General features: G+C 73.7%; 55 protein-coding genes (1 of these 55 running past the window's edge). 23 read left to right on the top strand and 32 right to left on the bottom strand.

Features of this window, described 5'->3' with window-relative positions; translation table 11 throughout:
- Positions 1-62 precede the first annotated feature (62 nt).
- Positions 63-818, top strand: a complete 756-nt coding sequence (locus AB0H53_RS14070; RefSeq protein ID WP_362111409.1) for an SIS domain-containing protein — start codon at positions 63-65, stop codon at positions 816-818.
- Positions 819-867: 49 nt separating this feature from the next.
- Here the strand turns inward: AB0H53_RS14070 and AB0H53_RS14075 are convergent, their stop codons facing one another.
- Both AB0H53_RS14075 and pdxH read right to left on the bottom strand, forming a co-directional pair.
- The gene (locus tag AB0H53_RS14075) at positions 868-2262 is read right to left on the bottom strand and encodes a PAS domain-containing protein (protein ID WP_362111412.1); all 1395 of its coding nucleotides are present in this window, start codon (positions 2260-2262) and stop codon (positions 868-870) included.
- A gap of 346 nt (positions 2263-2608) precedes the next feature.
- Positions 2609-3241 (bottom strand): pyridoxamine 5'-phosphate oxidase, encoded by a 633-nt coding sequence (gene pdxH, locus AB0H53_RS14080; protein WP_362111582.1) that lies wholly within the window; start codon positions 3239-3241, stop codon positions 2609-2611.
- 298 nt (positions 3242-3539) lie between these two features.
- Here pdxH and AB0H53_RS14085 point away from each other — a divergent pair, with 298 nt between their 5' ends.
- Positions 3540-4640, top strand: a complete 1101-nt coding sequence (locus AB0H53_RS14085; protein ID WP_362111415.1) for a citrate synthase 2 — start codon at positions 3540-3542, stop codon at positions 4638-4640.
- A gap of 45 nt (positions 4641-4685) precedes the next feature.
- On the opposite strand, the gene AB0H53_RS14090 is transcribed toward AB0H53_RS14085, so the two are convergent.
- From AB0H53_RS14090 to AB0H53_RS14130, 9 genes are all read right to left on the bottom strand, one after another.
- Positions 4686-5282, bottom strand: coding sequence for a TetR/AcrR family transcriptional regulator (locus tag AB0H53_RS14090; RefSeq protein ID WP_362111418.1), 597 nt, complete (start codon positions 5280-5282; stop codon positions 4686-4688).
- Complete coding sequence (locus AB0H53_RS14095) at positions 5270-6007, bottom strand: enoyl-CoA hydratase family protein (protein WP_362111421.1); 738 nt, start codon at positions 6005-6007, stop codon at positions 5270-5272. Before AB0H53_RS14095 ends, AB0H53_RS14090 begins: the two co-directional genes overlap by 13 nt.
- Positions 6008-6064: 57 nt before the next feature.
- Positions 6065-7198: an acyl-CoA dehydrogenase family protein gene (locus AB0H53_RS14100; RefSeq protein ID WP_362111424.1), complete on the bottom strand. Its 1134-nt coding sequence runs from the start codon at positions 7196-7198 to the stop codon at positions 6065-6067.
- Positions 7195-9090, bottom strand: a complete 1896-nt coding sequence (locus AB0H53_RS14105; RefSeq protein ID WP_362111427.1) for a biotin carboxylase N-terminal domain-containing protein — start codon at positions 9088-9090, stop codon at positions 7195-7197. Before AB0H53_RS14105 ends, AB0H53_RS14100 begins: the two co-directional genes overlap by 4 nt.
- A 7-nt stretch (positions 9091-9097) precedes the next feature.
- Positions 9098-10696: a carboxyl transferase domain-containing protein gene (locus AB0H53_RS14110; RefSeq protein ID WP_362111430.1), complete on the bottom strand. Its 1599-nt coding sequence runs from the start codon at positions 10694-10696 to the stop codon at positions 9098-9100.
- A gap of 87 nt (positions 10697-10783) precedes the next feature.
- Complete coding sequence (locus AB0H53_RS14115; protein ID WP_362111433.1) at positions 10784-12520, bottom strand: acyclic terpene utilization AtuA family protein; 1737 nt, start codon at positions 12518-12520, stop codon at positions 10784-10786.
- Positions 12517-13308, bottom strand: coding sequence for a TIGR03084 family metal-binding protein (locus AB0H53_RS14120; protein WP_362111436.1), 792 nt, complete (start codon positions 13306-13308; stop codon positions 12517-12519). Before AB0H53_RS14120 ends, AB0H53_RS14115 begins: the two co-directional genes overlap by 4 nt.
- A 78-nt stretch (positions 13309-13386) precedes the next feature.
- A complete protein-coding gene (locus AB0H53_RS14125) occupies positions 13387-14295 on the bottom strand; it encodes an EamA family transporter (protein WP_362111585.1) in 909 nt (302 codons plus the stop codon).
- 166 nt (positions 14296-14461) lie between these two features.
- Entirely contained in the window at positions 14462-17347 is a 2886-nt protein-coding gene (locus tag AB0H53_RS14130) for an FAD-binding and (Fe-S)-binding domain-containing protein (RefSeq protein ID WP_362111438.1), read from the bottom strand.
- A 163-nt stretch (positions 17348-17510) separates the two neighbouring features.
- On the opposite strand from AB0H53_RS14130, the gene AB0H53_RS14135 reads away from it, so the two are divergent.
- From AB0H53_RS14135 to AB0H53_RS14170, 8 genes are all read left to right on the top strand, one after another.
- Entirely contained in the window at positions 17511-19109 is a 1599-nt protein-coding gene (locus tag AB0H53_RS14135; RefSeq protein ID WP_362111588.1) for an ATP-binding protein, read from the top strand.
- Positions 19106-19516 carry a roadblock/LC7 domain-containing protein gene (locus AB0H53_RS14140; RefSeq protein WP_362111441.1) on the top strand — a complete coding sequence of 137 codons (411 nt, stop codon included), beginning with the start codon at positions 19106-19108 and terminating at the stop codon, positions 19514-19516. Before AB0H53_RS14135 ends, AB0H53_RS14140 begins: the two co-directional genes overlap by 4 nt.
- Positions 19513-19884: a DUF742 domain-containing protein gene (locus tag AB0H53_RS14145; RefSeq protein ID WP_362111444.1), complete on the top strand. Its 372-nt coding sequence runs from the start codon at positions 19513-19515 to the stop codon at positions 19882-19884. The genes AB0H53_RS14140 and AB0H53_RS14145 overlap by 4 nt, the downstream gene beginning before the upstream one ends.
- On the top strand, positions 19865-20461 hold the full coding sequence (locus tag AB0H53_RS14150) for an ATP/GTP-binding protein (protein ID WP_362111447.1): 597 nt from the start codon (positions 19865-19867) through the stop codon (positions 20459-20461). Before AB0H53_RS14145 ends, AB0H53_RS14150 begins: the two co-directional genes overlap by 20 nt.
- Positions 20458-21714, top strand: coding sequence for a cytochrome P450 (locus AB0H53_RS14155; protein WP_362111450.1), 1257 nt, complete (start codon positions 20458-20460; stop codon positions 21712-21714). Before AB0H53_RS14150 ends, AB0H53_RS14155 begins: the two co-directional genes overlap by 4 nt.
- The gene (locus tag AB0H53_RS14160; protein WP_362111453.1) at positions 21711-22940 is read left to right on the top strand and encodes a cytochrome P450; all 1230 of its coding nucleotides are present in this window, start codon (positions 21711-21713) and stop codon (positions 22938-22940) included. Before AB0H53_RS14155 ends, AB0H53_RS14160 begins: the two co-directional genes overlap by 4 nt.
- A gap of 80 nt (positions 22941-23020) precedes the next feature.
- The gene (gene serC / locus AB0H53_RS14165; RefSeq protein WP_362111455.1) at positions 23021-24139 is read left to right on the top strand and encodes a phosphoserine transaminase; all 1119 of its coding nucleotides are present in this window, start codon (positions 23021-23023) and stop codon (positions 24137-24139) included.
- A gap of 306 nt (positions 24140-24445) precedes the next feature.
- Positions 24446-25099, top strand: a complete 654-nt coding sequence (locus tag AB0H53_RS14170; protein ID WP_362111458.1) for a DUF4360 domain-containing protein — start codon at positions 24446-24448, stop codon at positions 25097-25099.
- Positions 25100-25195: 96 nt separating this feature from the next.
- On the opposite strand, the gene AB0H53_RS14175 is transcribed toward AB0H53_RS14170, so the two are convergent.
- Together AB0H53_RS14175 and AB0H53_RS14180 are read right to left on the bottom strand one after the other, a co-directional pair.
- Positions 25196-26023, bottom strand: coding sequence for an ABC transporter permease (locus AB0H53_RS14175; protein WP_362111461.1), 828 nt, complete (start codon positions 26021-26023; stop codon positions 25196-25198).
- Positions 26020-26979: an ATP-binding cassette domain-containing protein gene (locus AB0H53_RS14180; RefSeq protein ID WP_362111464.1), complete on the bottom strand. Its 960-nt coding sequence runs from the start codon at positions 26977-26979 to the stop codon at positions 26020-26022. The genes AB0H53_RS14175 and AB0H53_RS14180 overlap by 4 nt, the downstream gene beginning before the upstream one ends.
- A 97-nt stretch (positions 26980-27076) precedes the next feature.
- On the opposite strand from AB0H53_RS14180, the gene AB0H53_RS14185 reads away from it, so the two are divergent.
- The gene (locus AB0H53_RS14185) at positions 27077-27844 is read left to right on the top strand and encodes a TetR/AcrR family transcriptional regulator (protein WP_362111467.1); all 768 of its coding nucleotides are present in this window, start codon (positions 27077-27079) and stop codon (positions 27842-27844) included.
- A gap of 27 nt (positions 27845-27871) precedes the next feature.
- Here AB0H53_RS14185 and AB0H53_RS14190 read toward each other — a convergent pair whose 3' ends face one another.
- A complete protein-coding gene (locus AB0H53_RS14190) occupies positions 27872-28843 on the bottom strand; it encodes a WD40 repeat domain-containing protein (protein ID WP_362111470.1) in 972 nt (323 codons plus the stop codon).
- A 59-nt stretch (positions 28844-28902) separates the two neighbouring features.
- On the opposite strand from AB0H53_RS14190, the gene AB0H53_RS14195 reads away from it, so the two are divergent.
- Complete coding sequence (locus AB0H53_RS14195; RefSeq protein WP_362111473.1) at positions 28903-29589, top strand: GDSL-type esterase/lipase family protein; 687 nt, start codon at positions 28903-28905, stop codon at positions 29587-29589.
- Positions 29590-29623: 34 nt separating this feature from the next.
- On the opposite strand, the gene AB0H53_RS14200 is transcribed toward AB0H53_RS14195, so the two are convergent.
- From AB0H53_RS14200 to AB0H53_RS14225, 6 genes are all read right to left on the bottom strand, one after another.
- Positions 29624-30490, bottom strand: coding sequence for a DMT family transporter (locus AB0H53_RS14200; RefSeq protein ID WP_362111476.1), 867 nt, complete (start codon positions 30488-30490; stop codon positions 29624-29626).
- Entirely contained in the window at positions 30478-31080 is a 603-nt protein-coding gene (locus tag AB0H53_RS14205) for a DUF998 domain-containing protein (protein WP_362111479.1), read from the bottom strand. Before AB0H53_RS14205 ends, AB0H53_RS14200 begins: the two co-directional genes overlap by 13 nt.
- A gap of 266 nt (positions 31081-31346) precedes the next feature.
- Complete coding sequence (locus AB0H53_RS14210; RefSeq protein WP_362111482.1) at positions 31347-31721, bottom strand: DUF4180 domain-containing protein; 375 nt, start codon at positions 31719-31721, stop codon at positions 31347-31349.
- Between the two features lie 49 nt (positions 31722-31770).
- Positions 31771-32706, bottom strand: coding sequence for a hydroxymethylbilane synthase (gene hemC, locus AB0H53_RS14215; protein WP_362111485.1), 936 nt, complete (start codon positions 32704-32706; stop codon positions 31771-31773).
- Positions 32707-32757: 51 nt separating this feature from the next.
- On the bottom strand, positions 32758-33717 hold the full coding sequence (locus AB0H53_RS14220; protein WP_362111488.1) for a hypothetical protein: 960 nt from the start codon (positions 33715-33717) through the stop codon (positions 32758-32760).
- A gap of 98 nt (positions 33718-33815) precedes the next feature.
- On the bottom strand, positions 33816-34226 hold the full coding sequence (locus AB0H53_RS14225) for a hypothetical protein (RefSeq protein WP_362111491.1): 411 nt from the start codon (positions 34224-34226) through the stop codon (positions 33816-33818).
- An 82-nt stretch (positions 34227-34308) separates the two neighbouring features.
- Here AB0H53_RS14225 and AB0H53_RS14230 point away from each other — a divergent pair, with 82 nt between their 5' ends.
- Together AB0H53_RS14230 and AB0H53_RS14235 are read left to right on the top strand one after the other, a co-directional pair.
- On the top strand, positions 34309-35127 hold the full coding sequence (locus AB0H53_RS14230; RefSeq protein WP_362111494.1) for a helix-turn-helix transcriptional regulator: 819 nt from the start codon (positions 34309-34311) through the stop codon (positions 35125-35127).
- Complete coding sequence (locus AB0H53_RS14235) at positions 35124-35360, top strand: DUF397 domain-containing protein (protein WP_362111497.1); 237 nt, start codon at positions 35124-35126, stop codon at positions 35358-35360. Before AB0H53_RS14230 ends, AB0H53_RS14235 begins: the two co-directional genes overlap by 4 nt.
- A gap of 24 nt (positions 35361-35384) precedes the next feature.
- Here AB0H53_RS14235 and AB0H53_RS14240 read toward each other — a convergent pair whose 3' ends face one another.
- Positions 35385-35666, bottom strand: a complete 282-nt coding sequence (locus AB0H53_RS14240; protein WP_362111500.1) for a ribosomal protein L7/L12 — start codon at positions 35664-35666, stop codon at positions 35385-35387.
- Positions 35667-35794: 128 nt separating this feature from the next.
- Here AB0H53_RS14240 and AB0H53_RS14245 point away from each other — a divergent pair, with 128 nt between their 5' ends.
- Positions 35795-36784, top strand: a complete 990-nt coding sequence (locus tag AB0H53_RS14245; protein WP_362111503.1) for an aldo/keto reductase — start codon at positions 35795-35797, stop codon at positions 36782-36784.
- A gap of 76 nt (positions 36785-36860) precedes the next feature.
- Here the strand turns inward: AB0H53_RS14245 and thpR are convergent, their stop codons facing one another.
- From thpR to AB0H53_RS14260, 3 genes are read right to left on the bottom strand one after another with little or no spacing between them, the layout of a single operon-like run.
- On the bottom strand, positions 36861-37478 hold the full coding sequence (thpR, locus tag AB0H53_RS14250; protein WP_362111506.1) for an RNA 2',3'-cyclic phosphodiesterase: 618 nt from the start codon (positions 37476-37478) through the stop codon (positions 36861-36863).
- Positions 37479-37515: 37 nt separating this feature from the next.
- Complete coding sequence (locus AB0H53_RS14255; protein ID WP_362111509.1) at positions 37516-38865, bottom strand: MFS transporter; 1350 nt, start codon at positions 38863-38865, stop codon at positions 37516-37518.
- 42 nt (positions 38866-38907) lie between these two features.
- Positions 38908-39345: a MarR family transcriptional regulator gene (locus tag AB0H53_RS14260; protein WP_362111512.1), complete on the bottom strand. Its 438-nt coding sequence runs from the start codon at positions 39343-39345 to the stop codon at positions 38908-38910.
- Positions 39346-39482: 137 nt separating this feature from the next.
- On the opposite strand from AB0H53_RS14260, the gene AB0H53_RS14265 reads away from it, so the two are divergent.
- Entirely contained in the window at positions 39483-39665 is a 183-nt protein-coding gene (locus AB0H53_RS14265; RefSeq protein ID WP_362111515.1) for a ribbon-helix-helix protein, CopG family, read from the top strand.
- Between the two features lie 45 nt (positions 39666-39710).
- Here AB0H53_RS14265 and AB0H53_RS14270 read toward each other — a convergent pair whose 3' ends face one another.
- On the bottom strand, positions 39711-41162 hold the full coding sequence (locus tag AB0H53_RS14270) for an NCS2 family permease (RefSeq protein WP_362111518.1): 1452 nt from the start codon (positions 41160-41162) through the stop codon (positions 39711-39713).
- A 192-nt stretch (positions 41163-41354) separates the two neighbouring features.
- On the opposite strand from AB0H53_RS14270, the gene AB0H53_RS14275 reads away from it, so the two are divergent.
- Both AB0H53_RS14275 and AB0H53_RS14280 read left to right on the top strand, forming a co-directional pair.
- Positions 41355-41612, top strand: coding sequence for a DUF2530 domain-containing protein (locus AB0H53_RS14275; protein ID WP_362111521.1), 258 nt, complete (start codon positions 41355-41357; stop codon positions 41610-41612).
- A 141-nt stretch (positions 41613-41753) separates the two neighbouring features.
- Positions 41754-44204 (top strand): HAD-IC family P-type ATPase, encoded by a 2451-nt coding sequence (locus AB0H53_RS14280; RefSeq protein WP_362111523.1) that lies wholly within the window; start codon positions 41754-41756, stop codon positions 44202-44204.
- 129 nt (positions 44205-44333) lie between these two features.
- On the opposite strand, the gene AB0H53_RS14285 is transcribed toward AB0H53_RS14280, so the two are convergent.
- Together AB0H53_RS14285 and AB0H53_RS14290 are read right to left on the bottom strand one after the other, a co-directional pair.
- Positions 44334-45056, bottom strand: a complete 723-nt coding sequence (locus AB0H53_RS14285) for a ScbR family autoregulator-binding transcription factor (protein ID WP_362111526.1) — start codon at positions 45054-45056, stop codon at positions 44334-44336.
- A gap of 212 nt (positions 45057-45268) precedes the next feature.
- Positions 45269-45709: a MarR family winged helix-turn-helix transcriptional regulator gene (locus tag AB0H53_RS14290; protein ID WP_362111529.1), complete on the bottom strand. Its 441-nt coding sequence runs from the start codon at positions 45707-45709 to the stop codon at positions 45269-45271.
- Positions 45710-45796: 87 nt separating this feature from the next.
- Between AB0H53_RS14290 and AB0H53_RS14295 the strand changes: the two genes are divergently transcribed.
- Positions 45797-46570: an SDR family oxidoreductase gene (locus AB0H53_RS14295; RefSeq protein WP_362111532.1), complete on the top strand. Its 774-nt coding sequence runs from the start codon at positions 45797-45799 to the stop codon at positions 46568-46570.
- A gap of 123 nt (positions 46571-46693) precedes the next feature.
- On the opposite strand, the gene AB0H53_RS14300 is transcribed toward AB0H53_RS14295, so the two are convergent.
- The 5 genes from AB0H53_RS14300 to AB0H53_RS14320 form a co-directional block, all read right to left on the bottom strand.
- On the bottom strand, positions 46694-47644 hold the full coding sequence (locus AB0H53_RS14300; RefSeq protein WP_362111591.1) for an MBL fold metallo-hydrolase: 951 nt from the start codon (positions 47642-47644) through the stop codon (positions 46694-46696).
- Positions 47644-48150 (bottom strand): flavin reductase family protein, encoded by a 507-nt coding sequence (locus AB0H53_RS14305; protein WP_362111535.1) that lies wholly within the window; start codon positions 48148-48150, stop codon positions 47644-47646. Before AB0H53_RS14305 ends, AB0H53_RS14300 begins: the two co-directional genes overlap by 1 nt.
- 127 nt (positions 48151-48277) lie before the next feature.
- A complete protein-coding gene (locus tag AB0H53_RS14310) occupies positions 48278-49540 on the bottom strand; it encodes a ketosynthase chain-length factor (protein ID WP_362111538.1) in 1263 nt (420 codons plus the stop codon).
- Positions 49537-50808 (bottom strand): beta-ketoacyl-[acyl-carrier-protein] synthase family protein, encoded by a 1272-nt coding sequence (locus AB0H53_RS14315; protein WP_362111541.1) that lies wholly within the window; start codon positions 50806-50808, stop codon positions 49537-49539. The genes AB0H53_RS14310 and AB0H53_RS14315 overlap by 4 nt, the downstream gene beginning before the upstream one ends.
- 55 nt (positions 50809-50863) lie before the next feature.
- Positions 50864-52015, bottom strand: a complete 1152-nt coding sequence (locus AB0H53_RS14320) for a DegT/DnrJ/EryC1/StrS family aminotransferase (RefSeq protein ID WP_362111544.1) — start codon at positions 52013-52015, stop codon at positions 50864-50866.
- Positions 52016-52214: 199 nt separating this feature from the next.
- On the opposite strand from AB0H53_RS14320, the gene fabG reads away from it, so the two are divergent.
- From fabG to AB0H53_RS14340, 4 genes are all read left to right on the top strand, one after another.
- Entirely contained in the window at positions 52215-53000 is a 786-nt protein-coding gene (gene fabG / locus AB0H53_RS14325; RefSeq protein ID WP_362111547.1) for a 3-oxoacyl-ACP reductase FabG, read from the top strand.
- Positions 53001-53126: 126 nt separating this feature from the next.
- A complete protein-coding gene (locus tag AB0H53_RS14330; RefSeq protein ID WP_362111550.1) occupies positions 53127-54077 on the top strand; it encodes an aromatase/cyclase in 951 nt (316 codons plus the stop codon).
- Positions 54074-54934 (top strand): oxidoreductase, encoded by an 861-nt coding sequence (locus AB0H53_RS14335; RefSeq protein ID WP_362111553.1) that lies wholly within the window; start codon positions 54074-54076, stop codon positions 54932-54934. The genes AB0H53_RS14330 and AB0H53_RS14335 overlap by 4 nt, the downstream gene beginning before the upstream one ends.
- Positions 54931-55096: the beginning of a hypothetical protein gene (locus AB0H53_RS14340; RefSeq protein WP_362111556.1), read on the top strand. It continues 452 nt past the right edge of the window; the window shows 166 of its 618 coding nt (coding positions 1-166); its start codon is at positions 54931-54933; its stop codon lies off the right edge, out of view. The genes AB0H53_RS14335 and AB0H53_RS14340 overlap by 4 nt, the downstream gene beginning before the upstream one ends.

Below are 55096 nucleotides of genomic sequence, written 5' to 3' on the forward strand. Positions count from 1 at the left end.
GATTGACAGAGCAATGGTCCGGACCGCAACGTGATCGGCGACACGACGACAAGGGGCAGGCGATGGGCGAGAGCAAGCTGGCCGGTCAGTTCTTCGACGCCGCGATCAGCCTGCTGCGGCGGGCCCGGGACGAGGAGGCGGAGAACATCGACGCGGCCGGGGCGGCCGTCGCCGACGCCGTCGCCGCCGGTGGCCGCCTGTTCGTCTTCGGCGCCGGCCACTCCTCGCTGGCCGCCCAGGACGTGGTCTACCGGGCCGGCGGGCTGGCTCCGGTGAACCTGCTCGCCGTGCCGGGGGTCGTCGGGGTCGACGTCATGCCGGCCACGCTCGGCTCGGCGCTGGAGCGGGTCGACGGCCTGGCGGGCGCGGTCCTCGACTCCTCGCCGGCCCGGGCGGGGGACGTGCTGATCGTCATCTCGCTGTCCGGCCGCAACGCCCTGCCCGTCGAGATGGCGATGAACGCGCGCGCCCTGGGCCTGACGGTCATCGGGGTGACCTCGCCGGCGTACGCGCGGGAGACCAGGTCCCGGCACGCGTCGGGCACGTTCCTGAAGGACCACTGCGACATCGTGCTGGACTCCAAGATCGCGGTGGGCGACGCGGAGCTCACCCATGAGTCGGTGGACGCGCCGTTCGCCCCGGCCTCCACGGTCGTGACCAGCGCGCTGATGCAGGCCACCATGGCCGCGGCGACCGAGCACCTGATCGCCCGCGGCGTCGAACCGCCCCTGCTGCGCTCGGGCAACGTGGACGGCGGCCACGAGTGGAACGGCCGGGTGATGGACCAGTACGCCGACCGCATCTTCTTCCGCCACTAGGGGTGTCTCGTCGATCGGGCCGGACGCCGCGAGCCCGGCGGGACACCCCCTAGCCCCTGCCGGGCCCGGCAGGGGCTAGGGGGCCCCTGCCGGGCCCGGCCCCGGGCCCCCGCGCGAGGTCCACCGACGCCGCCACCCGGGCGGCCACGCTCTCCGCGTACACCGCGTCGGGGCGCTCGAAGGCCGGCCGGTCGCCCGCGCGCAGGAACGTCACCACGCCCAGGGTCCGGCCCCGGCTGCGCAGCACCACGCACAGGGCGTGCACCGCGTCACCGGGCCACTGGTGGCCGGCCGCCCACTCCCGCGCCGGGCGCCCCCCGCGGGCGCTCGCGCGCACCGAGCCGGCGCGGTCCACCGCCCGCACCGCCGGGTGCCCCGCCGCGTACCGCACCGGGATGCCGGCGTCCGGCGTCCACGCCACGGGACCCGGCGCCCCGGTGGGAGTGGCCGCCGCGCGGACCAGGCGCTCACCCCGGGCCAGGTCCACCACGACGTGGTCGGCGAAGCCGGCCAGCGCGAAGTCCAGGTACACGGCCGCCGCCTCCAGGGGGTCCTCGCACTCGGCGGCGGCGCACCCGGCGCGGTGGAGCTGACTGGACCGGAAGCGCAGCCGGTCCGCCTCCTGCTCGGCGAGTCTGGACTCGGTGATGTCCTGGAACAGCCAGCCGACGCCCAGCGGAACCGGTTCCTCCGCGAGCGGCGAGGACAGCCGGACGAACCCGCTGCGCCAGCACCGCCGCCGCTCCCCGTCCGCCGTGCGCACGCTCACCCACAGGTCCGCCGGCGCGCCGGGAGCGCCCTCGGCCAGGACGTGCTGGAGGACTCCCTCCAGTTCCTCCACGCCCTGGAGGACCGCCTCCCCCAGCGGCCGGCCGAGCAGCGCCGTACGGGACGGGCCCAGGGCCCTGGCCGCGTACTCGTTCACCACGGTGGGCCGCAGGTCCACGTCGACGAGGACCACGCCCCAGGACACGTCCGCGAACAGCGCCTCGCTCAGCGCGATGGACCGCTCCAGGTCGATCTGCGCGTGGACCTCGCTGAACGCGCAGTACACCCCGGCCGGGGTGCCGTCCGCGCCCCGCACGCCGGCCGACTGGGCCCGTACCAGGACCCGGCCGCCGTCCGCGCGGAGCAGCGGGAACTCGTGGACCTGGCGCCCGGGCGCGTCCATCGCGGCCATCAGCCGGGCCCGCACCTCACCGGCGTCCGCGCCGCGGGCCGCCCACCCGGCGAACCCGTGCCGCCCGACGGCCTGCTCGGCGCTCCAGCCGAGGATCCGCTCGGCCTCCCGGTTCCAGTGGGTGATCACCCCTTCGGCGTCGAACGCGCACAGCGCGGCGTCCATCCCGTCGAGCAGCGCGGCGAGCAGGTCCGCTCCCGGGGCCGCCCGCCCCGGCTCGTCGGGGCCGAGCGCACTGGCTGCCTCGCTCCTGGACGCACTCATCCCGGCACCCCCCGCAGGACGTGTACTGATGTGCAGACGCACCACCGCCATTCAACTGGAACGTGACTCAGGACACACCCCGTTCCGGTAAATCCCGTCGGCGGAAATTCCCTTGTCCGGCGCCGGGTCGCTGCCTAGGGTGGGTCCCACGTTGGAAAGGAGGTGGTTCGGTAGTGATTTCCCACCGGACAAGCGAGGTGGCTGCGGGCTAGTCGGCCCGTCGTCGCACTCCGTGCACATCGGCAGGCCACCTGCCGAAATCCCAGCAGTCACCGACCCGTGGGCTCGCCGGTACGTCCGGCCGGCTTCCTCTCCGGAGGGACCCGAGCCCACGGGTTCCTGCCGTTCAGGGGCAGAGCCGCTCCACCCGCCAGGCCGTCCCGGCGCCGTCCCGCACGTACCGCAGCCGGTCGTGCAGCCGGTTCTCGTGGCCCTGCCAGAACTCCACCGCCTCGGGGGCGACCCGGAACCCGCCCCAGTGCGGCGGCACCGGTACCCGCTCGCCCTCGGGGTAGCGGGCCGCCAGCTCCTCGTACCGGGCCAGCAGCTCCGCCCGCGAGCCGATCACCGAGGACTGCTCACTCGCCCAGGCACCGAGCTGGGAGCCGTGCGGGCGGGTGCGGAAGTAGGCGGCCGTCTCCTCGGCGGACACCCGGGAAGCGGTACCGGTGACGACGACCTGGCGGGCGATCGGGTGCCAGGGGAAGAGCAGGGAGACGTACGGATTGCTCTCCAGCTCCACGCCCTTGCGGGAGCCGTAGTTGGTGAAGAAGACGAAGCCCCGCCGGTCGTAGTGCTTGAGCAGCACCGTGCGGGACGAGGGGCGGCCGTCGGGGGAGGCCGTGGAGACGACCATGGCGTTGGGCTCGGGGATCGCGGCGGCGGCGACCACCTCCCGGAACCAGCGGTCGAACTGCTCGACCGGCTCCGGCGCGAGAGCGGACTCCACGAGCTCGGCGGTCCGATACTGCTCGCGCATGTCGGCCGGGTCCACTGCCGCGGGGGCGAGGGCTGCGGGGTCGAGAGCGTCGGTCACGGAGCCATCCTGCCGCAGAAGGCCAGCTTGCCCGGCACGGAGTGGCGCTAATCCCGCCGACGGGTTCGGCGCAGTGTGCCGGATGTCACGCTTCCCCGCATCGGGGGAACCCGACAGACTCATGGGCTGGGTCACTGTTCTCTTCCTACGATCCCGACGACACCGCTGGGTGACCATCCGCGGTGGGGGCGGCAGGGAACACACACCGCAACCCGTCGCACACATCACGAGGAGCCGCCTGATGTCCGACTTCGTACCCGGACTCGAGGGAGTCGTCGCGTTCGAGACGGAGATCGCCGAACCGGACAAGGAGGGCGGCGCTCTCCGGTACCGGGGCGTCGACATCGAGGAGCTGGTCGGTCACGTCTCGTTCGGGAACGTCTGGGGCCTGCTGGTCGACGGGGCGTTCAACCCCGGCCTGCCGCCCGCGGAGCCGTTCCCGATCCCGGTGCACTCCGGGGACATCCGCGTCGACGTCCAGTCCGCGCTGGCCATGCTCGCCCCGGTGTGGGGTCTGAAGCCGCTCCTCGACATCGACGAGGAGCGCGCCCGCGACGACCTGGCGCGCGCCGCGGTGATGGCGCTGTCCTACGTCGCCCAGTCGGCGCGCGGCCAGGGCCTGCCGATGGTGCCGCAGAGCGAGATCGACAAGGCCCAGTCGGTGGTCGAGCGGTTCATGATCCGCTGGCGCGGTGAGCCGGACCCCAAGCACGTCAAGGCCGTCGACGCCTACTGGACGTCCGCCGCCGAGCACGGCATGAACGCCTCGACGTTCACCGCCCGGGTCATCGCCTCGACCGGCGCCGACGTGGCCGCCGCCCTGTCCGGCGCGGTCGGCGCGATGTCCGGCCCGCTGCACGGCGGGGCGCCCTCCCGCGTCCTGGGCATGATCGAGGAGATCGAGCGCACCGGTGACGCCACCGCGTACGTCAGGCGGGCCCTGGACAAGGGCGAGCGGCTGATGGGCTTCGGCCACCGGGTCTACCGCGCCGAGGACCCGCGCGCCCGGGTGCTGCGGCGGACCGCCAAGGAGCTGGCCGCGCCGCGCTTCGAGGTGGCCGAGGCCCTGGAGAAGGCCGCCCTGGAGGAGCTGCACGCCCGCCGCCCGGACCGGGTGCTGGCCACGAACGTGGAGTTCTGGGCCGCGATCGTGCTGGACTTCGCCGAGGTCCCGGCGCACATGTTCACGTCCATGTTCACCTGTGCCCGCACGGCCGGGTGGAGCGCCCACATCCTGGAGCAGAAGCGCACCGGCCGGCTGGTGCGCCCCTCGGCCCGGTACGTGGGGCCGGGTACGCGCAGCCCGCGCGAGATCGCCGGCTTCGAGGACATCACCGGCTGACGTCCGGTGCGCCGGGGTGCCCCTTCGCCGAGGGGCACCACCCGGTCACCCCAGGGCCTCGTCCAGGAGCTCCGCCCACTGGGTGACGACCCGGCGCCTGCGGGCGGTGTCGTCCGTCAGCAGATTGGCGAGCCCGAGACCGCGCGCCATGTCCAGGAGGCCCTGGACGGTCTCCCGGACGCCCGGCCGGGTCTCGTCGGCGCCGAGCAGTTCGACGGCGATGCGGTGGGTCTCGCGGCCGACCCTGGCCTCCAGTTCGGTCACCCGGCCCCGTAGCTGCTCCTCGTTCGACGCCGCCACCCACAGGTGCAGGGCGGCCCGGAACAGCGGCCCGGTGTACAGGTCGACCAGGGCCGCCACGACCGCCGCCCGGCTCTGCACCGGCAGGTCGCGCAGCGCCTGGGAGCGTTCCTCGGCGACGTACTCGACGGCCGCCGTGAACAGGTCCTCGCGGGTGGGGAAGTGGTGCTGGGCGGCGCCGCGCGAGACGCCGGCGTGCTCGGCGACCACCGAGACGGTCGAGCCCGCCCAGCCCCGTTCGGCCAGGCAGGCCACCGCCGCCTCCAGCAGTCGCTGCCGGGTGGCCCGGCTGCGGTCCTGCTTCGGTGCTCTGGTCGTTGCCGCCGACGTCACAACACCCATGCAGCGTCCCGCCGTTCGAGAAAGGCCGTCATTCCCTCGCGGGCCTCCGCCGAGACGAAGAGCGAGGCCGAGCGCTGCACGAGGTCCTCCGCGTCGCGCTCGAAGGTTTCCAGCACCCTAGCCGTGACCAGCCGCTTGGCCTCCGCCAGCCCCCGCGGGGAGGCCCGGCGCAACCCGTCCAGGATGGGGGCCAGGGCCGCGTCCACGTCGTCCCCGACCACGGTGACCAGGCCGATCCGGGCCGCCTCCACGGCGTCGAAGAGCTCACCGGTGAGGTAGTAGCGGGCGGCGGACCGCGGGTCCAGACGCGGCAGCAGGGACAGCGAGATGACCGAGGGCGCCACACCGATCCTGACCTCCGTCAGCCCGAAGTCCGCGCCCGTCCCGGCCGCCACGATGTCGCACGCGCCGACCAGCCCCAGCCCCCCGGCCCGTACGTGCCCGGCGACCCGGGCCACCACCGGTTTGGGGGACTCCACGATCTGCCGCAGCAGGGCCACGAAGGTGTACGGGCTGGGCGGCGCCTTGAGGTCGGCGCCGGCGCTGAAGGTGGCACCGGTGTGGGTGAGCACCACCGCCCGTACCGCCGGGTCCGCGGCGCAGTCGGTCAGCGCCTCCGACAGCTCGCGCACCAGCCGCGCCGACAGGGCGTTGCGGTTGTCCGGCGAGTTCAGGGTCAGGGTGGTGATGCCACGCTCGTGCGCGGCGGTGACGGGCCTCGTCATACGCCTTCTCGCTCCCTCAGCAGGACGGCGCCGGGGGTCCTTCCCGGTCGTCGCTGGTCAGTAGGACTTGGGCAGTCCCAGGGTCTGGTGGGACACGTAGTTGAGAATCATTTCCCGGCTGACGGGAGCGATGCGTGCCACTCGTGAGGCGGTGATGAGGGAGGCGAGCCCGAACTCACGCGTCAGCCCGTTGCCGCCCAGGGTGTGCACGGCCTGGTCGACGGACCTGACGCAGGCCTCGGCGGCGGCGTACTTGGCCATGTTGGCGGCCTCGCCGGCGCCGGTGTCGTCACCCGCGTCGTACAGGTGGGCCGCCTTGCGCATCATCAGCGCGGCCAGCTCCAGTTCGATGTGGACCTGCGCGAGGGGGTGGGCGATGGCCTGGTGGGCGCCGATGGGGGTCCGCCAGACCTGGCGCTCCCGGGCGTAGGCGACGGCCCGTCCGAGCGCGTGGCGGCCCATGCCGACGGCGAACGCGGCGGTCATGATCCGCTCGGGGTTGAGTCCGGCGAACAGCTGGAGCAGCCCGGCGTCCTCGTCGCCGACCAGGGCCTCGGCGGGCAGCCGTACCTCGTCCAGGGTCAGCTCGAACTGCTTCTCGTGGGCGTGCAGCTCCATGTCGATCCGGCGCCGTCCGAAGCCCTCGGTGTCGCGCGGGACCACGAAGAGGCAGGGCTTCAGCCGCCCCGTGCGCTCGTCCCCGGTGCGGCCGACGACGAGCGTGGCGTCGGCGATGTCCACTCCGGAGACGAACACCTTGCGCCCGGTGAGGACCCAGCCGCCGCCGTCCCGCCGGGCGGTGGTGGTGATGCGGTGGGAGTTGGAGCCGGCGTCGGGCTCGGTGATGCCGAAGGCCATGGTGCGGGTGCCGTCGGCCAGGCCCGGCAGCCAGCGCCGCTTCTGCTCGCCGGTGCCGAAGCGGGCGACGACGGTGCCGCAGATGGCCGGGGAGACCACCATCATCAGCAGCGGGCACCCGGCGGCGCCCAGCTCCTCCAGCACGATGGACAGCTCGGCCATGCCGCCGCCCCCGCCGCCGTACTCCTCGGGCAGGTTGACGCCGAGGTAGCCGAGCCTGCCGGCCTCTGCCCACAGGGCGTCCCGGTCGTGGCCGCGGCCGTGGCGCCGGCCGAGGGCGGCGACGGCGGCGCGCAGCGCCCGGTGCTCTTCGCTTTCGACCACGCTGGTCATGAGGTCTCCTCCGGTACGGCGGTGCGGACGACGGCGAGCAGGGCACCGACCTCGACCTGGTGGCCGGGGACGGCGTGGAGCGCGGTGAGCGTGCCGGAGGCGGGAGCGGCGATACGGTGCTCCATCTTCATCGCCTCCAGCCAGACGAGCGGCTGCCCCGCCTCGACCCGGTCGCCGGTCCCCACATCGGCCACCCGGACGACGGTGCCGGGCATCGGCGCCAGCAGTGAGCCCGGCTCCGCGCGGGCCGCCGGATCGGCGAACCGGGGGTGGACGGCCAGGCGGTGGGGGCCGACGTGGACATGGGTGCCGTGGACGGCCACCTGGAAGCCCCGTACGACTCCGTCGACCTCCAGGCGTACGTACTCGGGCGTGACGTGGACCGGCCGGACCCCGGGGTGGGACTCGACGGTGAAGCGGCCGTCCCGGGTGGCCAGGTAGCGGACCTCGTGATCGCCGTACCGGGCGCTTCGCGGCTGCGACGGTACGTTGCGGAAGCCGCCGAACCGCCCGCCGCGGCCCGCGGCGGCGGCCAGCGCGGCGGCGACGGCCGCGTACGCCTCACCGGCGGGCGGCCCGGTGAGCGCGGCGAGGTTCCGCTCGTAGAACCCGGTGTCGAGCCGGGCGGCGCGGAAGTCGGGGTGCCCGAGCGACCTGACGAGCAGGTCGCGGTTGGTGACCGGGCCGTGCACCCGGGCGCGGGCCAGCGCGTGGGCCAGCCTGCGCACCGCTTCGGGGCGGGTGGGCGCCCGGGCGACGACCTTGGCCAGCATGGCGTCGTAGTGGACGCCCACCCGGTCACCGGCCGCGTATCCGGTGTCGACGCGCAGGCCCTCCCCGGCGGGCACCTCCAGCGCGTGCAGGGTGCCGGTCTGCGGCGTCCAGTCGCGGGCCGGGTCCTCGGCGTACAGGCGGGCCTCCACCGCGTGGCCGCGCGGCGGCGGCGGGCCGCCCGCCAGCGCCGCGCCCTCGGCGGTACGGAGCTGGAGGGCGACCAGGTCGATCCCGTACACCTCCTCCGTGACCGGGTGCTCGACCTGGAGCCGGGTGTTCATCTCCAGGAAGTACGCCCGGCCGCCGGCGACCAGGAACTCCACGGTGCCCGCGCCCACGTACCCGACCGCTTCGGCGGCGGCCACCGCCCAGGTGTGCAGGGACTCCCGGAGCGCGGGGTCCAGGCCGGGCGCCGGGGCCTCCTCGATGACCTTCTGGTGCCGCCGCTGGAGCGAGCAGTCGCGGGTGCCCAGCGCCCAGACCGTGCCGTGGGCGTCGGCGAGCACCTGCACCTCGACGTGGCGGCCGTGTTCGACGTACGGCTCCGCGAACACCTCGCCGTCGCCGAACGCCGACCGTGCCTCGGCCGCCGCCGCGGCCAGCTCGTCCGGCAGGACGGCCAGGTCCCGGACCACCCGCATGCCCCGGCCGCCACCGCCCGCCGCCGCCTTCAGCAGCAGGGGCAGGTCCCCGGGGCCGGCCCCCGTCGGGTCGACGGGGGCCAGCAGCGGCACCCCGGCCGCCGCCATCAGCTCCTTGGCCCGGGTCTTGGACGCCATCGCCTCGATCGCCTCCGGCGGGGGACCGATCCACACCAGGCCCGCGTCCAGCACGGACCGCGCGAAGCCGGCGTTCTCGGACAGGAACCCGTAGCCCGGGTGCACCGCGTCCGCGCCCGCCGCCAGCGCGGCCGCGACGACCAGGTCACCGCGCAGGTACGTGTCGGCGGGCGCCGATCCCGGCAGCCGTACCGCCGCGTCCGCCTCGCGGACGTGCAGCGCCGAGGCGTCCGCGTCGGAGTGCACGGCGACCGTGCCGATGCCGAGCGACCGGCAGGTGCGGAAGACGCGGCAGGCGATCTCGCCCCGGTTGGCGACAAGGACGGTCTCGATGGTCATCAGGGCCTCACATCCGGAAGACGCCGAAGCCGCCGCGCGCGCCTTCGACCGGGGCGGTGTGGATCGCCGACAGGCACAGCCCGAGCACGGTGCGGGTGTCGCGCGGGTCGATGACCCCGTCGTCGTACAGTCGCCCGGACAGGAACATCGGCAGGGACTCGGACTCGATCTGCCGCTCCACCATGGCGCGCAGCGCCGCGTCGCCCTCCTCGTCGTACGCCTGTCCCCTCGCCGCGGCCGAGGCCCGCGCGACGATCGACAGGACACCGGCGAGCTGCTGCGGGCCCATGACGGCGGACTTGGCGCTGGGCCAGGCGAACAGGAAGCGCGGGTCGTAGGCGCGCCCGCACATGCCGTAGTGCCCGGCCCCGTAGCTGGCGCCCATGAGCAGGCTCAGGTGCGGGACCCGGGAGTTCGACACCGCGTTGATCATCATGGCGCCGTGCTTGATGATGCCGCCCTGCTCGTACTCCCTGCCGACCATGTAACCGGTGGTGTTGTGCAGGAAGAGCAGCGGGATGTCGCGCTGGTTGGCGAGCTGGACGAACTGGGCGGCCTTCTGCGCCTCCTGGCTGAACAGCACGCCCCGGGCGTTGGCCAGCACGCCGACCGGATAGCCGTGCAGCGAGGCCCACCCGGTGACCAGGCTCGGCCCGTACAGCGGCTTGAACTCGTCGAAGTCGGAGGCGTCCACGATGCGGGCGATCACCTCGCGCGGGTCGAAGGGACTCCTCAGGTCGCCGGGGACGATCCCGAGCAGTTCCTCCGGGTCGTACCGCGGCGGTTCGGCGGGGCCCGGATCGGGGTGCGCCTTGCGGTGGTTGAGCCGGGCGACGATCCGGCGCGCCTGGCGCAGCGCGTCCCGCTCGTCCACCGCGAAGTGGTCGGCGAGGCCGGACGTACGGGCGTGCATCCCGGCGCCGCCCAGGGACTCGTCGTCGCTCTCCTCGCCGGTGGCCATCCTGACCAGCGGCGGACCGCCGAGGAAGACCTTCGACCTGTCCTTGATCATGACGGTGTGGTCGGACATCCCGGGGATGTAGGCGCCGCCGGCGGTGGAGTTGCCGAAGACGACGGCGACGGTGGGGACGCCGGCCGCCGACAGCCGGGTGAGGTCGCGGAACAGCGCCCCGCCGGGGATGAAGATCTCCTTCTGCGAGGGCAGGTCGGCGCCGCCGGACTCCACCAGGCTGACGCAGGGCAGCCGGTTGGCGTACGCGATCTCGTTGGCGCGCAGGGCCTTCCTGAGCGTCCAGGGGTTGGAGGCGCCGCCGCGCACGGTCGGGTCGTTGGCGGTGATCAGGCACTCGACGCCCTCGACGACGCCGATGCCGGTGACCAGGGAGGCCCCGACGGCGTGGTCGCTGCCCCAGGCGGCGAGCGGGGACAGTTCGAGGAAGGGCGCGTCGGGGTCGAGGAGCAGTTCGACGCGCTCGCGGGCCAGGAGCTTGCCGCGTTCGCGGTGCCGGTCGACGTACTTCCCGCCGCCGCCCGCCAGGGCCTTGGCGTGCTCGGCGTCCAGGGCGGCCAGTTTGGCGAGCATGGCGGCGCGGTGGGCGGCGTACTCGGGTGCGGCGGTGTCCAGGGCCGAGGGGAGAACGGTCACGTCGGTCGCCTCCGGTGGGCGGTCGGGTACGGGCGGGCCGGGTACGGCGGGCCGGGCGGGCGGCCGGGTACGGCGGGCCGGCGGCGGTCATGGGCTCCCGGGGGCCGGCCGCCGGCCCTCGTGGGGCGGGAGCAGCCGTACCGGGACGGGCAGGTGCCGGGAGCGCAGCCATTCGCCGAGCGCCTTGGCCTGCGGGTCGAACCGCGCCTGGGCGGCCACGCCCTGGCCGAGGAGCCCGGCGACGGTGAAGTTCAGGGCGCGCAGACCGGGCAGGACGTGCCGTTCGACGGCCAGGGGCCGCACCTCCGGCAGCAGGTGGCGCAGCCGCTCGACGGTCAGCGTGTGGACGAGCCAGCGCCAGGCGTCGTCCGTGCGTACCCACACACCGACATTGGCGTCCCCGCCCTTGTCGCCGCTGCGCGCCCCGGCCACCAGCCCGAGCGGTGCGCGCCGCACCGGCCCCGGCGGCAGCGGCGGCGGAAGCTCTGGTTCCGGTACGGCTTCCAGGACCCGGGTCCGTACCGGCGGGCCGACCACGCCGCGCGTCCCGTCGGGCAGTACGGCGACGTGCTCCACCGCGTCGGCGTCCACGTGCACCGCTTCGAACACCCCGTACGGCGCGCCCTTCCCCGGTGGCGCGGTCAGGTGGAAGCCCGGGTAGCTGCCCAGGGCCAGCTCGACCGCCGCGGCGCTCACCGCCCGGCCCACCCGCTCCGGGTCGGCGTCCCGCACGACCAGGCGCAGCAGCGCGCTCGCCGTCTCCTGGTCGGGGGCGTCCGGCCGGTCGGTGCGGGCCAGTTCCCACCGCGCCTCGGCGGGACGCGAGGCGCCCAGCGCGTCCTCCATCTGCTCCCGCACCAGCCGGGCCTTGGCCTCGATGTCCAGCCCGGTCAGCACGAACACGACCTCGTTGCGCCAGCCGCCCAGCCGGTTCAGCCCGGCCTTGAGCGTCGGCGGCGGCGCCTCGCCGCGTGCGCCGCTGATCCGCACCCGGTCGGGTCCGTCCTGCGCCAGCCGTACGGTGTCCAGCCGGGCCGTGACGTCCGGTCCCGGGTACCGGGCGCCCGCGGTCTCGTACAGCAGTTGCGCGGTGACCGTCCCGGTGTCCACCACCCCGCCCGTCCCGGGGTGCTTGGTGATGACGGCCGTTCCGTCCGCGTGCAGCTCGGCGAGCGGGAAACCGGGGCGGCGGACGTCGTGCTCGCGGAAGAAGGCGTAGTTGCCGCCGGTCGCCTGGGTCCCGCACTCCAGGACGTGCCCGGCCACCACCGCGCCCGCCAGCCGGTCGTACTCCTCCGGCCCCCAGCCGAACCACCACGCCGCCGGACCGCTGACCAGCGCCGCGTCCGTGACCCGGCCGGTCACCACCACATCGGCCCCGCCGCGCAGGCAGGCCGTGATGCCCGCGCCGCCCAGGTAGGCGTTGGCCGTCAGCACTCCCTCCCCGGCGGTCGCCCCTTCGCCGGCCGGCAGCCGGTCGCCCGTCACGTACCCGATCCGCACGGGCAGGCCGAGGCGGCCGGCGAGCGCGGTCAGCGCCCCGGCGAGGCCGGCCGGGTCGAGGCCGCCCGCGTTGGTCACGATCCGCACGCCGCGTTCCCGGGCGAGCCCCAGGCCCTCCTCCATCTGGCGCAGGAAGGTCCTGGCGTAGCCGAGGGCCGGGTCCCTCAGCCGGTCCCTGGCCAGGACGAGCATGGTGAGTTCGGCGAGGTAGTCGCCGGTCAGGACGTCCAGTTCGCCACCGGTGAGCATCTCGCGCACGGCGTCGAACCGGTCGCCGTAGAAGCCGGAGGCGTTGCCGATCCGCAGCACTCCCGGGCTCATGCCGCCCTCCGGGGCGGGCGGCCGGCGCCCGCCGGGCCGGCGAAGGCCTGGGCGATGTCCAGCCACCGGTCGGCGTCGCGGCCCTCCGCCCGTACCGCCAGGTCGTCGCGGTGCGCCCGCTGGGTGACGAGCAGGCAGAAGTCCAGGGCGGGGCCGGTGACCCGCTGCCCGGCGTCCTGGGGGCCGTAGGTCCACAGGCCCCCGTCCGGCGCGACCAGCTCGACCCGGAAGGGGGCGGCCGGTGGCGTGCGGCCCCGTACCGCGAAGGCGTGGTCCCGGGCGCGCACCCCGATCCAGGCGACGTGGCGCAGCCGGGCGGTCGGGGCCCGGACGGCGCCGAGGGCGTCGGCCACGTCCTGGCCGTGTGCCCAGGTCTCCATGAGCCGGGCGGTGGCCATCGACGTGACGCTCATGGGCGGCCCGTACCAGGGGAGACGCGCGCCCGGCGGTGCGGCGAGCAGGGCCCGCCCGAGCCGGTCGCGGCCCTCGCGCCAGCGGGCCAGCAGCTCGCCGGGCGGCCGGGCGGCGCCCGCCGCGGCGCCCTCGTCGACGAAGGAGTCCGGGGCGGCGAGCGCCCGGGCCGCCCGGGCCGCGAACACCCCGGGGTCGGTGGTGGCGAGCAGCGCGGCGGCGTCGGTCCAGGCCAGGTGGGCGATCTGGTGGGCCACGGTCCAGCCGGGCGCGGGGGTGGGCGCGGCCCACTCCGGCCCGGTCAGGTCCCGGACCAGCCGGTCCAGCTCCTCGCTCTCGTCGCGCAGATCGTGCAGTACCGCGGCGGCGTCGGACACGGCGCGCTCCCTCCGGGACACGGCGGTGTGTGTCCCGGAGCATGGCAGCGCCACCGAAAACAAGCAAGCATGCTTGCTTTACTTTGTGCGGGTCTCCCCGGCCGCCCGGCCGCCCGCCTGCGACCGGACCGCCCCCATGCTGGCGGCCACGACGAGGGCGACGGCCAGCGCGTCGGTGACGGACAGCGCCTGGCTCAGGACCAGGAAACCGGCGGTCGCGGCTATCGCCGGCTCCAGGCTCATCAGGACGGCGAAGGTCGGCGCGGGCAACCGGCGCAGCGCCAGCAGCTCCAGGGTGTAGGGCAGGACCGACGACATCAGCGCGACGGCCAGGCCCAGCCCGACGGTCGACGGCACCAGCAGCTTGGAGCCGGCCTCGGCGAGGCCCAGCGGCAGGCTGATCACCGCCCCGACCGCCATGGCCAGCGCCAGCCCGTCCGCCTGCGGGAACCGGCGCCCGGTGCGGGCGCTGAAGACGATGTACGCCGCCCACATCGCGCCCGCCGACAGGGCGAACGCCGCCCCCAGCGGGTCCAGCCGGTCGAAGCCCCCGCCGCTCAGCAGCACCACCCCGGCCAGTGCCAGCCCGGCCCACACGAAACTGACCGGCCGCCGCGAGACGGCCACCGACAGCACGAGCGGCCCGAGCACCTCCAGCGTGACGGCCGCGCCCAGCGGGATCCGGTCGACGGCCTGGTAGAAGAGGATGTTCATCCCGGCCATGGCGGCGCCGAACGCCAGTACGGTCCCCCAGTCGGCCCGGGAGTACCCGCGCACCTTGGGCCGGCACACCGCGAGCAGCACGACGGCGGCCAGGATCAGCCGCAGGGTGACCACCCCGAGCGCTCCGGCACGCGGCATGAGCAGCACGGCGACGGCCGCGCCGAACTGGACGGACAGCCCGCCGGCCACCACCAGCGCCACCGGCCCGAGCGCCACCCGCCGCCCCACGGCCGCCCGGGGATGCGCGGCGGCGGCCTCCGGCAGCGCGACGGCCGAGGCGTCTGCGGTACGGGCGGCGGTGTCCGTACGGGCGGCGTCGTTCACACCGGGGCCTCACGACTTTCTTCCAGTAGGTGCATTCGATTGGACTTTCGGCACAACATACTGCACTAAACCTCGGAAGCCCACCCTCCACCGTAAGCGCCGCCCGTCAGCCCCCGCCCCGCCCCTCCAGGGCCTCCGCCAGCACCTCCGCCAGGTGCCTGGCCCGCTCCCCCGCCAGCTCGGCGAGCTGGGTGCGGCAGGAGAAGCCGTCGGCCAGGAGCTCGGTGCCGGGACCGGCCGCGCGGACGGCCGGGAGGAGCTGGTCCTCGGCGCAGGCGGCCGAGACCTCGTAGTGGCCGCGCCGGAGGCCGAAGTCGCCGGCCAGCCCGCAGCAGCCGCCGGCCAGGTCGCCGGTGAGCCCGGCGCGCTCGCGCAGGCGGCGGTCGGCGCTGTCGCCCAGGACGGCGTGCTGGTGGCAGTGGGTCTGGCCGGTGACCGGGCGGTCCAGCCGCGGGGGCCGCCAGTCGGGGGCGTACTCCTCGACGGCCTCGGCGAAGGTGCGGACCGATCCGGCCAGGCGGCGGGCGCGGGGGTCGTCGGGGAGCAGCTCGGTCAGGTCGGTCCGCAGGGTGGCCGCGCAGCTCGGTTCCAGGACGACCACGGGCGTGCCCAGGACGGGCTCCATGGTGTCGAGGGTGCGGCGCATGACGGCACGGGCGTGGCCGAGCAGGCCGGTGGAGACGTACGTCAGGCCGCAGCACACCCGGGCGGGCGGCAGGACCGGCCGCAGTCCCGCCGCCTCCAGGACCGTGACGGCGGCGCGGCCCACGGACGGCGAGAGGTGGTCGGTGAACGTGTCGGGCCACAGGATCAGGTCCCCGGACGCCCGGTCCCGGCGCCGGAACCAGCGGGTGAAGGTGCGCGGCGCGAGGCGCGGGATGTCCCGCTCCGGGGCGATGCCCGCCGCCCGCTTGGCCAGGGCCGCCAGCGGGCCCACGGCCGCGGCGGCGTTGACGACGGGGGCGAGGGGGGCGGCGAGGCGCAGCCACCGCGGCAGGTGGCCCAGGGCGTAGTGGGCGGCCGGGCGCAGCCGCCCCGCGTAGTGGTGGTGCAGGAACTCCGCCTTGTACGTGGCCATGTCGACGCCCGCCGGGCAGTCGGAGCGGCAGCCCTTGCACCCCAGGCACAGGTCGAGCGCCTCCCGCACCTCCGGTGACCTCCAGCCGCCGGTGATCAGCTCGCCCGCCAGCATCTCGTGCAGCAGCCGGGCGCGCCCGCGCGTGGAGTACCGCTCCTCGCCGGTGGCCCGGTACGACGGGCACATCACCTCGGCGCCCCGGCCGGGCCCGGCGACCCGGCACTTGGCGACGCCCACACAGCGCCGTACGGCGGTCGCGAAGTCACCGCCGTCCTCGGGGTAGCCGAAGGCGACCTCCACGCGCTCGCGCGGCAGCACCTCGAAGCGCAGGTTCTCGTCGAGGCGGGCCGGACGCACGAGCACGCCCGGGTTCATCCCGCCGTCCGGGTCCCACAGGTCCTTGAACCGGCCGAAGAGGGCGACCAGTTCGTCGCCGTACATCCGGGGCAGGAGTTCGGCGCGGGCCTGGCCGTCGCCGTGTTCGCCGGAGAGCGAGCCGCCGTGGGCGACGACGAGGTCGGCGGCCTGTGACGAGAACCGCCGGAAGCGCCGTACGCCCTCGGGCCCGGTGAGGTCGAAGTCGACGCGGACGTGCACGCAGCCGTCGCCGAAGTGGCCGTAGGGCGTGCCGCGCAGGCCGTGCTCGGCGAGCAGGGCGCGGAAGGCGCGCAGATAGGGGCCGAGCCGGGCGGGCGGCACCGCGCAGTCCTCCCAGCCGGGCCACGCCTCGGTGCCCCCGGGGCCCCGGGTGGCCGTCCCGGCGGCGTCCTCGCGCAGCCGCCACAGGGCGCGCCGGGCGGCCGGGTCGGTGACGACGGTGGCGTGCGGGGTGTCGGCGGCGCGCAGCAGCCGGGCCGCGTGGGCGGCGGCCTCCTGCGGGGTCGTCCCGCCGGTCTCGGCGAACAGCCAGGCGCCGCCGCGCGGCAGGGCGGCGCGGGCGGCGGGGTCGCGGATCAGGTCCTCGGCCATGCCCTCGACGGTGAGCGGGTGGTGCGGGAGGAGACCGGGGGCCGCCTCCGCGGCCCGGCTCTCGTCGGCGTACCCGAGGACGGCGAGTGCCCGGGCGGGCGGCGAGTCGACCAGCCGCAGGGCCGCCTCGGTGACCACGCCGAGGGTGCCCTCGCTGCCGCAGAAGGCGCGGGCCAGGTCGGTGCCCCGCTCGGGCAGCAGCGCGTCCAGGGCGTAGCCGGAGATCCTGCGGGGCAGGCCCTCGGGGAAGCCCGTGCGGATCGCCACGAGGTTCCCGCCGATCAGCTCCCGCAACCCGGCCGGCGCGCCGTCCCAGCCGCCGCGCCCGAGGCGCAGCCGGGCGCCGCCGTAGGTGAGCACCGACAGCTCACGGACGTTGTCGGCCGTCGTGCCCCAGGCCACCGAGTGCGAGCCGCACGCGTTGTTGCCGATCATCCCGCCGAGCGTGCACCGGCTGTGGGTGGACGGATCGGGCCCGAAGGTCAGCCCGTACGGGCGTACCGCCGCGTTCAGGTCGTCCAGCACCACCCCCGGCTGCACCACGGCGGTCCGGGTGCCGGGGTCCACGTCGAGGACGCCGCCCAGGTGACGGGTGAGGTCCAGGACGACACCGGTGCCGGTGGCCTGACCGGCGATCGAGGTACCGGCGCCGCGCGGCACCACCGGCATCCCGTGCTCCCGGCACACCTCCAGGGCCGCCGCCACGTCCGCCGCGTCGCGCGGGGCGACGACACCGACCGGGACGCGCCGGTAGTTGGACGCGTCCATGGTGGTCAGCGCCCGCGCCGCCGCCCCGAAGTCCACCTCGCCGCGCACCGCCGCGCGCAGCGCCCGCGCGAGCCGCGCGGTGTCCCGCCGGTCCCCGGGTCCGGGGTCCCGCCGGGCCCGCCGGGCCGGTGGCCCTGGCTCCGGCCGCTGCTGTCGTTCCCGCCGCTGATCGCCCATCCAGTCAGAATGCCGCGCCGTAAGCTTCTCCGCATGTGGTCCGATCTTCGTAAGAAAGCCCCCAAGAACTTCCCAAAGTGATCGTCAGTTCTCCTATAGTGACCTCAAATTGATCGGGAATTGACGGCTCCGTATCCCCACTCATGCCTTGAGGACTGACGATTTGCGCCCCTCCCTCCGGCCGGTCGCGCCGGCCCTGCTGATATCGGCGGCCGTCACCGGCCTCCTGTGCGTGGGGGCGGTGGCCGTCGCTCCCGACTCCGTGCGCACCCCGCTGGCGTGGGGCGCGGCCACCGCCGCCGTGCTGCTGACCGCCGCCGTGACCACCGCCGCGTACGCCCTGCACACCGCCCGCCACCTGCGCGCCCGCAACGCCGCGCTCGCCACCGAGACCGCGCACCGCGCCGCCGCCGCCGACCGCGCGGTCGCCGAGGCCCGCTCGGAGGCGGCCCGGGTGGCGGCCGAGGCCGGCCGCGCCACCGCCGAGGCCCGGTCCCGGGCCGAGCACACCATCGCCGAGACCCGCGCCGAGGCCGAACGCGCCGCCGCGGAGGCCCGCACCGAGGCGGAACTGGCCGTCGCCCAGGCCCGCGCCGAGGCCGAGCAGGCCGTCGCCCAGGCCCGCGCCGAGGCCGAACGCGACCGCGCCGAGGCGCGGAGCGAAGCCGGCCGGGCCCGTGCGGAGGCCGCGCGCAGCGAGGCCAACCGGGCCGCCGCCCTGGCCGCCTGCGCCAACGCCGCCGGACGCATGCAGGCCCTCGCCACCAGCATGCTCGCCGACCTGCGCGAGATGGAGCACCGGCACTCCGACGAGGACGTCCTGACCGACCTCCTCCACCTCGACCACCGCACCGCCCAGGCCGGCCGGCTGGCCGACTCCATCGCCGTCCTGACCGGCGCCCGCTCCGGCCGCCGCTGGGCCAGGCCGATCGTGATGGAGTCCATCCTGCGGGGCGCGATGGGCCGGATCGGCGGCTACCAGCGGGTACGCCTCCACTCCACCTGCGACGCCGCCATCGCCGGCCACGCCGCCGAGGGCGTCATGCACGCCCTGGCCGAACTCCTCGACAACGCGGCGAACTTCTCGCCGCCCACCGCCGAGGTGCACGTGTACGTGGAGGAGGTCCCGGCCGGGCTGGTCATCACCGTCGAGGACAGCGGCCTGGTGATGAGCGACGTCCAGCTCCGCCGCGCCGAGCGGGCCGTGACCGCCGGGCACACCGACCTCACGGGCCTGTCCGGCACCCGGCTCGGCCTGGCCGTGGTGGGCCGCCTGGCCCGCAAGCACGGCCTGACCGTGTCGTTCCGCCCCTCGGCCCGCGGCGGCACCGGCGCGCTGATGATGATCCCGCAGGACCTGATCACCCGCGCCCGCCCGGACGCCCGCCCGGACGTCCGGACGCGGGTCCCCGCTCCCCTGGAGCCGGCCGGCCACGACCGCCCGGCCCTGGAACCGGCCGCGCACCCCGGTCCGGCCGGCCACGACCGTCCCGCCCTGGAACCGGCCGTCCCGGCCACCCGCGCCCCCGCGGGACCCGACGCACCGGGCGCTCCGGACGCGCCCGCGACGGCTCCCGCGCCCGCACCCGAGCTGGGCGAGAGCGGCCTGCCCAAGCGCCGCCGCGGCCAGACCCTCGCCGCCGCCCACCCCGAGGGCACCCCCGCCCCGCCCGCCCGGCCGGCCGAACCGGCCAACCCGGCGGCCCGTTTCAGCAGCTTCCGCCAAGCGGTACGCACCACCACGGAAGGCACCTCCCGATGACCGGCACGACGTCCACCACCGACGAGAAGCTCAACTGGCTGCTGGAGAACCTGCTCCAGCGCACGCCCGGCACCCGCCACGCGCTGGTCCTGTCCCGGGACGGGCTCAAGCTGTGCCGTACCCCGGAGCTCTCCGTCGACCAGGCCGACCAGCTAGCCGCCATCGCCGCGGGCATCCAGAGCCTGTCGCACGGCGCGTCCATCGAGTTCGGCGACGGTTCCGGCGGCGTGCGGTCGGCGATGGCCGAGTTCTACGGCGGCGTGCTGCTCATCGTGGAGGCCGGGGACGGCGCCCACCTGGCGGTGGTCGCCGCCGAGGACTCCGACGTCGGCCTGATCGGGCACAACATGAGCGAGCTGGTCGAGCAGCTCGGCGAGTACCTCAGCGCCGAGCCCCGCACCTCGTGACGGCCCCGCCCCGCAACCCGCGGGACGAGACCCCGGACCGGCTGTACACCGTGACCGGCGGCCGTACCCGGTCCGGCTCGGACACCCCGTTCGACCTGGTGACCCTGGTGGTCACCGAGTCGGACCCGGTGCCCGGCATGCAGTCCGAGCACGCCGCGATCCTGCGGATGTGCCGCCGCCCCACCGCGGTGGTGGAGATCGCCGCCGAACTCGCCCTGCCGGTCAGCATCGTGCGCATCCTCCTGGCCGACCTGCTCGGTACCGGCCGGATCAGCGCCCGGCATCCCCGCACGACGCGGGCTTCCTCCCGCCGCGTCCCCGACCCCGACATCCTGGAACAGGTGCTCGTTGGACTCCGCAACCTCTGAACGGACACCGCTCAGCAGCACCGCCGACAACGGTCTCAAGATCGTCGTCGTCGGTGGCTTCGGAGTCGGCAAGACCACCCTGGTCCGGTCCGTCAGCGAGATCCGTCCCCTCAACACCGAGGAGACGATGACCCGGGCGGGCGAGGCCGTCGACGACATCGCGCAGGTGGGCACCAAGACGTCCACCACCGTCGCGTTCGACTTCGGCCGCATCACGCTCGACGCCCGCAATGTGCTGTACCTGTTCGGCGCCCCCGGGCAGGAGCGCTTCTGGTTCCTGTGGGACCGGCTCTTCTCCGGCACCCTCGGCGCGGTCGTCCTGGTCGACACCCGCCGGCTGGCCGACTCCTGGTACGCGATCGACCGTCTGGAGCACCACGGCACGCCGTTCATCGTGGCCTGCAACGACTTCGGCGGCCCGGTCCACACCGAGCAGCAGATCCGCGAGGCGCTCGACCTGGCCGACCACGTGCCGCTGGTGGAGTGCGACGCCCGCGACCGCTCCTCCAGCAAGTACGTACTGATCACCCTTGTCGAGCACCTGAGGAGCCTGTCGCTCCAGGAGGCCAGAGCATGACCGCCCCCGTCCCCTCCTCGCCGTCCTGCCCCCACGCGCGGGGCCCCGTCCCGCTGTCGGGGCCCCGGTTCCAGACCGATCCCGGCCGGCTGTACCGCGAGCTGCGGCGCGACCACGGGGCGGTCGCCCCGGTCGTGCTGGACGGGGACGTGCCGGCCTGGCTGGTGCTGGACTACCGGGAGCTGCACCAGGTCACCAGCGACCCGGTGCTGTTCAGCCGCGACTCCGACCTGTGGAACCAGTGGGACCGCATCCCCGCCGACTGGCCGTTGCTGCCGATGATCGGCCGCAAGCAGCCGTCGATCCTCTACACCGTCGGCGAGCGCCACCAGCAGCGCGCCGCGATGATCGCGACCGCGCTGGAGTCCGTCGACCCCTTCACCCTGCGCCGGCACGCCGAGGGGTACGCGGACGGGCTCATCGACGCGTTCTGCGGCGCCGGCCGGACCGACATCATCGCCCAGTACGCCATGCTGCTCCCGGTCCGCGTACTGGTGAAGATCTACGGCGTGCCCGACGAGCAGGGCCCCGGCCTGGTCACCGCGCTCAACGACATGATCGACGGCCGGGAGCGCGCGCTGGCCGGCCAGCAGCACCTCGCCGAGTCGATGTTCGGGCTGATCGCCGCCAAGCGGGCCGAGCCCGGCGAGGACGTGGTGTCGCGGATGCTGGAGGACCCGTCCGGCTTCACGGACGAGGAGATGGCCCAGGACCTGATGGTGATGATGGCGGCGGGCCACCAGCCGACCGCCGACTGGATCGGCAACTCGCTGCGGCTGATGCTCACCGACGAGCGGTTCGCCGCCTCGCTGTCCGGCGGCCGGCACAGCGTCGCCGAGGCGATGAACGAGGTGCTGTGGGCCGACACCCCCTCCCAGAACGTGGCCGGACGCTGGGCCTCGCGCGACACCCACCTGGGCGGCCGGCACATCAAGGCCGGCGACCTGCTGCTGCTGGGGCTGGCCGCCGCCAACGCCGACCCGCAGGTGCACATCGACCACACCGCTCTGACCGGCGGCAACAGCGCCCACTTCTCCTTCGGCCACGGGGAGCACCGCTGTCCCTTCCCCGCCCAGGAGATCGCCGAGGTCATCGCCCGTACCGGCATCGAGGTGCTGCTGGACCGGCTGCCCGACCTGGACCTGGCCGTCCCGGCCGACGCGCTGACCCGGCGCCCTTCGCCGTGGCTGCGCGGCCTCACCGACCTGCCCGTGACGTTCACCCCGACCCCGGCCCTCGGAGGCACCGCATGACCAGCGGCAGAACCACCGGCACGCCCATCGTCCTCGACCCGTTCGTCACCGACCTCGACGGCGAGAGCGCCGCCCTGCGCGCGGCGGGCCCGCTCGCGCGGGTCGAACTGCCCGGCGGCGTGCCGGCGTGGGCGGTCACGCACCACGCGGAGGCGCGCGAGCTCCTCACCGACCGGCGCTTGGTGAAGGACATCGAGGTGTGGGGCGCCTGGCGGCGCGGTGAGATACCGGCGGACTGGCCGCTGATCGGGCTGGCCAACCCGGGCCGCTCCATGCTCACCGTGGACGGCGAGGACCACCGCCGGCTGCGCGCCCTGGTCGCCCAGGCGCTCACGCCGCGCCGGGTGGAGCGGATGCGGGAGCGGATCCGCGAGCTGACCGACGGCCTGCTGGACGCGCTGGCCGCGCACGAGCCGGGTGCCACGGTGGACCTGAAGGCGGAGTTCGCCTACCCGCTGCCGATGTACGTGGTCAGTGACCTGATGGGCATCGACCCGGCCGACCACCCCCGGCTGAAGGTGCTGTTCGACAAGTTCTTCTCCACCCAGACGCCGCCGGAGGAGGTCGGGGCGACCCTGGAGGAGCTGGCCGGGATGATGCGCGCGGTCGTCGCCGCCCGCCGCGCCGAGCCGGGCGACGACCTGACGAGCGCGCTGATCGCCGCCTCCGAGGGCGGTGACCGCCTCACCGACGAGGAGGTCGTCTCCACCCTCCAGCTCATGGTCGCGGCGGGTCACGAGACGACGATCTCGCTGATCGTCAACGCCGTGGTCAACCTGTCCACCCATCCGGAACAGCGTGAACTGGTCCGCTCCGGCCGGGTCGGCTGGGACGCGGTGGTCGAGGAGACCCTGCGCTTCTCGACGCCGACCTCGCACGTGCTGTTCCGGTTCGCCACCGAGGACGTCGAGGTCGGTGACCGGGTCCTCCCCCGGGGTGAGGCGCTGATCGTGTCGTACGCGGCGATCGGCCGGGACGAGCGGCAGCACGGGCCCACGGCGGGCGTCTTCGACGTCACCCGCTCGCCCAACCGGCACATCTCCTTCGGCCACGGCCCGCACGTGTGCCCCGGCGCGGCGCTGTCGCGGCTGGAGGCGGGGATCGCGCTGCCCGCCCTGTACGAGCGGTTCCCCGGGCTGGACCTGGCCGTGCCGGTGTCCGGGCTGCGCAACAAGCCGGTCGTCACCCAGAACGACCTGTTCGACCTTCCGGTACGCCTGCGCTGAGACCACCGTCACGCTCCGGGCACGTCTCACCGGACGGACACGGCCCTCGGCCGTGTCCGTCAACGGCTAGGCTCCGGCCCGTGGCTGAGATCCGGATTCCCGCTGACATCAAGCCCGCCGACGGTCGTTTCGGCGCGGGCCCCTCCAAGGTGCGCACGGAGGCGCTGGACGCCCTGGCCGCCACCGGCACCTCCCTCCTCGGCACGTCCCACCGCCAGGCCCCGGTCAAGAACCTGGTCGGCGAGGTGCGTGCGGGCGTGAGGGACCTCTTCTCCCTCCCCGAGGGGTACGAGGTGATCCTGGGCAACGGCGGCTCGACCGCCTTCTGGGACATCGCGACCCACGGGCTGATCGAGAACAAGTCCCAGCACCTGACCTTCGGTGAGTTCTCCTCCAAGTTCGCGAAGGCGTCGAAGCTGGCCCCGTGGCTGGCCGAGCCCACCGTGATCTCCTCCGAGCCGGGCACCCACCCGGAGCCGGAGGCCGAGGCGGGCGTCGACGTGTACGCCCTGACGCACAACGAGACCTCCACCGGCGTGGCCGCCCCCGTCCAGCGGGTCGCCGGCGCCGACGAGGGCGCGCTGGTGCTGGTCGACGCGACGTCCGGCGCGGGCGGCCTGCCGGTCGACATCACCCAGTCCGACGTCTACTACTTCGCGCCGCAGAAGTCGTTCGCCTCGGACGGCGGCCTGTGGATCGGCGTGTTCTCCCCGGCGGCGCTGGAGCGCGCCCGGCGGGTGCACGGCTCCGGCCGGCACGTCCCGGAGTTCTTCTCGCTGCCGACGGCGATCGACAACTCGCTGAAGAACCAGACGTACAACACCCCGGCCCTGGCGACCCTCTTCCTGCTCAACGAGCAGCTCAAGTGGCTCAACGGGCAGGGCGGCCTGGACTGGTCGGTGCGGCGCACCGCGACCTCCGCGCGCGCCCTGTACGGCTGGGCGGAGGAGTCCAAGTACGCGACGCCGTTCGTCACCGACCCGGCGAAGCGTTCGCAGGTCATCGGCACCATCGACTTCACGGACGAGATCGACGCGGCGGCGGTGGCCAAGGTGCTGCGCGCCAACGGCGTGGTGGACACCGAGCCGTACCGCAAGCTGGGCCGCAACCAGCTCCGGGTCGCGATGTTCCCGGCGGTCGACCCGGCGGACGTCGAGGCGCTGACGTCCTGTGTCGATTATGTGATCGAGAAGCTGTGAGCACGTCCGACGTGTGACGAGGGGCCCGGCCGCGCGGCCGGGCCCCTCGTGCGTCCGGCGGAGCGGACGCGGCGCTCCCGGCGGGGTACCGGGCGGCGCGCCGCCGGGCCCCTCACGCGTCGCGCGCGGCCGATAACCGCCCTATCCGGCCCCGGCGCGCGTCCCTACCATCCGTAGCACTCCGGCGAGCTCTCGCCGGCGTCCCGCGCTCCGCGCGACCAGCACCGGCACGCACCCGCTCTTTGACATGATCACGCCATCCAGCGGTTGGACCCCCCACGTCGACCGGCAACCGATCGGAGCACCATGTCCAAAACCTCCCTGCTCGCCGGCGGCGCCGCCGCGGCGGCCCTCGCCTCGACGCTCCTCGCGCCCCACACGGCGGCGGCGGGCATCGTCGCACCACCCGACAAGATCGTGATCGAGATCGCGACCGTCAACGGCTCGGGCTGCCCGCAGGGCACCGCGGCCGTCGCCGTCTCCCCGGACAACACGGCCTTCACCGTCACCTACAGCCACTACCTGGCGCAGGTGGGCCTGGGCGCCAAGCCGACCGACTTCCGCAAGAACTGCCAGCTCAACCTGATCGTGCACGTCCCGCAGGGCTTCACCTACGCGGTCGCCAGCGCCGACTACCGGGGCTACGCGCACCTGGAGTCCGGCGCCACGGCCACCCAGAAGGCCTCGTACTACTTCCAGGGCTCCCCCGACACGGCGGTCAGGACCCATCCCTTCCGGGGCCCCTACGACACCAACTGGCAGGCCACCGACGAGACCGACTGGGGCCAGCTCGTGTGGGCGCCGTGCGGGGTCAAGCGGAACTTCAACATCAACACCGAGCTGCGGGTGAACGCGGGCACCTCCGACCCGGCGAAGACCAACAGCTTCATCGCGATGGACTCCACGGACGGGGACATCAAGACGATCTACCGCCTGGCCTGGAAGGAGTGCCCGGCGTAGTCCCGGCCGCGCGCCCGGGGGCCCGGTCCGGCCGGGCCCCCGGGCGGGCCGGTGACCGGGGCGGGCCCGCACCCCCTTCGCGGGCCCGCCCCCGGCTCACCGGCTCAGCCGCTGGAAGCGCCGCACCGCCAGCGGCAGGAACACCGCCGTGATGGCCAGCGGCCACACCAGCGCCATCAGCGGCGCGTGCTCCTGGATCCAGCTCCCGTCGCTGCCCACCGGGTTGCCGAACAGCTCGCGCGTCGCGGCCGCGGTCGAGGAGATCGGGTTCCAGGCGGCGACCGCGCCCAGCCAGCCGGGCATCGTGCCGGGCGGCACGAAGACGCTGGAGATCATGGTGAGCGGGAAGGCGATGACGAACAGCCCGCCGGCCGCCTCCGGGTTGGGCACCAGCAGGCCCAGCCAGACGCCCACCCAGATCAGGCAGTAGCGCAGGAGCAGCAGCAGCGCGAAGGCGCCGGCCGTCCCCAGCAGACCGCCTGCGGAGCGCCAGCCCATGACGAACGCGGTCCCCACCAGGATGGTCAACTCGGCGCACGCCACGATCAGGTCGGTGACGGCACGCCCGCTGACCACCGCGGACGGGGCCATCGGCATGGAGCGGAACCGGTCGATGACGCCCTTGTTGGAGTCGGTGACCACGGCCGTCGCGGTGTTGATGAAGCCGAAGGCCATGGTCATCACGAACATGCCCGGCATCAGGAAGTCCCGGTACCCGTCCGCCCCGCCGCCGCCCGGGGGCCGCATCGCGCCGCTGAAGACGTACCCGTACAGCAGGACCGACAGGATCGGGAAGCCGAGCTGCCAGGCGATGTAGACGGGCTTGCGCTGATAGTGGGTCAACTGGCGGCGCACGACGTTCCAGCAGTCGGCCACCGCCCAGAACAGCCGCCCTCGTCCGGTGACCGGTTGCACGCTGCTCATGCCGCCACCTCCTCGCCCGTGACGTTCCCGGTCAGGCGCAGGAACACGTCGTCCAGGCTCGGCCTGCGCAGTCCGATGTCCTCGACCTGCACGCCTTTGTCCTGGAGCGACCTGGCGACCTCGGTGAGCGCCGCCACCCGGTCGGCGACCGGTGCGTGGACCCGGCGTTCGGCCTCGTCGACGCGCGGCTCGCCCTGGCAGACCCGGGCGACCACCTCGGCCACCCGGGGCAGGTCGCCCGGCTCGGCGGCCACCACCTCGATGCGGTCGCCGCCGACGCGGTTCTTCAGCGCCTCGGGCGTGTCGTCGGCGATGGCGTGGCCCCGGTCGATGACGGTGACCCGCGAGGCCAGCCTGTCGGCCTCCTCCAGGTACTGCGTGGTCAGCAGGACGGTGGTACCGCCGGCGACCAGGGTCCGGACCGCCTCCCACACCTCGCCGCGCCCGCGCGGGTCCAGCCCGGTCGTCGGCTCGTCCAGGAAGAGCACCCGGGGCGCGAGGATCATCGACGCGGCGAGGTCCAGGCGTCTGCGCATACCGCCGCTGTAGCCCTCGACGCTCTCCTCGGCGGCCCCGGTCAGGTCGAACCGCTCCAGCAGCTCGGCGGCGCGGCGCTTGGCCTGCCGCCCGCCGAGGTGGAACAGCCGCCCGAACATCTCCAGGTTCTGCCGGCCGCTGAGGACCTCGTCCACGGCGGCGTACTGGCCGGTGAGGCCGATGAGGGCGCGCACCCGCCGGGGATCACGGGCCACGTCGACCCCGGCCACCTCGGCGCGCCCGCCGTCGAACCTCCGGAGCGTGGCCAGCACCCGCACGGCGGTGGTCTTGCCCGCGCCGTTGGGGCCCAGCAGCCCGTGGACGGTGCCGGAGCGCACCGCCAGGTCGAACCCGTCCAGGGCGAGCTTGTCCCCGTACCTCTTCCGCAGGCCCTCGGCCCGTACCGCATACGACTCCATGCCGCCCTCCCCTGTGGACCAACCAAAACCGAGTACACCGTACCCGATAGCGCGTACGGCGTACTCAGTTTTTTTTCCGGGGGCTACGCTGACCCGCATGAGCAGGGAGAACGACGCGACGACGAGCGGCAGCGGCGACATCGCGCGCAGCCTGGAACTCCTCTGGGGCACCGGGGAGCCGGCCACCAGGGGTCCCAAGCGGGGCCTGACCCTGGAGCGGATCGTCACCGCCGCCGTCGAGGTCGCCGACGCGGAGGGCCTGGGCGCCGTCTCGATGCGCCGCCTCTCCACCGAACTGGGCGTCGGCACCATGTCGTTGTACCGGTACGTGCCCGGCAAGGCCGAGCTGCTCGACCTGATGCTCGACCGCGTCCAGGGCACCCCGCTCGACGGGGACGCGCCGCCCCCCGGCGACGACTGGCGCGCCGCCGTCGGCACGCTGGCCCGCACCCAGCTCGGCCTCTACCGCCGCCACCCCTGGCTGCTCAAGGTCAACAGCGCCCGCTCCGTCCTGGGCCCCAGCGCGGTACGCGGCCTGGAGGTGTCCCTGGCGGGGCTGCGGGGCATGGAGCTGAGCGACCCGGAGACCATCTCGGTGATCATCGCGGTGCAGAGCTTCGTGGCCGGTATCGCGCGCATGGAGGCGCAGGCGGCCGAGGCGGCGAAGGAGACCGGGTTGAGCGACGAGGAGTTCTGGGGCAGCCAGGAGCCGTTCCTGGTACGGGCCATGGAGAGCGGCGAGTTCCCGATGATGGCGGCCCTCTCCGACGACGCCTTCTCGTCCGCCTTCGACCACTTCGAGTTCGGCCTGCGCGCCCTGCTGCGCGGCTTCGAGGCGCTGGTCGCCGAGCGCGGGGAGAGCTGACGCCGCCCCGCCTCCGGGGCCGGTGCCTCAGGACCGGCGCCGCAGCTTCCTGCCGCCCATCGCCACGACGGCCACGCCCGCCAGCAGGAGGACGGTCCAGGTGTGGTCCCGGCCCTCGCCACCGCCGGGAGCGGGGGCGGCGTCGGGCGCGCCGCTGCCCCGGCCGGCGGGCGGCCTGTCCTCCTGCCCGGCCACCGGGACCCGGACGACCTCGCTGCGCCCGCCCTCGGTGCCGAACATGAGCGCCGAGCCGTCCGTCGTGTACGTCACCGACTCGGACTGGCCCTGGATCGGCGCCCGTACCGCCGTGTCGGCGCCGAGCCGGCCGTCCCGCCAGGCGTAGGCCCGCGCGCTGAAGTAGCCGCGCAGCAGCAGTTGGCTGCCGTCCGGCGAGAACGCCCCGTCCGTCACCCACGGCACCTCGCCGACGCGCCGGAAGACGTTGGTGCCGCCCGTGGTGAGCCGGGCGGGCCCCTCGTAGAGCCCGCCACCCTCCTCGTTCTTGCTGGCGATGTACACCCGGCCAGTCCTGGGGTGCACCATCATCGCCTCGGCGTTGCGCGGCCCGTCGGCGTACCGGACGGTGTACTGCGTGGCGTCCACCGTCCGGTCGCCCAGCCGCTCCGGCTCGCGGAACCGGTAGATCCACACGTTCGGCCAGGAGCCGTTGAGGTTGTCGCCGATGTCGCCGACGTACACATGGCCGTCGCCGCCGACGGAGACGGCCTCCATGTCACGCGGCTTGCCGACGCCGCGCATGGTGACCGTCGCCACCGTCCGGCCGGTGCGGGAGTCCACCGCGTAGACGTACGGCCCGTCCTGGTCGTTGTGCGTCCAGTAGACGCCGGGGTGCGCGCGGCTGGCGGCCAGACCGCTGGATTCGGTGATCCGGGGGTCCTCGATGGTGAACCCCCCGTCCTCGTCGGCCGCGCCCGCCGGGGCAGCGGCCAGCAACACCGCGGCCAGGGCCGCCACCGGAGTCGTACGCAACGAACGCATCCCCCCAGTGTCCACGGTCACATCGCGCGGCGCGGCCCCGGTCGGGGATGATGGCCCCCATGCGTTTCATGTTCGTCGGCGATTCCCAGACCATCGGACGCGCCGGCGACTACACCTGGCGCTTCCGGATGTGGCAGCACCTCAGCGCCACCTACGGCGGCCCGTACCGGATCGTCGGCCCGCGCACCGAGCTGTACGACACGGTGGCCGGGGCCCCCGTCTCCCACGACTACGCCGATCCGGCCTTCCCGGAGAAGGCGCGCAAGCACCTGGCCGGCTGGGGCGAGGGCTGGCTGCACATGGCCCCGCTGATCCGCGAGACGGTGGCCGCCACCAAGGCGGACGTCCTGCTGGTCGCGCTCGGCCTGATCGACCTCGGCTTCTACACCGGCAGTGACCAGACCGCCGCCAACGCCCGGGCGTTCATCGCCGGGGCGCGCGCCGCCAATCCGCGCGTCCGGACGGTCGTCCTGCCGGTGATACCGAACGTACGGGCCCTCGACGACCCGCCCTTCGCCGCCGAGTGCGCCCGTTTCAACGAGCTGCTGGCCAAGGCCGTCGCCGACCTCGACGAGCCGGGCTCGCCGCTGCTGCTGGCGTCGGCGCCGGACTCCTACGACCTGTACACCGACACCTACGACGGCACCCATCCGGGCCCGTCGGGCGAGCACAAGCTGGCCGCGGCCTTCGCGACGGCGATGCACCAGGCGTGGGACATCGGCGGCCCCTACACCGCCCGGCACTGACCGTCCGGCACCGGCCGCGGGGCGGGACGCCGGCTCACTCCTCCTCCGTCCTGACCCTGGGCAGCAGCAGCACCCCCCAGGTGATCATCACCGTGCCGACGCCCTCCGGGACCAGCCACCAGCCGGCCCGCAGCCGGTCGCCGTACACCGCGATCCCGAGCGCCACGCTGACCAGCGCCTCCCCCAGGGTCAGGGCCGGCTGCGAGGCGACCAGCGGGCCGGACTCCATGGCGTTGGCCAGCAGGAAGAGCGCGCACGCCCCGGCCGCGACGAACCCGTACGTCTGCCAGCAAGCCAGGAAGGCGCCCAGGCCGTCCCGTTCGAAGGTGTCGACGGCGAACTTCATCAAGGTGGCGGTCAGTCCGTAGCCGATCGCGGAGGCCGAACCGAACAGGGCGGCGCGCGCCTTGCCCCGGGGCCGGGCCAGCGCCGCCAGCACACCGGCCGTCATGGCACCGCCGGTGGCCAGCAGCGTCCAGACCCACACGGCCGCCGGGACACGGGCGTGCCCCTCGTCCGGCGCGGCGGCGGCCAGGGCCAGGCCCAGCCCGGCGGCGATCAGGAGGGCCGCCACCCAGCCGGTCGTGGGCAGCCGGCGCCGGGAGATCGCGGCGGCGATCAGGAGGGTGAAGGGCAGCTCGGTCACCAGGATGGGCTGCACCAGCGACAGCGTCCCCAGCGCCAGCGCCACCGCCTGGCACACCGCGGCCACGACGATGACGGCGATACCGCCCAGCCAGGCCCAACTGCGCAGCAGGTGGGGGACCAGCCGGACGCTGAAGGCGTCACCCGGCGGCACGCGGCGCGCGGCGATCCGCTGGAGCACCGTGCCGGTGGCGTTGCCCACGGCCGTCAGCACCGCGAACAGCACGGCGAGGAGGACCGACCCTAGGGGCGCCACGCGCCGACCTCTTCCGGCGCGGGCCCCGGCCGCCGTTCCCGCGCCGGTGGTACGAGCACCGAGCGGGCGAGCAGCACCAGCCACACCCCCACCACCAGCAGGTGCGCCCGCTGCGGGACACCGTGCCAGCCGGGGTGCCCGATCAGCGGCCCGACCGTGCTGACCGACGACACCAGCGCGCACCCGAGCACGACCGGGCCCCAGCGGCCCGCGCCCGGTGCGCGGACGAGCAGCACCATGGCGGAGAAGAGGAAGAAGTGCACCAGGGCGCTGGTGACCGTGTGCGACACGTGCACGGCCTCGCAGGCCGGTTCCACCGAGGGGGCACAGCGCATCGGCAGCAGCACGTCGCCCAGGGACGCCCCCGCGAACCCCGCCAGCGCCCACCACCCGGCACGCGCCACGGCACCGGTCGCGCGGCCCCGCACCAGCAGGGCCACCGTCCCCAGGAGGAGCGCGCACGCGGCCTCCGTGCCCCCGAACACCGCCCGGTAGGGCTGGTCGGCCGCGTACAGCTCGCTCACGTAGGAGTGCCGGGGATCGAGCCCGGTGGGCAGGACCAGCTCCAGCAGCCAGCAGTTGTACAGCACCGCGGCCCCACCGAGCCCCGCCGCCGCCGTCCGTCCCGGCGCCCGGGACCGCCCGCGCGCCGGCCGGCCACGCGGCCGGAGGTCGCCGCCGTCACGGGCGCGGGGCACGGGCCTTGTCATCCCCGCTGGTCTAACGCCCCCCGGGCACCCCGTCCAGTAACCGGCCCGCCCCATCGGCCACATGGCGGAGGGGACCGCACACCGCGCGCCGGAGTGCGCCGCCCCGGCCGTTCCCGGCGCCCCGCGCCGGCCGCCGGGCTCCCGGCTCAGCCGCCCGAACCGCTCCCCAGCCGCTCCGCCAGCTCCTCGGTGTCGGCGACGAACCAGGTCTGCCGTCCCCGGTCGCACTCGCGGACGAAGTCCCGCAGCGCCGGACTGGCCGCCGTGTGGCGGGAGACGTCGCCGAGGACGACGAGCCCCAGCCGGTAGTTGGCGAACTTCTGGACGATCTCGCCCGCGACACGGGTGCGCAGCTCGAAGAACGACGCGTCGAACCGCTCGACGGGGACGACGACCCACTGGGCCCCCTGGTACCCGGCGTCGCCTATGAGGTCCAGGGCCTGGCGTTCCCCGGCGATGGGCTCGCCATCGGCCGGGCACATCAGGACGGGGACGCCGTGGATCGTCTGGAGCGTGGTCATGACGACCGAGGCTAGCCGCGGAACGGCGTCCCGGTCGACGTGGTTTCCGCTAGTGGGCGATGCCGTCGATCAGGTCCCTGGCGCCCTGGCGCAGGAGGGCGACGGCCACCGAGGTGCCGAGGGTCGCCGGGTCGAGGCGGCCCGCCCACTCATGGGCGTTGAGGACCGTCTTGCCGTCCGGGGTGAACACGCTCGCCCGCAGCGAGAGCTCCCCGCCTCGCTCGCACTTCGCGTACCCGGCGATCGGGCTGTTGCAGTGCCCTTGCAGGACGTGCAGGAACATCCGCTCGGCGGTGGCCTCGCGGTGGGTGTCCGGGTGGCCCAGAGCGCTCACCGTGTCGATGACGGCGGTGTCGTCCTCGCGGCACTGGAGGGCCAGGATGCCCGCGCCGATCGGCGGCATCATCACCTCGGGCGACAGGATCTCGCTGATCACGTCGGTGCGGCCGATGCGTTCCAGCCCGGAGACGGCCAGCAGCAGCGCGTCCGCCTCCCCGGCCGCCAGCTTCTCCAGCCGCCGGTTGGCGTTCCCCCGGAAGGGCACGCACTCCAGGTGCGGGTGGGACGCGGCGAGCTGGGCGACGCGGCGCACCGACGACGTGCCGATCCTGGTCCCGGACGGCAGCTCGTCCAGGGTGAGACCGCCGGGGTGCACGAGGGCGTCCCGGACGTCGTCCCGCTCCAGGAAGGCGGCGAACGTCGTACCGGCGGGCAGCGGCCGGTCGGCGGGCACGTCCTTGACGCAGTGCACCGCGAGGTCCGCCTCACCGGCGAGGAGCGCGGCGTCGACCTCCTTGGTGAACGCTCCCTTGCCCTCCACCTGCGCCAGGTCGCCCATCCACTTGTCGCCGGTGGTCTTCACCGGCACCACTTCGGTACGGATCTCCGGGCGCAGCGCCCCCAGCTCGGCGCGGACGCGCTCCACCTGGGCCAGGGCCATGGGCGAGTCGCGGGAGACGATGCGGATCAGCTCAGGAGCGGACATGCCGTCCACGATAGACCCGCGGGTGTGCCCAAAACCGCGCCCCCGGCCGCGTCACACGGGCCCGACGCCCTCCTGGAGCAGTTGCCGCCAGGAGACGGGACGCCGGGGCGGCGGGCCACCCGACGCACGGGCGGCGGCCCGGCGGCGGCAGGGGGCGCAGAGGGTTTCGTCGCCGACCGGGCGGAAGACGTGGTCGTCACCAGGACCGGCGCAGGCGATGAGTCCCGCGCGGGTCGGCGGCCCGGCGGGAACGGGCAGTTTCTCGGTCAGCCGGTGCCGCAGGAAGCCCACCGCCGAGCGCACGCCGCCCGGCGGCAACCCCGAGGTGAGGGCTTGGCGCAGGTCGGCCGCCGGGACCCCGCGCCGCAGCCACTCGGCCGCCGCGTCGGCCAGGCCGCGTGCCTCCCGGACGCCGAGCAGCAGGTCCCGGTGGGTGTGCCGCAGCGACAGCAACAACCGTTCCGCCTCGGCGACTTCCGGCCCCCCGGCGGCCCCAGGGGCCTCGGGGACCGCCGAGGGCTCGGTGGCCCCGGGGATCCCGGGCACCGCCGGGGCTTCGGGTGGGGCTTCGGGTGGCGGGTGGGGGATGTTCTTCTCCCCGTTCTTGTCTTCCGGAGGAGAGCCACCGACCACCCGGGGCCCCGGTGGACCGACCGTCGGTTCCGGGGGACTCGGTGGCGGTACCCCGTCGCGGACCCGGTCGGCCTCCTCCCGCGTGAGGCTGACGTTGGCCATCAACTGGTCCGTCGTCCAGCGGCCCCGGCCGTTCTGCCACCGCCACTCGAAGAAGAACCCGCACGCCACCAGCGCTTCCTTGGCCCGGTGGTACGCCCGGGGCTTCATGCCCATCTTCGTCGCGTGCTCGTTGAGCGGCCTGGCGGCCTCGCCCTCGGGAAGCCCCTGGACGTACAGGATGAGCACCTTCGCGTCACTGTTCAGACGCGGGTGGCGCACGATGTCGTGCGAGGCCTTCGTGTAGCGCCGAACGGGCGCGATAGCATGCCGAAGCATCGTGGGTGGACCTGGCTTTCCACTGGCGGTGAAGGTCCTCGGACGGTGTTGGCGCACCCCCGGGGACCGCCCCGTTTACACGGAGCGTATTGACTCGGTCACACTAGCGTACGTACCACGATTTCGTGCAACAAGTCCGGTTCCACGAAGGGCACTTCGCCCGTCGGGCGCGACCGCCAGTCCAGCGGCCAGGTCAGCCCGCGCAGCGCGGGCACCCCCACGAACGCCTCACTCCGGTGATTGCGGCTCAGCGCCCGCGCCCCGGCCGGCCAGGCGTAGCCGGACGCGGTCCGCGGCGGCAGCAGGAAGTACACGTTCTGCGCGCCCGCCAGCTCCCGGACGATCGGCCCGGCGGCGAAGTCGGTGAACTCCATGAGCTCGTACGCCACTTCCTCGCCGCGCAGCCCTCCGATCCGCACGGCGTCGAAGTGGATGCCCGCGTGCCGCAGGGCATGTCCGGAGGCAGGCACCCAAGTGGGCACCGTGTCAAGTGAATTGCGCTGATCCATGCGGACAGCTTCCCGGCCGATGTCTACTGTGACCAGCGCCACACACGTTCTGTGACGGGCTGTGCACGTGCGGAGGTCGGATGTGAACATCGGAAACAACGGGAGCCCGGGTGCCGCCAAGGCATTCGGGAGGCTGCTGCGCTTCCACCGGGAGCGCGCGAAGGTCTCGCAGGAGACGCTGGGTCACCACACCGGCTACTCCAAGTCCCAGGTGGCCATGATCGAACGCGGCGAACGCCGCCCGAGGGGCAACTTCGTGGACGTGGCGGACGAGCTGCTGGGTGCACAAGGTGCACTGGTGGAGGTGGCGGAGGAGCTGAAGGCGAGTGGTGTCGCCGCCTGGTTCGAGGACTACCTGGAGGAGGAGGCGAGGGCGGCGGGTGTCCATTGGTACGAGACCCACCTGATTCCTGGGCTGCTCCAGACGGAGGCGTACGCTCGCGCCGTGTTCAGCTGCGCGTGTCCGTCTCTAGATGACGAGGAGATCGAAGCGGGCGTAGCTGCCCGGATGGCTCGGCAGGCACTCTTCCACCGCAAGCCCGCGCCGCTGGTCAGCTTCGTACTGGAGAAGGCCGCGCTGGCGAAACCGCTCGGCAGTCCGGGGACCTTGAAGGAGAATCTCCACCACGTCCTCCACATCGGGCGGCTGCGCAATGTAGAGATCCAGGTGATGCCAGAGGACCGGCACACCCATGCCGGCCTCAACGGACCCTTCATCTTGCTGGAGACAGCGAAGCGCGAAAGTCAACTCGTCTACGTCGAGGGGCAGGGCGGACGCTACTTTCTCAGTGAGCAGCCCGATGTTGGGGACGTGTTCGCACGGTATGGCATTCTGCGGGCGCAGGCCCTCAATCCCGAAGACTCCGCCGAACTCATCGAACAGGTGGCACGCGAGCTATGAGCACCAACCTCAACTGGTTCAAGTCCAGCTACAGCGGCGGCCAGGGCGGCGACTGCGTCGAGGTCGCCTACACCTGGACCAAGTCCTCCTACAGCGGCGACCAAGGTGGGGCCTGCGTCGAGGTGGCCACCTGCCCCCACACCGTCCATGTCCGTGACTCCAAGGACATCACCATCCCGGCCCTGGCCGTCTCCCCCACCGCCTGGGCCGAGTTCGTCGCCACCCTTCCGTAGCGGACCCCGCCCCCGTCTGGGCGCTCAGGACTGAGCGTCCAGGCGGTCCACCGCGTCCTTGGCCTCCTTGAGGTCGGCGCCGGTCAGCGTGCGGTACTGCTTGATCGCCTCGATCTTCTTGCCCTGCCGCACCAGCTCGGCCACCTGCGCCAGCGCCGGGTCGGTGTCCTGGATGCCCAGGTGGTCGAGTATGAGATCGATCTTGTGCTCAAGGCGGGCGATCCTGCGATTCGTGCCCTTGAGCCTCGTCTCGACGCCGGAGAGCACCAGACCGGCGGCGACCAGAACGACTACGAGTGTCCACATGGGCTCGATCGTAGGTGCGCCCCCGTGAGCCCACGGCACCGGGAAGGCCGGGTGCCACGGGGACGGACCGGCGCGGCCAGCGAGGCGCTCTTGCCCGGAGCGCGCTCGAAGGCGTTGGCTGTACATCCATGAAATACACGCAGCTCGGACGCACCGGACTCAAGGTCAGCCGTATCGTCCTCGGCACCATGAACTTCGGGCCGCAGACCGACGAGGCCGGCAGTCACGCCATCATGAACGCCGCGCTCGGCGCGGGGATCAACTTCTTCGACACCGCCAACGTGTACGGATGGGGTGAGAACAAAGGGCGGACGGAGGAGATCATCGGCTCCTGGTTCGCCAGAGGCAGCACCCGCCGTGACAAGGTCGTCCTGGCCACCAAGGTGTACGCGAACATGGGCTGCGACGGGGACGCCTGGCCCAATCACGACCGGCTGTCCGCGCTGAACATCCGGCGGGCCGTCGAAGGCAGCCTCAAGCGGCTGGGCACCGACTACATCGACCTCTACCAGTTCCACCACATCGACCGCCGCACGCCCTTCGAGGAGATCTGGCAGGCGATCGACGTCCTCATCCAGCAGGGCAAGATCCTTTACGCCGGGTCGTCCAACTTCCCCGGATACAAGATCGCCCAGGCCAACGAGGCCGCCGCCCGGCGCGGCATGGTCGGGCTGGTCAGTGAGCAGTGCCTGTACAACCTGGCCGAACGCCGCGCCGAGATGGAGGTGATCCCGGCCGCCCGGGACTACGGCCTCGGGATCATCCCCTGGTCGCCGCTGCACGGCGGACTGCTCGGCGGGGTGCTGAAGAAGGAGGCCAGGGGCACCCGGCGCACCACGGGCCGGTCGGCGGACGCGCTGGCCAGCACGGCCGTGCGGGCACAGGTCCAGGCGTACGAGGACCTGCTCGACAAGCACGGCCTGAAGCCCGGCGAGGTGGCGCTGGCCTGGCTGCTCACCCGGCCCGGGGTGACGGGCCCTATCGTCGGGCCGCGCACCGCCGAGCAGCTCGAGTCCGCGCGGCGGGCGGTGGAGCTGGAGCTGGCGGACGAGGTGCTGACGGAGCTGGAGGGGATCTTCCCCGGTCCGGGGCCGTCCCCGGAGGCGTTCGCCTGGTGACGCGTACGCGCGTCAGACCACCGAGGCGACCGCGATGATCACGAACATCAGCACAAGCACACCGGCCATGATCCGGTTACGGGTTTTGGGGTCCACCCTTCGAGACTAACCCGGGCTCCGCCGCGCCCCGCCCCAGGGGCCAGCTGCCGACCGTCTCGTAGCGCGGCTGGTCCCCGGCGGCGCCGCTCGTCGGCAGGTTGCTGCGGACCAGGTGCAGCTCGGTCACCTGCCACCGGGTGCCGTCGAAGTCGCTCAGCTCCGCCACGTAGCCGCGCAGGTCGGTCTCGGAGCGGGCCCGGGCCAGGGTCAGGTGGGCCTGGTAGCGGCGGTGCTCGTCCATCGGGATGCCGCTGCGCCGGGCCGCCGCGTCCGCGCGCTCGGCGAGCAGCCGCAGTTCGTCCAGCCCGCCCGCCGCGCCCGCCCACAGCACCCGGCGGCCGAACCGGCCGCCGCCGTGGAGGCGCAGCGGGAAGGGCTCGGTGCGCTGCGCGGCCCGGGCCAGGCGCGTGCGCAGCTCCGGTAGCTGCCGCTCGTCCACCTCACCCATGAACGCGAGGGTGAGGTGCCAGCCGGCCCGGCCGGTCCAGCGCAGCGCGCCGGCGCCCGGCTCGTCCAGGGCCCGCAAGCGGTCGACGGCGGCGGCGAGTTCGTCGACCGCCACGGGCGGCAGCAGCACGGCAGCGAAGAGCCTCATGCCGGGAGTCTGGCACGGTGGCGGCGGGCCGCGGCCCTCACGCCGCGGTCGTCAGCCGCTCCCGTGGCTCGAACCGCACGTGCGGCTGGCCGCGGCGGAGGTCGAGCCGCAGCCGCAGCCCGCCCACCCGGGCGAGCACCAGGCCGATCACCACGGCGGCGGCCATGGAGACCGCGCCACCGGTGGCGAACCCGACACGGGCGCCGTAGGTGTCGGTGATCCAGCCCACCAGGGGCGCGCCCAGCGGCGTACCGCCGACGAAGACCATCATGTACAGGCTCATCACCCGGCCCCGCATCGTGGGGTCCGTCGCCATCTGGACCGACGAGTTGGCGGTGACGTTCACCGTCAGGCCCACCATGCCGATCGGGACCAGCAGCAGGGCGAAGAGCCAGAAGGCGGGCGAGAAGGCGGCGACGATCTCCAGCGCGCCGAAGAGCACGGCCGCGCCGACCAGCATCCGCAGCCGGGAGCTGCCGCGCCGGGCGGCCAGCAGGGCGCCGGCCAGCGAGCCGATCGCCATCAGGGTGTTGAGGAACCCGTACGTCCCCGCTCCGACGTGGTAGACCTCGTCGGCGAAGGCGGTCAGCCAGATCGGGAAGTTGAAGCCGAACGTGCCGACGAAGCCGACCAGCGCGATCGGCCAGATCAGCTCGGGCCGCCCGGCCACGTACCGCAGGCCCTCACGGAGCTGTCCCTTGCCGCGCGGGGCGCGCTCCACCTTGTGCAGCTCGCCGGTGCGCATCATGAGCAGGGCGGCCAGCGGGGCGAGGAAGGACAGCCCGTTGACCAGGAACGCCCAGCCGCTGCCGATGGACGCGATGAGCAGGCCGGCGACGGCGGGGCCGACCAGGCGCGCCGACTGGAAGTTGGCCGAGTTGAGGCTGACGGCGTTGCGCAGCTGGTGGGGGCCGACCATCTCGGAGACGAAGGACTGCCGGGCCGGGTTGTCGACCACGGTGACCATGCCGAGCAGGAACGCGATCAGGTACACGTGCCAGACCTGTACGTGCCCGGAGAGGGTGAGGACGGCCAGCGCCAGGCCGCACAGGCCCAGCGCGCCCTGGCTGATCAGCAGCAGGCGCCGCTTGGGGTAGCGGTCGGCGATGACACCGCCGTACAGGCCGAAGAGCAGCATCGGCAGGAACTGCAGCGCCGTGGTGATGCCGACGGCCGCCGCTGAGCCGGTGAGCCCGAGGACCAGCCAGTCCTGGGTGATCCGGGCCATCCAGGTGCCGGTGTTGGACACGATGGCGCCGGTGAAGAACAGGCGGTAGTTGCGGACCTTGAGCGAGGAGAAGGTCCCCTTGCCCGCCGAGGTCGCGGTGGTGCTGGTGTTGTCGTGGTTGTGTGCGGGGGCGGAGAATGCTCCGGATCCCGTACTCAAAAGGGGTCGCCTCCTTGGCAGTCGCGCGTTTCACCGATGTGTTTACAGATGGGCGAGCTTCTCCAGTACGGGGGCGGCCGCGCGGAGCCTCGCCCACTCGTCCTCGTCCAGACTCTCGGCGAGCGAGGCCAGCCAGGCGTTCCGCTTGCGGCGGGACTCCTCCAGCATGGCTTCGGCCGTCTCGGTCTGGCTGACCACCTTCTGCCGGCGGTCGTCGGGGTGCGGCTCCAGCCGGACCAGTCCCTTGGCTTCGAGCAGCGCCACGATCCGCGTCATCGACGGCGGCTGTACGTGCTCCTTGCGGGCCAGCTCACCGGGGGTGGCCGAGCCGCAGCGGGCGAGGGTGCCGAGCACCGACATCTCGGTCGGGCTCAGCGATTCGTCGACGCGCTGGTGCTTCAGGCGCCGGCCCAGCCGCATGACGGCCGAGCGGAGGGAGTTCACGGCGGCCGCGTCGTCACCGTGGGAAAGGTCAGGCATGGTGTTTAGCATAACTCATTACCCAAGCTAAATACCAGTGCGGAGCTCACCCCTCCTCCTCCTCGTGTCACCCGAACGAGTGAGAGATATCCGGAATGTGACGCACGAGGCAGGAGTCGGCGGTCACGCTGACCGGCATGGGATCGACCGTGCTCAGCCTGCGCGTGGACGGGGAGCTGCTCGACCGGATCCGGCGGCACGCCGCCAGAAGCGGCATGAGCGTCCAGGACTATGTGGTCCGGACGCTCATGCGTGACGACTTCGACGCCCGCTTCGAGGCGGCGGTCGACGAGACGGAGAGGTTCTACGGCCGTGGGTGACCGCCGCGACCCGACGGCCCGGGCCACCCCGGCGACCCGGGCGGCTCAGGTGAGGCCGAGGGCGGGCATCGCGTAGTAGAAGACGAACACCGCCGACACCACGTACATCGCGACGGGCACCTCCCGGCCGCGCCCGGCCGCCAGCCGCAGCACGCTGAAGGCGACGAAGCCGATGCCGATGCCGTTGGTGATCGAGTACGTGAAGGGCATCATCACCATGGCCAGGAACGCCGGCACCGCGATGGTGAAGTCGCTCCAGTCGATGTCCCGGACCGAACCGGCCAGGATCAGGAAGCCGACCGCGAGCAGCGCGGGGGTGGCCGCCTGGGACGGCACCATGGTGGCCAGCGGCGTCAGGAACAGCGCCACCGAGAACAGCGCGCCGGTGACGACGGAGGCGAGGCCGGTACGGGCGCCCTCGCCGACACCCGCCGTGGACTCCACGAAGCAGGTGGTGGCGGAGGACGAGGTGGCGCCGCCGGAGGCGACGGCGATGCCGTCGACGAAGAGGACCTTGTTGATACCGGGGAAGTTGCCCTGCTTGTCCATCAGCTTGGCCTCGTCGCCGACGCCCAGGATGGTGCCCATCGCGTCGAAGAAGCAGGACAGCAGCACGGTGAAGACGAACAGGCAGCCGGTCAGCGGCCCGACCTTCTCGAAGCCGCCGAACAGGCTCACATCCCCGACCAGGCCGAAGTCCGGGGTGGCCACCGGGTTGCCGGGCCACTTGGGGGTGGTCAGGCCCCAGGACGGGACCTTCGCCACCGCGTGGATCACCATCGCCACCACCGTCATGACGACGATGGAGATCAGGATGGCGCCGGGCGTCTTGCGGATGATCAGCGCGAGGGTGAGCAGCGTGCCCAGCACGAACACCAGCACCGGCCAGCCGGCGAGGTGACCGCCCGCGCCGAGCTGGAGCGGGACGGTGGTGTGGGCGGCGTCCGGGATGCGGGAGACGAAGCCCGAGTCGACCAGGCCGATCAGCATGATGAACAGGCCGATGCCGATCGCGATGCCCTTGCGCAGGCCGACCGGCACGGCGCTCATCACCCGCTCGCGCAGGCCCGTCGCCACCAGCAGCATCACCACCACACCGGCGAGGACCACCATGCCCATCGCGTCCGGCCAGGACATGCGCGGCGCGAGCTGGAGGGCGACGACGGTGTTGACGCCCAGACCGGCGGCCAGCGCGATCGGCACGTTGCCGATGACGCCCATCAGGAGGGTGGAGAGGGCGGCGGTGAGCACGGTGGCGGTCACGAGCTGACCGCTGTCGAGCTGGTTGCCGTACATGTCCTTGGCGCTGCCGAGGATGATCGGGTTGAGCACGATGATGTAGGCCATCGCGAAGAAGGTCGCGAATCCGCCGCGTACCTCCCGGGCGACCGTGGAACCGCGCTCCGAGATCTTGAAGAAGCGGTCCAGGCCGTTGGTCGGCTGCTGGGGCGGCGGCGGGGAGCCGGCGTCCACCGGCGCGGTGGCCGAGGAGGGCATGCGAAACCTCTGCTACGGGGGGTGGGTGACCCGGTCGCCCTTGTGGATTCACACGAACAAAACCGGTCAGACGTGGGCCGTTTCAGTATGAATACATAAGGGAAAGATCGCCATCTTCGCGCGTAGACCCTTGCGGCGCCTGGCATCCGGTGGTCCCGGAGGGCCTGCGGGGCGGCGCCCTAGACTGTCCGCATGGCGAAGTGGACCCCCAAGCACGAGGCACCGGAGCCCCTGGAGGGGCCCGTCGTCGCCACCATCACCGGCGGCACGATCATCTGGTTCGTCCTCTTCCTGGCCCAGGTCCCCTTCTACGGCTGGTTCGCCGACCGCGACCTCACCTGGTGGGTCTGGACCTGCCTGGCCGGCGCCGGGCTGGGGCTGATCGGCATCTGGTACGTCCGCAAGCGCGACGCGGCGATCAAGCGGGCGGCGCGCGGCGACCACGCCTGAGGCCGACCGCCGGCCCTCCAGGCAAGGCCCGGACCTCCCGGCAACCCCCGTACGACCACGGGACCATCCGCCTCGTACCAGCGGTGGATCTTTCGGCCGCCCGGGGGGTGAGCGGGGCGATCCGGTCGTACCGTCGGAGGCATGACGCAGCGGGCGAAGATCGACACCGGCGGGCCGGAGCCCGGCGGACACCTCATCGGCACCGGAACCGAGCCCGGCCCCGCGCACCCCGAGCCACCACCCGTGACCCACCGGCCAGGAGGGCTGACGGCCGCCGAGGTCGCCGAACGAGTGGCACGGGGCGAGGTCAACGACGTCCCCGTACGCAGTTCCCGCTCCACCGGCGACATCGTCCGAGGCAACGTCTTCACCCGCTTCAACGCCATCATCGGCGTGCTCTGGGTGATCATGCTGGTGGTCGCGCCGATCCAGGACAGCCTGTTCGGCTTCGTCATCATCGCCAACACCGGCATCGGCATCATCCAGGAACTGCGCGCCAAGAAGACCCTCGACGGGCTCGCCGTGATCGGCGAGGCCCGGCCCACCGTCCGGCGGGACGGCACCGCCACCGCCGTGCCCACCTCCGGGATCGTCCTCGGGGACTGCGTCGAGCTGGGCCCGGGCGACAAGGTGGTGGTCGACGGCGTGGTCGCCGAGGCCGACGGCCTGGAGATCGACGAGTCGCTGCTGACCGGCGAGGCCGACCCCGTGGTCAAGAAACCCGGGGACCAGGTCATGTCCGGCAGCTTCGTCGTCGCGGGCGGCGGCGCGTTCACCGCCACCAAGGTCGGCCGGGAGGCGTACGCCGCGCAGCTCGCCGAGGAGGCGTCCCGGTTCACCCTGGTCCACTCCGAGCTGCGCAGCGGCATCTCGACCATCCTCAAGTACGTGACGTGGATGATGGTGCCGACCGCCGTCGGGCTCATCATCAGCCAGCTCGTGGTCAAGGACACCGACGTCAAGAACTCCGTCGCCCGCACCGTCGGCGGCATCGTCCCGATGATCCCCGAAGGACTGGTCCTGCTGACCTCGGTGGCGTTCGCCATCGGTGTCATCCGGCTGGGCCGCCAGCAGTGCCTCGTCCAGGAACTGCCCGCCATCGAGGGCCTCGCCCGGGTGGACGTGGTGTGCCTGGACAAGACCGGCACCCTCACCGAGGGCGGCATGGACGTCACCGAGCTGCGCACCCTGGACGGCGCGGACGAGGCGTACGTCGCCAAGGTCCTCGGCGCGCTCGGCGAGTCCGACCCGCGCCCCAACGCCTCGCTCCAGGCGATCATCGACACCTACCCGGACAGCGACGACTGGCGTTGCACGGAGTCCCTGCCGTTCTCCTCCGCCCGCAAGTACAGCGGGGCGGCGTTCAGCGAGGGCGACGGGCAGAGCAGCACCTGGCTGCTCGGCGCGCCCGATGTGCTGCTGCCGGACGGCGATCCGGTCCTCGACGAGATCGAGGACCTCAACGAGCGGGGACTGCGGGTGCTGCTGCTGGCCCGCGTCACCGGTGAACTGGACGACCCCCGGGTCGCCGAGGGCGCCCGGCCCGCCGCCCTGGTGGTGCTGGAACAGCGGCTGCGGCCCGACGCCGCCGACACCCTCGCCTACTTCGCCGACCAGGACGTCGCCGCCAAGGTCATCTCCGGTGACAACGCGGTCTCGGTCGGCGCGGTCGCCGGCAAGCTGGGCCTGCCCGGCGCCGCGAACACCGTCGACGCCCGCCGCCTGCCCGAGGACCGGGACCGGATGGCCAAGGCCCTGGACCGGGGCGCGGTCTTCGGCCGGGTCACCCCGCAGCAGAAGCGGCACATGGTCGGCGCGCTCCAGACGAACGGGCACACGGTCGCCATGACGGGCGACGGCGTCAACGACGTACTGGCGCTCAAGGACGCCGACATCGGCGTCAGCATGGGCTCCGGCTCCGAGGCCACCAAGGCCGTCGCGCAGATCGTGCTGCTCAACAACAGCTTCGCCACGCTGCCCTCGGTCGTCGCCGAGGGCCGCCGGGTCATCGGCAACATCACCCGGGTGGCCACCCTGTTCCTGACGAAGACGGTCTACTCGGTGCTGCTGGCGATCCTGGTGGTGTGCAGCGGCGTCGAGTACCCCTTCCTGCCCCGCCACCTCACCCTGCTGTCCACCCTCACCATCGGCGCCCCGGCGTTCTTCCTGGCGCTGGCGCCCAACAAGGAGCGCGCCAAGCCGCACTTCGTGCGGCGGGTGATGCGGTACGCGGTGCCGGGCGGGATCATCGCGGCCGCCGCCACCTTCAGCACCTACCTGCTGGCCCGGACCCACTACAGCGGTCCCGACGCGCTGAGCGCCGAGACCAGCGCGGCGACGCTCACGCTGTTCCTGGTGTCGATGTGGGTGCTGGTGATCATCGCCCGCCCCTACACCTGGTGGCGGGTCGGCCTGGTCGCGGCGATGGGCCTGGGCTTCCTGCTGGTGCTCGTCGTGCCCTGGCTCCAGGACTTCTTCGCCCTGCGGCTGGTGGGCACGACGATGCCGTGGGCGGCGGTGGCCGTCGCGGCGGCGGGCGCGGGACTGCTGGAACTCACCTGGCGCGCGGTCGACCGCAGGTTCCCCGCGTAGCCGGTGGGCGGCGGGCGGTGCTGGCGGCGCGTGGCCGGTGGTGGTGCGTGGGCGGCGGTGGCGGTGCGCGGGCGGCGGTGCGCGGTCCTGGCGCACGGCCGCCGGGCGGGTGCGCCGGGGGCGGCCGTCCTACCGGAGGGCCGGGGCCCCGGCCGTGGCACGGGCGGGCTCGGTGGCGCGGGCGGATTCGGCCACCCCGTCCGCCTCGGCGGCGCGCAGGGACTCCACCTCGGCCACCACGCGCGCCGCCCGCTGCGGCGACATGTCCAGGCGGGCGAGCACCGCGGGGGTCGCGATACTGGGGTAGATGTGCTGGTAGACGGAGGTGACGCGGGCTTCGAGGTCCTCGCGCTCGGTCAGGGCCTGCGAGTACATCTGGGCCCCGGTCCAGCAGGCGCAGAACACCCAGGCCGTCTCGGCCGGGTTCACGTGCGGCAGGAGCTCGCCCTGGGCCTTGGCCGCCTCCAACAGCCGGGTGGTGAACTCGATCCAGCCCGGCACCGACCCGCCGCAGAAGACGTCCCGCATCTCGGGGCCCAGGGACAGCCGGGCACCCGCGCTGAGCATGGGCTCCCGCTTGATCCGGTACGCGAGCAGCAGACCGACGTCCACCATCTCCTGGAGCTTGCTGTCGCGGGGCGGCACGCCGCCCTCGGCGAGCTGCTCGTCCAGCACGCCCTGTGCCAGCGCCTGCTTGGAGGGGAAGTGGAAGTACAGCGCTCCCTTGGTGACGCCCGCCCGCTCCAGGATCTCCGCGATCGTCGCGGCCTCGTAGCCACGCTCGTCGAACACCGCCGCAGCCGCTTCCAGGATCGCGCGGCGCGTGCGGACCGCGCGCTCTTGCCGTGCCACGCTGCCTCCGCTTACTGAGGGCCGTCCAGGACGCCTCCGCCGGGTCGCTGGTGCCGTAAAACAAACCAACCAGAAGGTCCGATGTTAGCAGTCGGGAAATCGGCGAGTCCCGGGTTCGCCGGGCGGGCACGCCGATCCGGCGCCGGGAAAACCCCGGCCGGCCGGCGGGCGGCGGGGGGGCGTGCTCGCGGCGGGCGTCCGGGGCCGCGCCGTCAGGCGTCGCTGTCCGGCTCGCCGCCGGCGTTGCGGATGATGCGGCGCAGCACCGACAGCATGGTCGCGTACTCGGCGTCGTCGATGCCTTCCCTGAGCCGCGCGCGGATCACCGGGGCGTGCTCCTTGACCCGGGCGTGGGCTCGCCGGCCGGGCTCCGTGACCCACAGCCGCCCGCCGTCGTCCTGGGCCACCAGCCCGTCCCGCGCCAGCCCGGCGACCTCCGGCTCCAGGTCGTGGTCCCCCAGGTAGGGCCGCATGACGGCGGTCAGCTCCGCGGTGGTGAGGCCCTGCCCGTCGGGCGCGGGGTCGTCGGGGCAGAGGTGGCGCAGCACCCAGTACTGCGGCTGGGTCAGGCCGAGCGTGCGCAACTCGCCACGGATGAAGGCGATGACCGCCCGGTGCGCGACCTCTCCCAGCTCGGTCTCGGCGTGCGGCACGGTGCTGTCCCTCCGGTCGGCGGCGTCACGGTCCTCCGCGGGGCGCGGCCGGGGCCGGGACGCTCCGCGATGCTACTGTCCTACGCCATGATCACCGGCAGTGGCATGCTCGCGGACAAGTCGGCCCTGATCACCGGCGCCAGTACCGGAATCGGCGCCGCCGCCGCCCGGGTCTTCTGCCGGGAGGGCGCCGCCGTGACCCTGGTCGCCCGGCGGGAGCGGGAGCTCGCCGAGCTGACCGCCGACCTGGTGCGGGCGGGGCACCGGGCGCAGTACGTGGTCGCGGACGTCACCCGTCGCGAGGACGTGGACCGGGCGGTCGCGGCGGCCGTGGACGGGTTCGGGCGGCTCGACGCGGCGTTCAACAACGCGGGGCTCGGGGCACTGCCCGGCCCGACGCACCTGATGGACGACGCCGTCTACGACGCCGTCATGGACGTGAACGTGCGCGGGGTGTGGAACTGCCTGCGGGCCGAGCTGACGGCGATGCTCGCCGGTGGCGGCGGGTCGATCGTCAACAACAGCAGTACGGCCGGTCTGGTCGCCACGGCGGCCGGCTCCCCCTACATCGCCGCCAAGCACGCGGTGATCGGGCTGACGAAGGCGGCGGCCCACGAGTACGGCTCACGGGGCGTGCGGGTCAACGCCCTGGCCACCGGCGCGACCCGGAGCGACATGATCTCGGGCTGGCTGGCCGAGGACCACCCCGCACGGGAGGACGCGATGGCGGGCAAGGCGATGCTGGCGCGGATCGCGGACCCCACCGAGATCGCCGAGGCGGCGGCCTGGTTGTGCGGTGACCGCTCCTCCTATGTGACGGGTACGACGCTGGCGGTGGAGGGCGGCCGGCTCGCCCGCTGAGGCGCCGGGCCTTCGGACGGGGCGCGGCCGGGCGTGCGGACGAGTCGCGGCCGGGCGTGCGGACGGGTCGCGGACCGGCCTCCGGCGCGGGCCGGCCGGAGGCGCGGGTTCCGCGTCGTCCGGTCAGGCGGCGCAGGCCGGGAGGCCGCCGTGGAAGGCCACCATCTCGGAGAACATCTCCTCGATGTCGAGCGGGTGGCCCGGCCGCGCGCCCCTCGCCTCGGCGTAGGCGCGATGGAGGTTGGGGACGATGCGCTCACTGTCGATGAGCGAGGCGAACGGGCCCAGGTCCGCCTCGCGCGCCGTCTCCAGCGGGGTGAGCCCGGCGGCGATGCCCTCGGCGGCCAGCCGCTGGACATGGCGCAGGTAGGCCGCCGTGGAGTCGAGCAGCTCGGGGCCGCCGACCGGGCCGTGCCCCGGCACCACGGTCTCGGGCGCCAGGGCCCGCAGCCGGTCCACCACGTCGAGCGATCCGGAGACCGAGCCGGTGAGGCAGAACGGGGTGGCGCCGGACATCACGACGTCGCCGGTGAACAGCACCCGCTGGGCGGGCAGCCACACCACGGTGTCGTTCCTGGTGTGGGCGGTGCCCAGGTGCATCAGCTCGGCGCGGACACCACCGAGGTGGAGGGTGATCGGCTCGCGGAAGGTCAGGCTGGGCAGTTCCACCGCGACGTCGCCCCACCGCACGTCCGGCCACAGGCCCGTCAGGTGCAGCCCGGCCAGGTCCATCTCCGCCCGCGTCGCCTCGTGCGCGACGATCACCGCCCGGTCGCTGAAGAGGCGGTTGCCGAAGGTGTGGTCACCGTGCGGATGGGTGTTCACCACATAGCGCGGCGCGTGCGGTGTCACCGACCTGACGGCGTCCCGCAGCGCCCTGGCCCGCGCCTCGGTGGCGGCGGTGTCGATCAGGGCGGTCATGCCGCCGGCGGTGACGAGCCCCGCGTTGTTGAGGCACCAGCCGCCGTCGGGCTGGACGTACGCGTAGACGTCCGGGGCGACCTCGTGCAGACGCGCGGCGGACGGCGAACGGGGGGAAGGGTCGGACACTGCTCGCTCCTGGTCGGGGCACATCACGGGGTGGACGAGGCGAGGGCCGGGTTCCCCCCGAGCCGGGTGAAGAGGCGGTTGCAGTAGACCATCGGCTCCGCGACACCCGTGGCGACGGACTCGACCCGGCCCACCAGGATGCTGTGGTCACCGCCGTCCAGGACGCCGTGCGTGACGCAGGCGAGCCGGGCCGTGGCACCGGGCAGCCCCGGCAGCCCCGCCTCGCACGGCTCCATCGTGCCGCCGGCGAACTTGTCGTGGCCGGAGCGGGCGAAGGCGCCCGCGACGTCGGCCTGGTCCGCCGCCAGGACGTTCACCAGGAACCGGTCGGCGGCCGCGAAGGCGGCGTGGCACGAGGCCGTCCTGGCCAGGCAGACCAGCACCAGCGGAGGGTCCAGCGACAGCGAGGTGAACGAGCTGGCGGTGAAACCCCAGCGGCGTCCGCTCGTGTCCACGGTCGTCACGACCGTGACGGGGGTGGGCACGCGTGCCATCGTGCGGGCGAACTCGTCGGGGTCGACGGGGGGCAACGGTCTCCTCCTGGCTCTGGAGCGCGGTTCGGCGGCCGGGTCCCGGCGCCGCGGTGCACCACGGCCCGGGCGGGGCATGGGCCGCCGGGGCGGGCGCCGGTGCCGGCACCCGCCCCGGGGCGGTTCGTCAGGGCGCCGAGCGGACCACCATGGCGGCGTTGAAACCGCCCCGGCCCCGGGCCAGGACCAGCGCCGTGCGCAGCCTCGCCGGCCGGCGCGGGGCGGTGACCAGGTCGACCGGGCAGTCCTCGGCCGGGGTGCCGGTGCCCGTGGTGGGCGGGATGACCCCGTCGCGCAGGGCGAGGAAGGCCGCGGCGAGGTCGAGGGAGGCCCCGCCCGCCGAGAGCCGGCCCGTCATCGTCTTGGGGGCGGTCACCGGGACTCCGTACTCCCCGAAGAGCGAGGCGACGGCCCGGGCCTCCTCGCGGTCGGCCGCCCGGCGCCCGGCGGCGTCGGCGAAGACCACGTCCACCTCGTCCGGGGCCACCCCGGCCTGCCGCAGGGCCAGTTCGGCGGCGGCGCCCAGGCGCGGGGCGCCGCCCGAGCCGGGCGCCGGGTCGAACGTCGAGGCGTACCCGGCGACCGTTCCGTACGCCGTGGCGCCCCGCGCACGGGCGGCGTCCGCGTCCTCCAGGACGAGGAGCGCGCCGCCCTCCCCGGCGACATGGCCGGCGGCGTCGGGCGAGAAGGGCAGGAAGGCGCGCTCCGGGTCGTCGGCGGTGCTCAGCTCGCCCCCGGCCAGGTGCGCCACCCAGCCCCAGGGGCAGAGTGAGGAATCCACCCCGCCGGTGACCAGCAGCCGTACACCGCCGCGGAGCTGGCGGCGGGCCTGGGCGACCGCGTCCAGGCCGCCGGCCTGCTCGGTGACGAGCACCCCGCTGGGGCCGCGCAGCCCGTTCCTGATGGAGATCTGGCCGGAGTTGACCGCGTAGAACCAGGCGAAGGACTGGTACGCGCTCACATACTGGCCCCCCTTGCTCCACAGGGCCTCCAACTCGCGCTGGCCGAACTCGAAGCCGCCCGCCGAGCTCGCGGTGATGACGCCCGCCGCGTAGTCGGGCAGCTCGGCGGGGTCCACGCCCGCGTCGGCGAGGGCCTCCTCGGCGGCCACCAGGGCGAGCCGGGTCATGTGGTCCGTCTGGGGCAGCAGCCTGCTGGGGATGTGCTCGGCCGGGTCGAACCCCGGCACCTCCCCGGCGAGCCGGGCCGGGTACTGCCCGGGGTCGAAGCGGGTGACCGGGCGGATCCCGCTCTCCCCGCGCAGGACCGCGCCCCACCACGCCTCGGTGCCCAGGCCGTTGGGTGCCACCACGCCGATACCGGTGACGACGGGAGCCGCGGCGGAGGCGGGCGCGGCGGCGCCGGCGCGCCCCAGGGTCTCAGTGCTCATACGGCGTCTCCCAGGCGCGGGCGGGTCAGGACCATGGCGCTCTGGAAGCCGCCGAACCCGCTGCCGACGCTCAGGACGGTGTCGGTGCGCTGCTCGCGGGCGACCAGCGGGGTGTAGTCCAGGTCGCAGGCCGGGTCGGGGTTGTGGAGGTTGGCGGTGGGCGGCACCGTGTTGTGCTCGATGGCCAGGGCGCTGGCGGCCACCTCCAGGGAGCCGATGGCGCCGAGCGAGTGCCCGATCATCGACTTGATGGAGCTGACCGGGACCTCGTGGGCGCGCTGCCCGAGGCTGCGTTTGAACGCGGCCGTCTCATGGCGGTCGTTCTGCTTGGTGCCCGACCCGTGGGCGTTGATGTAGTCGACGGCGCCGGGGTCGAGCCGGGCCTCGTCCAGCGCGACCGTGATGGCCTCGGCCATCTCCCGGCCGTCGGGGCGGAGCCCGGTCATGTGGTAGGCGTTGCAGCGGCTGGCGAAGCCGGCGATCTCTGCGTAGACGTGGGCACCCCGGCGACGGGCGGCGGACAGCTCCTCCAGGACCAGCACGGCCGAGCCCTCCCCCAGGACGAACCCGTTGCGGGAGGCGTCGAAGGGCCGGGAGGCGGTCTCCGGCTCGTCGTTGCGCGGCGAAGTGGCCTTGATGGCGTCGAAACAGGCCACCGTGATCGGGGAGATGGGGGCCTCCGTGGCGCCCGCGATCATCACATCGGCGCTGCCCTCGCGGATCAGCTCGACGGCGTGGCCGATGGAGTCCAGGCCCGAGGTGCAGCCGGTGGACACCATGGCGACCGGGCCCTGGGCACCGGTGCGCCAGGCGACCTCCGCCGCCATGGAACTCGGCACGAAGTAGTCGAACAGGTGCGGTACGGCGAGGGCGTGGTCGACCTGCCAGGTGCTGCCGCCCCGGCTCACGGTGTTGTACTCGCTGTCCAGGCCCATGGTGCAGCCGACGGCGCTGCCCAGGGTGACACCGGTACGGGTGGGGTCCAGCCCGGCGCCGGTCAGCCCGCTGTCGCGCACCGCCTCCTCGGCGCTGACCAGCGCGAACTGCGCGGCCCTGTCGAGGCGGCCGGCCTCCTCGGGGGTGAAGCCGTGGCGCAGCGGGTCGAAGTCGGCCTCCGCGGCGATACGGGACCGGAAGGGGGTGGCGTCGAAGAGGCTGATGGCCCGGGTCGCGGTCCTCCCGGAGGTGAGCAGGGACCAGAACTCCTTGGTGCCCACTCCCCCGGGCGCGACCACGCCTATCCCGGTGATGACGACGCGTCGGCTCATGGGGTGTCCTTCACGGATGAGTCCTCCTGCTGTGCTGTCGGTCCGGCTCCCCGGCTCACGCGGCGGCTTCCGCCCGCCGGGCGTCCAGGGCCTTGCGGAGGGACGCGGCGACGGTGAGGACGTCGGCGTCGCTCAGCCCCGGGTGCAGGGGCAGGCACAGGGTGCGCTCGGAGGCCCAGTCCGAGCCGGGCAGCGCGGGGGCGTCCGTGCCGTACGCCGGGACCTTGTGCAGCGGTGCGTACCGGAACGTGGTGTAGACGCCGTCCGACAGCAGGTCACCGGCGACCCGGTCCCGCAGCCCCGGCTCCATCTGCACCCAGTAGAAGTAGTGGGTGGACTCGTGGCCGGCGGGGAGCGGCGGCGGGGTGAGCAGCCCGTCCAGGCCGGCGAGCTCCTGGTCGTAGCGGGCGACGATCTCCCGCCGGCGGGCCACCATCTCCGGCAGCCTGCGGAGCTGTACGGAGCCGATGGCCGCGGTCAGGTCGTTGCCGATGACCCGGCGGCCGGGCTCGGGCACGTCCAGCTCCCACCAGCGGGCGGAGACCTTGGCGTAGCCGAAGCCGCTGGGCTGGGCGAGGCCGTGGTAGGCCAGGCGGCGCACCCGGGCGGCCCGCTCGGCGTCCTTGACGTAGATCATGCCGCCGTCGCCGGTGACGAGGACCTTCATGGCGTCGAAGCTCCACATGGCGAGGTCGCCGAAGGTGCCGACGGCCCGGCCGTCGACCCGTGAGGCGACCGAGCAGGCCGCGTCCTCGACGAGCGCCACGCCCCGCTCGCGGCAGAGCTCGGCGATACGGACGATGTCGCCGGGGCAGCCGCCGTAGTGGAGGACGACGACCGCCCTGGTGCGGTCGGTCAGGGACCGTTCGACGTCCGCAGCCGTGGGGTTGAGGGTGCGCGGGTCGGCGTCGCAGAAGACCGGCCGGGCGCCGCTGGTCAGGACCGCGTTGGCCGCGGCCAGGAAGCTGAGCGAGGGCAGGACGACCTCGTCGCCGTCCTGGAGGCCCAGTGACTCCAGGGCCAGGAACAGCCCGGACGTGCCGGAGTTGAGGAAGACGACGTGCTCCGGACCCACACCCAGGTGCGCGGCGAACGCCGCCTCGAACTCCTTGGTGCGCGGGCCGTGTCCGAGCCAGTTGTCCTCGAACACCTGGGCAACCGCGTCCAGTTCCTCAGCACCCACCTGGGGCTGAAAGAGATTGATCATAGCCGCCTCTCACGTCCGGATGTCACCGCCGAGCTTGCGAACGCCTGCTCGACCCTCGATCGAGGCCCGGTTGTGCCGCCGCGCCCGCCCGGCCCGGGCCGGGCGGGCCGAGCACGCCCCAAGGGGCCTTCGAGCGCCGCTCCAGGGGCGGGCCGGATCCTCCGCCTGCGCCACCATGTCGAGCTGCCGAGGAGATGCCATGCCGGAACAGGACAAGCGGGTCGCGGTCGTCACGGGCGCGACCAGTGGAATCGGACTGGAGGTGGCCCGGGTGCTGGCCGCCTCCGGCCACCGCGTCTTCATCGGCGCCCGCGACGCCGGCAACGTCGCCTCGACCGTGAAACTGCTCCAGGACGAGGGCCTGGAGGTGGACGGCACCACCCTGGACGTGCGGTCCGGGCAGAGCGTCCGCGACTGGGTGAGCACCGCGGTGGACCGCTTCGGCACGGTCGACGTGGTGGTCAACAACGCCGGCCGGTCCGGCGGCGGGGTCACCGCCGACATCGACGACGAGCTGTGGGACGACGTCATCGACACCAACCTCAACAGCGTCTTCCGCGTCACCCGCGAGGTGCTGAACACCGGTGGCATGCGCCGCAAGAGCCGCGGGCGGATCATCAACATCGCCTCCACCGCCGGCAAGCAGGGCGTGGTCCTGGGCGCCCCGTACTCGGCCTCCAAGCACGGCGTGGTCGGCTTCACCAAGGCGCTGGGCAACGAGCTGGCACCGACCGGGATCACCGTCAACGCCGTCTGCCCCGGCTATGTCGAGACCCCGATGGCGCAGCGCGTGCGCCAGGGCTACGCGACCGCCTACGGGACCACCGAGGACGCCATCCTGGAGAAGTTCCAGGCCAAGATCCCGCTGGGCCGGTACTCGACCCCCGAGGAGGTCGCCGGGCTGGTCGGCTACCTGGCCTCCGACACCGCCGCCTCCATCACCTCCCAGGCGCTCAACGTCTGCGGCGGCCTCGGCAACTTCTGACGGGCCGCGCCCGGCCGGCCCGCCCGCCGGCCCGCGGACCGCGTGGACTGCGCCGGGCCCGCCGGTCCGCGGGTCCGCCCGGCCGGCCCGGCCCATCGAACCGACCCGAATCCGAGGAGTACGAGCATGTCGCAGCCCGGACCGCGCGAGGTGGAGCACGAGATCACGATCTCGGCCCCGGCCGACGCGGTGTACCGCCTGATCGCGGAGGTGCGCAACTGGCCGCGGATCTTCCCGCCCACCATCCACGTCGACCAGGTCGCCGTGGGCACGGGTGAGGAGCGCATCCGCATCTGGGCCACCGCCAACGGCGAGGCCAAGAACTGGACGTCCCGCCGGACCCTGGACCCCGCCGAGCTGACGATCACCTTCCGCCAGGAGGTTCCCGCGCACCCGGTCGCCGCCATGGGCGGCACCTGGATCATCGAACCGCTCGGCGACGGCCTGTCACGGGTGCGGCTGCTGCACGACTACCGGGCCGTCGACGACGACCCGGCGCACCTCGCCTGGATCGACGAGGCCGTCGACCGCAACTCCCGTTCCGAACTGGCCGCGCTGAAGACCAACGTGGAGCTCGCGCACGCCAGCGAGGACCTGACGTTCTCCTTCGAGGACAGCGTGCGCGTCGACGGCTCCGCCAAGGACGTCTTCGACTTCGTCAACGAGGCCGACCGCTGGCCCGAACGCCTGCCGCACGTGGCCACCGTCCGGCTGACCGAGGACACCCCGGGCCTCCAGGAACTGGAGATGGACACCCGCGCCAAGGACGGCTCGACGCACACCACCAAGTCCTACCGGGTGACCTTCCCGCACCACCGCATCGCCTACAAGCAGACCACCCTGCCGGCGCTGATGACCCTGCACACCGGCTACTGGACCTTCGCCGAGGACGACGAGGGCGTCACCGCCTCCTCCCAGCACACGGTCACCATCAACACCGCCAACATCGCCAGGGTGCTCGGCGAGGAGGCCACCGTCGAGGACGCCAAGCGGTACGTCCACACCGCTCTGAGCACCAACAGCACGGCCACCCTGAACCACGCCAAGCGGTTCGCCGAGCAGCGGGCCGGCCGGTGAACGGCCGGACACCGCGCGTCTGGTTCGTGACCGGCGCCTCACGCGGCCTGGGCCGGGCCGTCACCGAGGCCGTACTGGACGCCGGCGACACGGTGGTGGCCACGGCGCGCCGCACGGCGGCGCTGGACGACCTGGTGGCGCGGTTCGGCGAGCGGGTCGTCCCCATGGCGCTCGACGTCACCGACCGCGCCGCGGTGTTCGCCACGGTGGCCGAGGCGGCCGAGCGGGCCGGCCGTATCGACGTGGTGCTGAACAACGCGGGGTACGGGCTGTCCGGCGCCGTGGAGGAGGTCAGCGAACAGCAGGTCCGGGAGCAGTTCGACGTGAACCTCTTCGGCGCGCTGTGGGTGACCCAGGCCGCGCTGCCGGTGATGCGCCGGCAGGGCACCGGCCACCTGCTCCAGATGTCGAGCATCGCGGGCGTCACCACGTACCCCAACCTCGGTATGTACTGCGCGAGCAAGTGGGCGCTGGAGGCGGTCGGCGAGACGCTGGCCCAGGAGGTCGCGGGCTTCGGGATCAGGGTCACCCTGGTCGAGGCCGGTGAGTTCCGCACCGACTGGAGCGCCGGCAGCATGGTGCGCGCCACCCCCAAGTCCGCCTACGACGCGGTGCTGGCCAAGCGCCGGCACGGGCTGTCGGGTGCCTACGCGCACCTCCAGCCCGGCGACCCCCGCAGGGCGGGCGAAGCGCTGCTGGAGCTCGTGGCCGCCGAGAAGCCGCCGCTGCGCGTCCTGCTGGGCGCCGGCGCGGCCGACCTGGCGCCCCGGGTGCTCAAGGACCGCCTCGCCGAGTGGGAGGAGTGGGACGCCCTCGCCCGCACCACGGACTTCCCGGCGGAGGAGGCGGGGCGATGAGCCTCACCACCACCGCCGCCGGCCCGGGTGCGGGAGGCGGGACGGCGCGTGCCACCACCGCCGCCGGCCCCGGTGCGGCGGCACCACGCGGCCCCCTGCGGGGGCTGCCGGGCCCGCGCCCGGTCCGGCTGGGCGTCTTCGCGCTCGCCGAGGCCGCCGCGG

Source organism: Streptomyces sp. NPDC050856 (genome assembly GCF_040653855.1).
Lineage (GTDB): Bacteria > Actinomycetota > Actinomycetes > Streptomycetales > Streptomycetaceae > Streptomyces.

Excerpts from the sequence above, each read along its gene's own strand:
- AB0H53_RS14140 (WP_362111441.1), top strand. The coding sequence starts at position 19,106 with ATGACCGGCACGACGTCCACCACCGACGAGAAGCTCAACTGGCTGCTG.
- AB0H53_RS14320 (WP_362111544.1), bottom strand. The coding sequence starts at position 52,015 with ATGATCAATCTCTTTCAGCCCCAGGTGGGTGCTGAGGAACTGGACGCG.
- AB0H53_RS14295 (WP_362111532.1), top strand. The coding sequence starts at position 45,797 with ATGATCACCGGCAGTGGCATGCTCGCGGACAAGTCGGCCCTGATCACC.
- AB0H53_RS14330 (WP_362111550.1), top strand. The coding sequence starts at position 53,127 with ATGTCGCAGCCCGGACCGCGCGAGGTGGAGCACGAGATCACGATCTCG.
- AB0H53_RS14240 (WP_362111500.1), bottom strand. The coding sequence starts at position 35,666 with ATGTGGACACTCGTAGTCGTTCTGGTCGCCGCCGGTCTGGTGCTCTCC.
- AB0H53_RS14310 (WP_362111538.1), bottom strand. The coding sequence starts at position 49,540 with ATGAGCACTGAGACCCTGGGGCGCGCCGGCGCCGCCGCGCCCGCCTCC.
- AB0H53_RS14245 (WP_362111503.1), top strand. The coding sequence starts at position 35,795 with ATGAAATACACGCAGCTCGGACGCACCGGACTCAAGGTCAGCCGTATC.
- hemC (WP_362111485.1), bottom strand. The coding sequence starts at position 32,706 with ATGTCCGCTCCTGAGCTGATCCGCATCGTCTCCCGCGACTCGCCCATG.
- AB0H53_RS14315 (WP_362111541.1), bottom strand. The coding sequence starts at position 50,808 with ATGAGCCGACGCGTCGTCATCACCGGGATAGGCGTGGTCGCGCCCGGG.
- AB0H53_RS14210 (WP_362111482.1), bottom strand. The coding sequence starts at position 31,721 with ATGACCACGCTCCAGACGATCCACGGCGTCCCCGTCCTGATGTGCCCG.
- pdxH (WP_362111582.1), bottom strand. The coding sequence starts at position 3,241 with ATGCGCGAGCAGTATCGGACCGCCGAGCTCGTGGAGTCCGCTCTCGCG.
- AB0H53_RS14195 (WP_362111473.1), top strand. The coding sequence starts at position 28,903 with ATGCGTTTCATGTTCGTCGGCGATTCCCAGACCATCGGACGCGCCGGC.
- AB0H53_RS14280 (WP_362111523.1), top strand. The coding sequence starts at position 41,754 with ATGACGCAGCGGGCGAAGATCGACACCGGCGGGCCGGAGCCCGGCGGA.
- AB0H53_RS14175 (WP_362111461.1), bottom strand. The coding sequence starts at position 26,023 with ATGAGCAGCGTGCAACCGGTCACCGGACGAGGGCGGCTGTTCTGGGCG.
- AB0H53_RS14160 (WP_362111453.1), top strand. The coding sequence starts at position 21,711 with ATGACCAGCGGCAGAACCACCGGCACGCCCATCGTCCTCGACCCGTTC.
- fabG (WP_362111547.1), top strand. The coding sequence starts at position 52,215 with ATGCCGGAACAGGACAAGCGGGTCGCGGTCGTCACGGGCGCGACCAGT.
- AB0H53_RS14070 (WP_362111409.1), top strand. The coding sequence starts at position 63 with ATGGGCGAGAGCAAGCTGGCCGGTCAGTTCTTCGACGCCGCGATCAGC.
- AB0H53_RS14095 (WP_362111421.1), bottom strand. The coding sequence starts at position 6,007 with ATGACGAGGCCCGTCACCGCCGCGCACGAGCGTGGCATCACCACCCTG.
- AB0H53_RS14235 (WP_362111497.1), top strand. The coding sequence starts at position 35,124 with ATGAGCACCAACCTCAACTGGTTCAAGTCCAGCTACAGCGGCGGCCAG.
- AB0H53_RS14170 (WP_362111458.1), top strand. The coding sequence starts at position 24,446 with ATGTCCAAAACCTCCCTGCTCGCCGGCGGCGCCGCCGCGGCGGCCCTC.
- AB0H53_RS14220 (WP_362111488.1), bottom strand. The coding sequence starts at position 33,717 with ATGCTTCGGCATGCTATCGCGCCCGTTCGGCGCTACACGAAGGCCTCG.
- AB0H53_RS14090 (WP_362111418.1), bottom strand. The coding sequence starts at position 5,282 with ATGGGTGTTGTGACGTCGGCGGCAACGACCAGAGCACCGAAGCAGGAC.
- AB0H53_RS14180 (WP_362111464.1), bottom strand. The coding sequence starts at position 26,979 with ATGGAGTCGTATGCGGTACGGGCCGAGGGCCTGCGGAAGAGGTACGGG.
- AB0H53_RS14155 (WP_362111450.1), top strand. The coding sequence starts at position 20,458 with ATGACCGCCCCCGTCCCCTCCTCGCCGTCCTGCCCCCACGCGCGGGGC.
- AB0H53_RS14225 (WP_362111491.1), bottom strand. The coding sequence starts at position 34,226 with ATGGATCAGCGCAATTCACTTGACACGGTGCCCACTTGGGTGCCTGCC.
- AB0H53_RS14130 (WP_362111438.1), bottom strand. The coding sequence starts at position 17,347 with ATGGGCGATCAGCGGCGGGAACGACAGCAGCGGCCGGAGCCAGGGCCA.
- AB0H53_RS14260 (WP_362111512.1), bottom strand. The coding sequence starts at position 39,345 with ATGCCTGACCTTTCCCACGGTGACGACGCGGCCGCCGTGAACTCCCTC.
- AB0H53_RS14265 (WP_362111515.1), top strand. The coding sequence starts at position 39,483 with ATGGGATCGACCGTGCTCAGCCTGCGCGTGGACGGGGAGCTGCTCGAC.
- AB0H53_RS14105 (WP_362111427.1), bottom strand. The coding sequence starts at position 9,090 with ATGACCATCGAGACCGTCCTTGTCGCCAACCGGGGCGAGATCGCCTGC.
- AB0H53_RS14300 (WP_362111591.1), bottom strand. The coding sequence starts at position 47,644 with ATGTGCCCCGACCAGGAGCGAGCAGTGTCCGACCCTTCCCCCCGTTCG.
- AB0H53_RS14190 (WP_362111470.1), bottom strand. The coding sequence starts at position 28,843 with ATGCGTTCGTTGCGTACGACTCCGGTGGCGGCCCTGGCCGCGGTGTTG.
- thpR (WP_362111506.1), bottom strand. The coding sequence starts at position 37,478 with ATGAGGCTCTTCGCTGCCGTGCTGCTGCCGCCCGTGGCGGTCGACGAA.
- AB0H53_RS14270 (WP_362111518.1), bottom strand. The coding sequence starts at position 41,162 with ATGCCCTCCTCGGCCACCGCGCCGGTGGACGCCGGCTCCCCGCCGCCG.
- AB0H53_RS14115 (WP_362111433.1), bottom strand. The coding sequence starts at position 12,520 with ATGAGCCCGGGAGTGCTGCGGATCGGCAACGCCTCCGGCTTCTACGGC.
- AB0H53_RS14085 (WP_362111415.1), top strand. The coding sequence starts at position 3,540 with ATGTCCGACTTCGTACCCGGACTCGAGGGAGTCGTCGCGTTCGAGACG.
- AB0H53_RS14185 (WP_362111467.1), top strand. The coding sequence starts at position 27,077 with ATGAGCAGGGAGAACGACGCGACGACGAGCGGCAGCGGCGACATCGCG.
- AB0H53_RS14075 (WP_362111412.1), bottom strand. The coding sequence starts at position 2,262 with ATGAGTGCGTCCAGGAGCGAGGCAGCCAGTGCGCTCGGCCCCGACGAG.
- AB0H53_RS14100 (WP_362111424.1), bottom strand. The coding sequence starts at position 7,198 with ATGACCAGCGTGGTCGAAAGCGAAGAGCACCGGGCGCTGCGCGCCGCC.
- AB0H53_RS14275 (WP_362111521.1), top strand. The coding sequence starts at position 41,355 with ATGGCGAAGTGGACCCCCAAGCACGAGGCACCGGAGCCCCTGGAGGGG.